Source organism: Mesonia sediminis (assembly GCF_042684705.1).
In the GTDB taxonomy this organism is placed as follows: Bacteria; Bacteroidota; Bacteroidia; order Flavobacteriales; family Flavobacteriaceae; genus Mesonia; species Mesonia sediminis.
In genome coordinates this window covers 115,343-173,013 of record NZ_JBHULZ010000023.1, presented here as the reverse complement: position 1 = coordinate 173,013, position 57,671 = coordinate 115,343, and the positions used below count along the sequence as shown (strand labels likewise).

Here is a 57,671-nt window from a genome sequence, read left to right as displayed (position 1 = left end):
AGATATTCTTAAAGCAATTGAATTGCGAAAAGCGGGCTTAGGTTTATTGGCTAATCTAAAATCAAATAAGAAGGCAGTGGCTTGTATTGAAGATACAGCAGTACGCTTAACCGATCTAGCTTCCTATATTAAGGACTTCACTGCCATTATGAATAAATATCAGCAACAAGCTGTTTATTATGCTCATGCCGGAGCGGGGGAGTTACATTTAAGGCCAATATTAGATCTAAAGCAAAAAGAAGATATTGTGTTGTTTGAAAAAATAACCCGTGAAGTAGCCTTATTGGTAAAGCGATACCGTGGTTCCTTTAGTGGTGAACACGGAGACGGCAGAGTGCGTTCTCCTTTTTTACCCGAAATTTTAGGACCCCAAGTAATGAATTTATTGCAACAGGTTAAAGAATGGTTCGATCCAGATTATATCTTTAATCCGCATAAAATCATTCAGCCAAAAGCAATGACGCAAAATTTAAGGTATGATATTGCCCAGGCAAAACCTGCTCAATTGCATACAATGTTCAATTTTGGTCGTGAATTTTTGAAAGAGGTTGAGCAATGTAATGGTAGTGGTGACTGCCGAAAGGGAATAGGAGCAGGTGGAGTAATGTGCCCGAGTTATCGGGCTACCAAAAACGAGCGAGATACCACCCGGGCAAGGGCCAATTTGTTACGTGAGTTATTGACCTATCCAGACAAAAAAAATCCGCTAAGCAATAAGGCAGTAAAAGAAGTATTAAGTTTATGCGTTAGTTGTAAAGCCTGTAAAAAAGAGTGTCCATCAAATGTAGATTTGGCTACCTTTAAAAGCGAGGCCTTGTTTCATTATTTTAATAGCAATGCTAGACCTTTATCAGATTATGTTTTTGCTTATCAGCATAAATTGCTTAAAGCTTCCAAGTCGTTCAATTGGTTTATCCAAGTTAGTTGGTTTCAAAAATTTTTAAAAAAAGGTTTAGCAATCGCTCCTGAACGGGAATTGCCTTTGACTGCGAAGAAATCGCTAAGGGCAATGCTTAAAAATAGGCATAAGCAACAAATTTCAAATCAACAACCAACGCCTGTTTATTTATTTATTGATGAATTTACAGATTTGCTTGATCCTACAATAGGTTTTACAGCTTTGAAATTATTGGAAAGATTAGGCTATGATGTGGTTGTAACTGCCCATAAAGCTAGTGGACGCGCATTTTTATCTAAGGGCTTTCTTAAGCAAGCCAAAAAACTGGCCGTTTTTAATGTAAATCACTTTACAGAGATAATGCCTCACAATGCAGTATTAGTGGGTATAGAACCAAGTGCTATTTTAACTTTTAGAGATGAGTATATTAAACTGCATCCTAATCAAAAAAAAGCTAAGAAACTTGCCTTAAAAACTTTTTTATTAGAGGAATTTCTGGCAAAAGAAATCGATAGAGGACATATAAAGACTACTGCATTTTCTAAAGAAAAAAAGACGATTAAGATTCACACGCATTGCCATCAAAAAGCTTTAGGACAGTCTCAAGACACCTTTAAAATACTAAATTTACCAAAAAACTATTCCGTAAAGTTAATGGCTACAGGATGTTGTGGCATGGCGGGTTCATTTGGCTATGAAAAAGAAAATTATGCCATAAGTTTAAAAATGGCCGAGCAAAACCTAATGGGAAAATTAAAAAATTTAGATAAAGAAACCCTAATTGTGGCTAATGGTACAAGTTGCCGAGAACAGATTAAACATTGCAGCCCTATAAAAGCAAAGCACCCCATAGAGGTGCTTTATAATGCTCTTTTATAATAATCTACTTGTTTTTACTTAAAGTAATAGTTCACTATAGTTTGAGAAGAACTTTGTGATCCGCTAGTAGGAAAATTAGGCGCTATTTGTCCTAAAGCATCACTAAAATTATAATTTAAATCGCTTTCGCTAAAAATAAGACCAATGTCTTCTGCAAAGAAATTCACTTGGGTAAATACCTCTTGTTGGGGTAAGATATTTAAGGGAATAAATAAATTGGCATCAATTTTCAATTCTAACACCAAAGATGTCTTTAAGATATCCTCATACGTAATATCGCCGGCATTAAATTGGTCGATAAAAGCATTTTGAATGGTTTTTAATTCTACATCAATTGTAACCGGTACAGAAGAGCCTTCAAGTACAATAGTTTGGTCAAGTTGTTGTTTAACGCTTGATAAAACGCCTCCTGTAGACTTGTTTTTATCGTAAATAATTAGGTTTTGTATGGGTATGTTTAAATCAGTACCAGCGTCTAATCCGTCAGGGTTAAAAGAAAAATTACCATTATAAATCAATTGCCCGTTTGATTTTGTTAAGGTACCTCGACTTAAAATACCAGTGGCTACACCTTGATTGATATCGCCTTCTAAACTAGAAGTAAAGCCAAAACGGTTATCTCCTAAGGCATTAGCGGTTAATTCTTCTATAATTTTATTCTCGGCAAGGCCTGCAATTTCGTCGGTATCCTTATTTTCATACTCCCAAACATAATTATTGGATAAAGGAAAATAGTTTCCAGAATTTACATCGTTTACGTTATCCTCGTCTGAAGAACAACCGGCTAAAGCTAGGCCTAAAAAACCAATCAAAACAAATTTTAATCGCATCGTTTTATATTTTATAAGTACAAATTTAATTAAAATTTACCGATAAACACCTAGTAGTAAACACTTCTTAATGAATGAGATTATTTTAGGTTTGAATTTTGGCATTAAAAAATTACATTTGTAAAAATTGACTATGGCAGGAAATACTTTTGGCAACTTGTTTAAATTGACCACTTTTGGCGAATCTCACGGAGAGGCGCTTGGCGGTATTCTAGAGGGTTGCCCTGCTGGTGTTAGTATAGATGAAAATTTTATTGCAGACGAACTTGCCCGACGCAAACCTGGTCAATCTGCCATAACCACCCAGCGCAAAGAACAAGATAAAGTACATTTTTATTCGGGTATTTTTGAGGGCAAAACCACTGGTACGCCTATCGGTTTTGTCATTTACAACACCAACCAGAAGTCAAAAGATTACGATCATATAAAGTCGGTTTATCGTCCCAGTCACGCTGATTTTACCTACGATAAAAAATATGGCATTCGCGATTATCGCGGTGGAGGCCGCTCAAGTGCCAGAGAAACGGCTTGTCGTGTGGTAGGGGGTGCTATCGCCAAGTTGTATTTAAAAAACATCTCATTTTTTGCCTATACCACTCAGGTAGGATCCATTCAATTGGATGCAAACGAAGGCCTAAATAGGGAGGAACGTGAAAAAAATCCGGTAAGGGTGCCTCACGCTCAAAAAGCAATGGAGATGGAGCGTCTAATTAAAAAAATACGTAAAGAGGGAGATACTATTGGGGGTGTTGTGGCTTGTGAAATTAAGGGACTTCCGGCCGGGTTAGGCGAACCGGTTTTTGATAAACTGCACGCTCAACTGGGAAAAGCAATGCTATCAATCAATGCGGTAAAAGGCTTTGAAATAGGAAGCGGTTTTGCAGCGGCTACTATGCGCGGTTCAGAGCACAACGATCTTTTTAATACCGACTTAAGTACCCAAACCAATTATAGTGGCGGCGTACAAGGTGGCATTAGCAACGGTATGCCCATTCACTTTAGGGTTGCTTTTAAACCTGTTGCCACACTTATGCAAAAACAAAACACGGTTGACACCAACCAAAAAGCGGTGGTTATGCAAGGCAAAGGTAGACACGACCCTTGTGTGGTTCCACGGGCAGTTCCTATAGTTGAAGCGATGGCAGCATTGGTCGTTGCCGATTTTGATTTGTTACAAAAAAGATTTACTAAATAATAATTGATATTTAATGAAAAAACTTGCACTGCATTGGCAAATTATTATCGGTATGGTAGCCGGTGTGCTTTTTGCCTTAGTACTTAGTAATTTTAGTTGGGGACCCACTTTTATACAGGATTGGATAAAACCTTTTGGAAACATTTTTATCAATGCTTTGAAACTAATTGCGGTACCCTTAATATTAGCTTCTCTGATTAAAGGAGTATCAGATTTGAAAGATATATCAAAACTCTCCCAAATGGGCTTGCGTACTATTTTAACCTATGTGTTAACCACGGTTATAGCGGTAAGTATAGGTTTGGGTGCAGTGAATTTAATTAAGCCCGGTCATAGCATCACCGAAGAAACGCGAGAAGAATTGATTGCCAATTATGATGGCGATGCCGAATTAAAACGTAAAGACGCACAAAAACAAAAAGAAGCGGGTCCGTTGCAAGCTCTTGAAGATATTGTACCCTCTAACATCGTAGGTGCAGCCGGGAAGAATGAAAATATGCTGCAGGTTATTTTCTTTGCCATCTTTTTTGGTATCGGACTCATTTTAATTCCTGAAAAACAAGCGCAACCCGTGAAAGATTTCTTTGACGGATTTAATGAGGTGATTCTTAAAATGATAGATATTATTATGCTTTTTGCTCCCTATGGAGTTTTTGCGCTATTAGCAGCCTTGGTAGTCGAGTCACCTAGTACCGATTTATTTGCTGCATTGGGTATGTATACGCTCACGGTAATTTTAGGTTTATTGCTTATGATCTGTTTTTATATCCTCATTGTTTGGTTATTCACCAAACGCTCGCCTAAGTTTTTTGTAGATGGCATCTCACCTGCACAATTATTGGCATTTTCAACCAGTTCTAGCGCGGCAACCTTACCGGTAACTATGGAGAGGGTAGAAGAGCACTTAGGAGTTGAAAAAGAGGTGAGTAGTTTTGTTTTGCCTATAGGAGCTACCATTAATATGGATGGTACTAGCTTATACCAAGCCGTTGCGGCTGTTTTTATTGCACAAGCTTTTGGTATGGATTTAAGTTTGGGTGCCCAATTAGGCATAATTGCTACCGCTACTTTGGCATCAATTGGCTCGGCTGCGGTACCGGGTGCTGGTATGGTTATGCTGGTGATTGTATTGGCTCAAGCGGGTATTCCAGAAGCTGGCTTAGCGCTTATTTTTGCGGTAGATCGACCCTTAGACATGTGCAGAACAACGGTAAATGTGACTGGAGATGCTTCGGTTTCTATGCTAGTAGCCAAAGCAGTAGGAAAATTAAAAGACCGTCCCTTTGTAAAAAATTGGGATGACCATTATAAGAAATAACCGCTTAGCAAGAGGCATTTTGTTTATTAATTAATAAAATTTATATCTTTACAGCTGTAATTCAGGATTTATGAAAAAAATACTACCCTTTATTTTGTGCAATCTGCTGGCTTTGGCAAGTTTTGCACAAATAGGAATTAATACCGATAGTCCAAGCCCGGCGGCTGCACTTGAAATAAAAAGCAGTTACAATAATAAAAATTATGGCGGCTTGTTGATTCCTACCGTAGATAAAAGCGGGCGTGATGACATCTCAAACAAAATCGGCCCTACTGATGATGGAATGATTATTTACTATGTAGATAATAATACAAATGAACGTTGTTTACAAATCTATGATGGATTTAACGGCAGTTGGGCAAACGTTTATTGTATGCCAACCAACTATGCTCCCACCGCGAGCAATGTGTTTATCTCAGGTATAATTGAAGACACCCAAAAGTTAACGGCGAATTATACTTATAGTGATATTGAAAATGATGCAGAGGGAACTACCACTTTTGAATGGTTTATTGCCGATGATGCTCAAGGAACCAATACAACATCTTTAGGGGTAAACGCTAACGACTACACCCTGCAAACGGCAGATGTAGGTAAATTTATCTTTGTACGCGTAACCCCTGTTGCCTCAACAGGAGAACTTATTGGTAGCCCTGTAGATTCCCCATTACGTGGCCCTATTAAAAACCAAGGCGGCGTAGCCAGCGATTTGTTTATTTCTGAATATGTAGAAGGAAGTAGCAATAATAAAATCATAGAAATTGCTAATTTCACTGGGCAAGATGTAGATTTAAGTGATTATCACCTTAGAATATTTAGAGATAATGGTACCCTCGATAGCAAAATTTCTCTAACATCTAACACGATAATAGATGGTGATGTTTTTGTTATTGCCAATTTAAACAATACTTTAGCAACTGGAGAGGTTGACGATCAACGAGGTAATCTTGATTTTAATGGTGATGATTCGGTTTTATTGTATTATTCCTCAGGAGGCACGGATACCTTAATTGATATTATAGGTCCAGATTCATTAATAAACGACCCTAATCCTAATCCAAATTTTGCTCAGAACGTTACTTTACGAAGAAAACCTGGTTTTGGTCCAAGTACGACTTATGACAGTAATGACTTTGATAGCTATTCTATAGACGATGCATCAGGTATAGGTTCACACACTTATTAATATGAAAAATTTTTATTACATATTTATATTTTTATTGTGCCATATTGCCACGGCTCAAGTAGGTTTTAATACCGATAATCCTTCTACGGCTAGTACCCTGCATATAGAAGCAGAATACAGCACTGGGGCATTTGGCGGTTTAAAGTTACCCGTAGTCACCCTAACTCAAAGAAATAATATTAGAGTCGATGCTGAAACTATGCGTGACGATGGTTTAATGGTGTATGTACACGATGAAATTAGCAACACCTTCTGCTGGCAAATTTATGATGCCAAAATAGGAGAGTGGAATAACATTCAATGCTTTACCAAAACTTGCGGTGGTACACCTTTGTTTTCAGAAAATTTTCAAGCTTATACTTTAAATACTGGAATAACTGGTACAGACCCTGCCAGTGGTGATTATCCTACTATTAATTTTGAGTTAACTAGTTTTACAGCTGGTACTAGTACAGCGAGCTATCCTGGAACGCTAGTTAATGCCGATGATTATGCTAAGGTTGTTGATACTTCTAGCGATAAATACTTATCTTTTAGAGATACTGGGGGGCCATTGCGCTATACCACCATACCTGCAATTGATATTGTGGGCTATGCTAATGTAAGTTTTAGTATAGACATTAGTTCAGCCAGCACTCTAGAATATGATGATACCAACCACACCGATGATTTTAATTGTACAGGAGGCAACGATTATGTTGATGTAGAATATTCTTTAAATGGTGGTCAAACCTTTATTGAGGTGCCTAATTATAACGGGCAAGGTAACGCCAATCATACTTTTATTGGTAATATAGCTCCAACAACGCTTAGCGTGAGTAATTTAGTAGGGAGTAGTTTAATTATTAGGGTACGGGTGCAGAACAATGAGGATGATGAATTAATTTCTATAGATAATGTGAGCGTTACTTGTGGAAATTAACTTTACTTAAATATAAAAATCGGCTGTGCGAATACCTGCCGATTTTTTTTAACTTATTTAAACTACTTATAAAAATTTAGCGGCTTCATTTTCAGTGGGCAATCTGCAGGTATTTTTTTTTCCGAACCAACGGTATCGGTTTTTAGCTACAATATCATAAATCATATTTCTAAAACCTGAAGGCAGAAATTTAAAATAACTTATTACTTTCGGCCAACCCTTTAATTCGGCTGCTATTGCTAAGGCGGCATCAGATTTTATTTCATAAGTATTTCCTGGATCAATATATACGATAGAATCAATTTTTTGCGTATCTATTCCGCGCTCAGCGAGCAATTGCATTCCGAAATCGCTTTGTAGAGAAGCAAACCGAAAAACGTCTTTGGTATCTCGCTTTATAATAAAATCTACACTAGTGTTGCAAAGATTACAAACGCCATCAAACAAAATAATTTTTTTATTTACTGGTAATTCCTTTCTCATTTTTTTGCTTTTTGAACTAACTCTAATTGTTTTAGAGGAGTTTCGGTGGTAAACATTCCGTAATTTACCAATGCTTTTCCTTTTTCGATACGGTCTATTGTTCCAATAGAGCGACTACCTTCTAAACGCACCCGATCATTAATACCAAAAGATGCCAATTGCTTTACCGTATTCTCTTTTGCTTTTTTCTCTTCTTTCTTTTTTTCTTCTTTTTTCTTCTGTCTTATTTTCTCTATTTTTTGCTGCGCTTCTTGTGCCAATTTCTTTTTAGCTGCAGCCTGTTTTTGCTTTTCCTTTTTATTGGCTTTTTTGCGCTTAGAATTTTCTATAGCCACTAGTTTAAGAAATTCTGCTACCATTTCTTTTTTCTTCTTGTTTTCAAAGAATCCTTTGGCTAAGTCCTCAAATTTTTGACCTAAATAAATCAACTTTTGGTTACCATCATATAGCTCTTGAAAACCCTCTAACTTTTCTTGAATCCGCTTGTTGGTCTCGTCTAGTTTTTGTTTTTCCTTTTGCGCTACAAGTTCTTTTTCTTTAAGTGAGGTGGTAGTTTTAACCAATTTTGAGCGTTCTTGTTGCAATTTAGCGATGCTTTTATCAAAACGCAATTTACCACGTTCAACCTTCTTTTTAGAGCGGTTGATTAAACTAAAAGGGATACCATTTTTTTGTGCTACTTCAAAAGTAAAAGAACTTCCTGCTTCACCCAAATGCAATTTAAACCGAGGTTCTAAAGTTTTTGCATCAAAAAGCATATTGGCATTGCTAATCCCTGGCGTTTCTTGGGCCATTCGTTTTAAATTGGCATAATGCGTTGTGATAATACCGTATGACTTTTTCTCATAAAAAACCTCTAAAAAGGTTTCGGCTAATGCACCACCCAATTCAGGATCACTTCCCGTTCCAAATTCATCGATAAGAAACAAGGTATGCGCATCGCATTGTTTTAAAAAATACCGCATATTTTTTAGTCGATACGAGTAAGTGCTCAAGTGGTTTTCAATACTTTGATTGTCGCCAATATCGGTTAAAACTTTATTAAAAAAGCACATTCGTGAATATTCGTGAACAGGAACCAACATACCAGCCTGTAACATCAACTGTAAAAGGCCAACGGTTTTTAAGCTAATACTTTTACCGCCCGCATTGGGTCCAGAGATTACTACGATATGATTTTGTTCATTTAATTGAATACTTTGCGGATAGGTTTTGGCTCCCTTAGCTTGATTGCTAAGTAATAGTAACGGATGATACGCCTCCTTTAAATCTAATTCTTGATCTTCAGATAGAATAGGTAAAACGCCGTTCATGCGCTTGGCATATTTTACCTTTGCCGCAGTTAAATCTATAAAACTTAAAAAATCCTGATAGGCTTTTAACAGCTTTACATGCGGCCTTATGGTATTGGTCAATGTTTTTAAGATGCGTCTGATTTCTTCTTTTTCTTCAAACACTAAATTGCCTAATTCCCGTTCAAGATTCAAAGTGCGTTCGGGCTGAATATATATGATACTTCCCGTTTTAGAGCTCCCTAGCACAGCGCCTTTCACTTTTTTTCTATGCATAGCCGTTACCGCTAAAACCCGAATGTTATCGACTACACTTTCTTTAATATCGGCTAAAAAGCCCAAAGAATTATAATGTCCTAGTGCAGAATTAAAACTACTGTTTAATTGGTCTTGAACGGCTTGAATAGAGCGTCTAACTTGTTGTAGCAGGGCAGAAGCCTCACTGCGTACTTCTCCGTATTCATCAACAATAGCCGATATGTCTTGCTCAATTTGAGTAGTATAATAAACCTCCTGACTGCGCTGGTACAAATTAGGGTAAAGTTCTTGATATTTGTGGAAATACCTAAGCTGAATATTTGTGGTTTGTGCCAAAGAAAAAATCTTTCGAAAACCCAGCAATTCCAAAACACTATTTTCTAGCTTCAATAGCTTAATTTCTTTGTCTACCGCATCAAAGCCGTGATTAGGAACGGGTTTCTCTTCAAAAGCCGAAGATTTGTATTCTTGGGTTTGAAATAGCGACTGCTTACTAGCTTCAACGCTAGGGTAGGGTTTTAAATTTAAAGCTAGATCTTTACCATTACTGGTAATACAAGCCTCGGCAAGTTGTTTGCCAATTTGATTAAACTCTAAATCTGTTAGTGTTTTTTCTGAAATCTTAATCATAGTTTTTCTACATTCGTAGTCGGTACAAATTTAAATAAATTATTGATGGAATTTACTTTAAGTGAGCGATGGACAAAGGTATTGGAAAAAGAATTTACAAAAGATTACTTTACGGATTTAACTTCATTTTTAAATGATGTTTATCACAACAAAACTTGTTACCCTGCTCAAGAATCTATTTTTAGAGCATTTGATTTGTGCGATTTTAATGAAACTAGGGTAGTTATTTTAGGGCAAGATCCTTATCACGGACCTGGCCAAGCCGATGGATTAGCTTTTTCTGTACCCAATGGTATAAAGGCACCTCCTAGTTTGCGAAACATAATTAAAGAAATTGAGGAGGATATACAAGCAAAACCTCATATTACAACCGATTTAAGTGCGTGGGCGCAGCAAGGTGTACTTTTGTTAAACGCAAGTTTAAGCGTAGAAGAGAAAAAACCCGGTAGCCACTTAAAAATGGGGTGGGAGCAATTTACAGATGCTTGTATACAAGCTATTTCTAAAGAAAAAAGTGGTGTAATTTTTATGCTCTGGGGCGGATTTGCTCAGAAAAAGAAAAAATTAATAGATGTTGAAAAACACCATGTACTCCTTAGCGGGCATCCTTCTCCTTTAAGTGCCAATAGAGGCTATTGGTTTGGAAACAAGCATTTTAGTAAAGCTAACGAAATTTTAATCCGTAAAGGAGGAAATCCTATACAATGGTAGATTATTCAACACCATACTTTTCGGCGTCTGGCTGCTTCTCCAATTTATTTCTGCTGAAAAGAAATAAAATCAAATTTAAAAACAACAATACTGCTAAAACAATTAAAAAAACGATCATAATCTCTGGCCTTTACTCACTAGATGCAAAAAAGGCGCAAAGGTTGCGTTAATTTTTAAACTACACAAATATCTTGATGTTTTGAACTTGAATTTATTAAACCTAAGGCTAATAACTCTTTTTGAATTTCCTCTAATTCAGCCTCACTTAATTTATTTTGACTCCACTCCGTTTGATTAAGCCATTTTTCAACATCCGTTTTATCGAGTTTATATTTTTCGGCAATTTCATCGACTAAATCGGTTTGTTCTTTCAAATCGGCTGATAGTTGATTAATCACATTTAGAAGACTTTCAAGTAAGTCTTTATTATTTTGTATGAATGCTTCTTTTGCTACCAATACAAAACATGGCCAAGGCGTTGGGATGTCTCCCAGGCGTCTAAAAATTTTTTGATCTACAAAAGGCTTAGTTGTAAAATGTTCCCATAAAAAATACTGGGCTTGATCTTGGGGTAGGGCTTTTAAGGCTCCGTTTAAGTTCTTTACGTTTTCGAACGTTAACTTTTCTAAATCCCAATTTTGTTGTTTGGCATGCACAAAAGCCATGAGATGACTACCCGAACCACGTCGGCTTATGGCAGCTTTTTTACCCCTCAACTGGTCTACATTGGTAAAAGTAGAATTCTCAGCCACGTGAATTCCCCACATTAGTGGCGTATCAACAAATTTTTGTAAAATTTGAAAGGGGTAGTTTTGTTCTATAGCCTGTATAGCACTTTCGGTAAGCATAATGGCAATATTTATGTCATCATTGGCTAGGGATTCAATTAATTGGCCCGAACCACCATAAAAGTCTTCCCAAACCACCTTAATGTCTTTAGATTTAAATTTTCCCTGCTCCATTGCTTTATGCCAAGGAAAGTTGAAATGCTCGGGCACACCACCGATTTTTATTTCTTTCATGCTTTGTGTTTTTCTTTTAAATAGGAGTAAATTTTAACTTGAGAGCGTATAGGTTTCTCTCCTTGGGCTTGGGTTACATACCTATTATCCTCCAAATAATCTTGAATACGTGCTTTTTGATTATCTTGAAATTGTAAATTTAATATTTCCCGTAGCTCTTTAAAAATAGAATCGTCTATAATTGGTAAAAGTACTTCGATCCGTCTATCTAAGTTACGTTCCATCCAATCTGCGCTTCCCATATACATTTTAGGATTTCCATTATTATGAAAAACATAAATTCTACCGTGTTCTAAATAATTATCAAGAATACTGGTTATATAAATATTTTCACTAAGTCCTTTTACTCCGGCACGCAAACAAGTAAATCCGCGCACCAGCAACCTTACCTTTACACCGCTTTGACTCGCTCTATAGAGTAAATTAATAATTTCTTGATCTTCAAGTGAATTTAGTTTAGCTTCTATTTTGGCTTCATTACCCGCCCGTGCGTTATCAATTTCTTGCAATATTAATTGCGTAAAGGTTCTGCGCGTGTTGAACGGAGATATGAGTAGGTGATTCGCCCGGGGTATAATCAATTCTCCTTCAAGAACTTTAAATAATCTATCCAATTCTTTTGTGGCTTTTTCGTGAGCAGTAAAAATGCCATGATCACAATAGATTTTACTGGTTTCGCTATTAAAATTACCGGTACCTATGTAGGCATAGCGGCATTTCTCACCATTTTCAATTCGGTTGATTAGAAAAACCTTAGAATGTACTTTAATTTTAGGATAGCTATAAATCACCTTGGCTCCTAATTTTTCAAATTTTCGCCCCCAAATGATATTGTTTTCTTCGTCAAAACGTGCTTTAGCTTCAATAAAAACCGTAACCGTTATGCCATTTTTAATTGCTTTAATCAAAGAGCTGGTTAGTTTAGATTCATCGGCAACACGGTAAAGAGATATTTTAATATCGGTAACCGATTGGTCTTGGGCGGCTTGTTCTAAGAATTCTTCAACTACAGTAAAATCCATATAAGGAAAATGAACCAAAACATCTTTGTTTTGCACCACTTTAAAGTAATCTTCTTGATTAAGAAAAGCTTTGTGTTTCAAAGGCTTTAATTTCTCTTTTTTTAAATTTAGCTTATTTTCAGGAATAGGAAAATCAAAAAAATCACTAAAGTTATGGTAACGGCCACCAGGCATTAAGTCTACTTTACCTAATTGAAGATGCTTGCGTAAGGCTTTTAAGGGCTTTTGAGGAATGGTGGCATCGTAGAGTAGGCGAGTAGGTTGCCCATTGGTGCGTTGAGCTAAAGAATCATATATTTTTTCGGCTAATTCACCATCATATTTGTCTTCAATGTATAATTCAGCATCACGCGACATTTTTATTTCGTAAATCCCTTCAATTTGTTCTCCAGGGAATACCTCATTCATCTTCAATCTTATAATATCATCGATAAACGTTATATAATAGCCTTTACTTTTATCATTAAAAACGTAAAACCTACCGAAATCTGGAAAGGGTATATTGACAAGACCTGCGTTATTATCTCCCTTAAAATTTACAAAGAAATATATGGTGTCGTTTTCTAAGAAAACAGGCTTTTCTTCGTTAAAGGAAATAATTTGAGCAACTAATTTAGGTTTAAGTACGTTTTGAAACAGTAGCTTTGCTTCATTAGTTTGTTTTGGATTATAATCTTTTTCATTTAATAGAAATATTCCATTTTGAGCCAAATCGGGTATTATTTCATCGTGAAAAACTTTTCCAAAATCGGCTTGCATGGCTTTAACCTCGGTTAAAATTTGCTTTACCTTTTTATTGGGTTTAAAGACCAATTTTTTTCGTAAACTTTTCTCAACTTTTTTAATTTGGCGCAACTGAGAAACCCGAACTCTAAAATACTCATCTAAATTAGAGGAAAAAATCGCCAAAAACTTAATGCGTTCATATAACGGATTCACACGGTCTTGGGCTTCTTGCAAAACGCGCTTATTAAAATTTAGCCAATCTAAGTCCCTGTGTTTATAATTTTCGTCGTGGCTTTGTTTCATTTTTTGAATTTGCTCAAAACTACTAATAAAAAGGAGGGGATATTTTTAATAGTTTGTTAAATCAATCAAGCTTTACCAATTGGTTAAGCGTGTATAAAATAAGCTTATCTACACTTTCTTTGGGTTGTTCACTAAAATTACCCGTTGCCCTATTGGCTATTATTGCATTGATTGCTGCGGCTCTGTGGCCTAATATTTTACTTAGCCCAAAAATGGCACTGGTTTCCATTTCAAGATTGGTGATTATTTCATTATCGCACTTGAATTCGACCAATTGATCTATAAAACTAGGATCCTGCAATTTTGCGCGAAGCACACGACCCTGCGGACCATAAAACCCTACATTTGACCCTGTGATTCCCAATTTAATACCTTGGCCTTCAGCTAAAAGCTTTACAACCTGCTCATCGCCATCAATAATATAGGGTTTAGGTTTACCTGGGTGAATTTTTAAATGCTTTTGAATGGCTTTCGTAAAGCTAGGATTAATGGCCTTGTCACTTTCATAATAAAAAATCAAACCATCAAATCCCAGGCCTTTTTGAGAAACAACAAATGAATCAACCGGTATACTCTTTTGTATGGATCCAGAAGTGCCAATACGCACAAAAGTCAATTGTTTATGTTCTGATTTAGGAGTACGCGTTTCTAGATTAATATTGGCAAGTGCATCGAGCTCATTGAGCACTATATCTATATTATCTGTACCTATACCAGTAGATATAACGGTAAATCGTTTTCCTTTGTATGTGCCTGTTTTGGTGTGAAACTCTCGTTTATCAACGCTGTACTCTAGGTTATCAAAATGCTTTGCTACTCGGTTAACCCGATTAGGATCACCTACCGTTATTATGGTATCGGCTATTTGATGGGGTAGTAAATTGAGGTGATAAACGCTACCATCGGGATTTAAAATTAATTCACTTTCTTTAATTGCTTCCATTTTAATTCTTTATTATCCGCCTACGCGCTTTACATTAAACCCCCTTTGTTTAAGTGATTCCATGATTTGAGGTCGGTAATCACCTTGTATAATAATTTCCTCATTTTTAAAAGAGCCGCCTACACCCAGTTGAGTTTTTAGCTCTTTTGCTAATTGCTTAAAGTCTTCTTGTGCTCCAGTATACCCCGAGATAATGGTAATAGGTTTGCCTTTTCTTTTTTCATATTTACACAATAATGGCTCTTCTTGAAGCCACAAACCATCAGGTTCTTCTGTAGGCTCATCATCATTTTCCTCGGGTTGATGATCGGGGAATAATTTTTTTAATTGATCTTCTAAATCCATATTTATTTTTTATCAATAAGACCAATTTCAACTAAGCGTTGGTGTAAAAACTCACCAGCGGTAATATCTTCGTACTGCTTAGGATTATCTTCATTCACACATTCCTCTAGGCAATTTAGCTTCATGCTACTTTTAGGATGCATAAAAAAGGGAATTGAGTATCTTGGTTTGCCCCATTCTTCCTTAGGCGGATTAATAACTCGGTGAATAGTTGAGCGCAACTTGTTATTGGTATGGCGTTCTAGCATATCACCAACATTTATCACTAATTCATCCTCTTTAGGTATTGCGTCTATCCATTCTCCATCTTTTCTTAAAACTTGTAAGCCACCTGTAGAAGCACCCATTAACAGCGTAATTAAGTTAATATCACCATGGGCACCTGCTCTTACTGCACCCTTTGGTTCACTTGTAATAGGCGGATAGTGAATAGGTCTTAAAATACTATTTCCATCCTGTACCCATTGGTCAAAATAATGCTCGTCTAACCCGATGTATAAAGCCAAGGCTCTAAGTACATAAATGCCAGTTTTTTCAAGCATTCTATAAGCTTCCATTCCGGTTTTATTAAAATCTTGTAATTCTTTCACTTCTACATTTTCAGGATACTCTTCTTCTAACTGGTCAGGATCTGTTGGCTCTTGCCCAAAATGCCAAAACTCTTTTAAATCGCCTTCTTTTTTACCTTTAGCATGCTCCTTTCCAAAAGATATATACCCGCGTTGGCCGCCTAAACCTTCAATCTCATATTTCTGTTTTACCGCTAAAGGCAGATCAAAAAATGCTTTAACTTCTTTGTAAAGTTCTTTTACTAAATCATCGCTAAGAAAATGATTACTTAAAGAAACAAAGCCTATTTCTTCATAAGCTTTACCTATTTCCTGAACAAATTTTTCTTTCCTTTTAGGATCATCACTGATGAAATCTGCCAAATTAACGCTAGGTATATTCGTGTATGCCATGATTATTCTATTTAAAAATGAATACACAAATATATTAAAATTATAAGGATAAAAAGGCGAGATAATTAATTTGGAAGAAACCTAGCAACTTTCAAATATCTTTATAAATTTGATATTGATTTTTTAAAAAGAATTTTACGAAATAATATATGGATTTTTCAAATCATAATCTCACTCCTGATGAGCTTAAAAAGCTTTATGTTAAAATGCTAAAGCCAAGGCTGATAGAGGAAAAAATGCTTATTTTATTAAGACAAGGCAAAATATCAAAATGGTTTAGCGGTATTGGTCAAGAAGCTATCTCTGTTGGCGTTACGCTAAGTTTAAAGCAAGATGAATATATTTTACCTATGCATAGAAATCTTGGCGTCTTTACTTCTAAAGAAGTGCCTTTAAAACGATTATTTGCACAATGGCAAGGTAAGGCTAGTGGGTTTACCAAAGGGAGAGATCGCAGTTTTCATTTTGGCACGCAAGAGTATAAAATTATTGGAATGATTTCTCATTTAGGGCCGCAATTAGGCGTAGCCGATGGTATTGCACTAGCACATAAAATAAGAAAAGAGCAGAAGGTTACAGCCGTATTTACTGGAGAAGGAGCCACCAGTGAGGGTGATTTTCACGAAGCATTAAACATTGCCTCAGTTTGGAGTTTGCCAGTTTTGTTTTGTATAGAAAATAATGGCTACGGACTATCTACGCCTGTTGCAGAACAATATAATTGTAAAGATTTAGCTGATCGCGGAATAGGTTACGGAATGGAATCTCATATTATTGATGGAAACAATATTATTGAAGTTTATACGCAAGTTTCAGCTTTAGCTGAAAGCATCCGTAAAAACCCCAGACCAGTATTATTAGAATTTAAGACTTTTAGAATGCGCGGTCACGAAGAAGCTAGTGGCACCAAATACGTACCAAAATCTTTAATGGATGCGTGGTCTAAGAAAGATCCCATCGAGAACTTTAAAACCTATTTATTAGAAACTGGTATTTTAACACAACAAGAAATTGAACATCAAGAAGACCTTATTAAAGCCGAAATTAATCAGCATCTTGAAATTGCAAATGCAGAAGCGCCAATTCAATCAACAATTGATAATGAGTTAGCAGATGTCTATGCAGCCCACGATCCCAATATTACAGCACCCAAGACCAATATTAAAGAAGAAATGCGCTTAGTAGATGCCATTTCACTAGGTTTGAAACAAAGTATGCAAAAATATGAAAACAGCATTATCATGGGGCAAGATATTGCCGATTATGGAGGTGTTTTTAAAATAACCGAAGGCTTTTTACAATTATTTGGTAAAGATCGGGTACGCAATACGCCTATTTGTGAATCAGGAATTGTAAGTACGGCAATGGGATTATCTATAAATGGTTATAAGAGTATAGTTGAAATGCAATTTGCAGATTTTGTAAGTTCAGGATTCAATCCCATTGTAAATTATTTGGCTAAGGTTAATTATAGATGGCAACAAAATGCAGATGTTGTTATACGTATGCCTTGCGGCGCTGGTGTTGGTGCTGGTCCTTTTCATAGCCAAACCAACGAAGCTTGGTTCACCAAAACTCCAGGTTTAAAAGTTATTTATCCGGCCTTCCCTTACGATGCCAAAGGCCTTCTGGCGGCGGCTATCGAAGACCCTAACCCGGTAATGTTTTTTGAACACAAGGCGTTGTATCGCAGTATTCGTCAAGAAGTTCCGACAGATTATTATAGCTTACCCATAGGAGAAGCCACGGTTCTAAGAAATGGGGATGATGTAAGTATCATAACCTTTGGTGCTGGTGTTCACTGGGCTATTGAATGTTTGGATAAAATGAAGAGCCTTTCGGCGGATTTAATTGATTTACGTTGTTTACAACCATTAGATTGGAATACTATTTTTGAATCTGTAAAGAAAACAGGAAAAGTTCTGATTTTACAAGAAGACACTAAGTTTGGAGGCATAGCATCAGATATTTCGGCAACTATAACAGAAAATTGCTTTGAATATTTAGACGCGCCTATTGCTAGAGTTTCAGGTTTAGACACTCCTGTCCCGTTTGCGAGCGAATTAGAAGAGAATTTCTTAGCGAAAAAAAGATTAGTAGAAAGGCTTGAAAAACTAATTGCTTATTAATAGCATTTTAACAAATTATAGTTAAAAAATATTAATTTATTAGAAGCCATTAGCAGCTTAGGGTATATTTGGATTGAACCAAATAAATATTAATATGAACAGAATTGTAATTTTGCTTTTTTCTGTTTTGCTTCTTCAAGCCTGTGGTACAACCAAGGTAGAACGTCAAGCAGAACGAACCTTTAAAGGAGATTGGACCTTAACGGATATTAGTTATCCTGGAAGTTCTGGATTTGTAGATGTAAAACTCTTTCAAGATGCTAAAACCAACTGCTTTAGAGGCTCAAATTGGTCTTTTGTATCAAACAACAACCAGGGACAGTATATTTTATCAGGAGCTAATTGCGAACAAGAGGTTCGAGAAATAGTATGGACGGTTGAAGAAACCGATAAAAATACAGGACTATACTATTTTACACTAAAGGTTTTAAAGGATGGGCAAAAAGCAAGATTTGTTAAAACCGGATTTAAGCTTCGTCTAACGCAATTATCGGAAAGTAATATGATTTGGGAGCAAACGGTTTCTTTTGAAGGCAAACCTTTTGTAATTCGCATGGATTTTATAAAAAACAATTATTAAAAAAACGTATTATGAAAAAATATAGAAATCAATCGCTTGCTATTTTATTGTCAACTGCATTTATTTTTACTGGATGTGACGCAATTCAAAACGCAAATAACACACAAAAAGGAGGTGCCGCTGGTGCTGCAGGTGGAGCTGTAATAGGTGGGATAATCGGAAATAACGTAGGAGATGGAAATAATACCGCACTAGGAGCCATAATTGGTGGTGTTGTAGGTGGCGCAGCCGGTGCATATATCGGAAATAGAATGGATAAGCAAGCCCAAGAAATTGAGCAACAAGTGCCAGGAGCAGAAGTTACCCGTGTAGGAGAGGGGATAAGTGTAACTTTTGATGAAAATAGCGGTGTTTATTTTGCTACCAATAAGAGTAACATTAATGAGAAGTCTAGAGAAACATTAGCTAAGCTAACCGAAATATTTAAAGAATATCCCAACACTAATATTTTGGTTGAAGGACATACCGATAATACTGGAAGAGCAGAATACAATATGGGTCTATCTAAGGAAAGAGCTATGTCTGTTACCAACTATTTAACTTCTAAAGGTTTATCATCTTCGCGTTTTACTACAAAATGGTACGGCGAGGAGCAACCAAAATATGATAATTCTACTGTAGAAGGGAGAGCTAAAAACAGACGGGTAGAAATAGCAATTGTTGCCAATGAGGAGTTAAAAGAAGAAGCTAAGAAACAAGCAGAATAATCTTGAGGTAATAACAAAAAAAAGTCTTCGCAATTTGCGAAGACTTTTTTTATATCACTATATGTCTTTAATGATGAGTTGCCATTTTTTCTTTCTTCTTTTGCAATTGTCTCTTTACATCATTCACACATTCGCTAATGGCCATTTCAAAATTTTCTTCATTTGCCGATGCAAAAATTAATGGTCCAGGTAAGCTGACCTTAATCTCGCAAATTCTTCCTTTTTCATTTGTAGTAGAGTTTTCGGTTTTGAAATATACTTCGGCTCCAACAATAAAATCGAATCTTGTTTTTAATTTTTCTAATTTGTCTTTTATAACCTGTTCTAATCTGTCGCTCGCCTTAACGTGAACATAATTGAAATTGATATCCATATTGCTATATTTTTAAATTTACTCTAAGATACGTTTTACCTCAGAAATTTCCTATTTTTTAACTACTATTAATACTGATTTTTATCAGCATTTGCTATCGGTTATCATTCGATTTTATCGCTTTTTTCTCAAATCCCTTTGAATCAGAACTAAAGAGTTTGGTTATATCTGCGGTTTTTGTAGCCTGTAGCGCTTGGTTACCACGAATAGCTACGGGATACACTAATGTTTCAGGATGCTTATTCAAAATTTTAATTGCATCATGCTGATCTAAATTAGGTTGAGAATCGCCATAGATTTCTTTAAAAACAGGGTGCTCTTGATTTATCATTTCTGCCAATGACTTATTTAATAGTTTACTCACTTCAACCCATTCGGTATCTGATATGTTATCCTTTTTAAGGTTAATGCTCAGCACCTTTATATCTGCGGCCTGTGCGGTAGCAAAACATTGTTTTCCTAATTCAATATCTGGATGATAAAGCAAGACCATTTGCCTGTCATCTCTTGCTAATAATGCCATAGTTTAATTTTTAAAGTTAATAGATTAGAAAGTAACTATTTTTAAATTTATTTACCTAATGCTTTATAATAGCTTTAAGAAAAATAATATATTTTTTAACGCAATAAATAAAACTTTATATCCAAGAATTAACATCTAATTGTCAAATAATTAAAATACCTTTGCAAAAAATTACAGATGGGAAATTTTAAGCAATTAGGAGTAAATAAAAATTTTATAAAAGCTTTATCCGAAATCAATATTAAAGAGCCTTCACCTATCCAAGAAGCCAGTATCCCGGTTTTACTTGATGGTCCCACAGACTTTGTTGGATTGGCTCCAACGGGTACCGGAAAAACGGCTGCTTACGGAATACCTCTATTGCAACAAATTGATTCATATTCCCAACAGATACAGGCTGTAATTTTATCACCTACCAGAGAATTGGTGCTGCAAATAAAAAAGCAACTGTTTAAATTTACCAAATACAATGAGCCTAAAATATTCGTCGAAGCGGTTTATGGCGGTGAAAAAATTGATATTCAAATCAAAAATCTAAGCCGACCAACTCATATTGTTGTAGCCACCCCAGGTCGATTAGTAGATTTAATAAAACGCAAAAAAATAGCTTTGAAAAACGTAAACCTTCTGGTTTTAGATGAAGCGGATGAGATGTTAAGTCTCGGGTTTAAAGATGAATTAGATTTTGTTTTAAAAACTACTCAAAATCAAGGGCGAAAGTGGTTGTTCTCGGCTACAATGCCTGGAGCTATACAGCAAATTGTAAAACAATACTTAAGCCCTAAAGCACCCCAGATAAGCACAATTAAAAAATCTGTGGTTAATGAAAACATTACCCATCAATATGTACCCGTTACTCGCGAAAATAAGAACGATGTCCTTATTCAGTTATTAGATTACAAAAAAGATAAGAAAGGTATTGTTTTTACCAGAACGAAAAAACAGGCGCAACAAATCAATGAATTATTGCAAAACGAGGGCTTTTCAATTGCTGCACTAGAAGGCAATATGCAACAAAAAGAAAGAGAAAAAGTAATGCGTGCTTTTAAAAACGATAGTCTTCAATTTTTAATTTCTACAGATGTTGCCGCACGTGGAATAGATGTAAAAGATTTAGATTTTGTATTACACTATCAATTACCAGATCAAGTGGTGTACTATACTCATCGTAGTGGAAGAACCGCCCGAGCTGGCAAAACAGGTTTTTCGATAGCCTTGATATTACCACACGAAATGCCAGAAATGAAGGAGATTGCACAAAAGCTAAATTTTAGCTTTAAAAAATTAAAGTAAAACCTATGATTAGCGGGCAGAGGTAAAAATCTTTGCCTGCTGTATTAAAGGGTAGGGAGCTTTGAAACCGGTAAATTTACCTAGAATTTTTCCATTCTCATTTAGATAAATAAGTGTGGGATAGGCTCTAACATTAAATTGTTGTGCCAAATAACGACCTTCTCCTTTTTCTGCATTGTATTTTAAATTTACAAAATGTTGATTGTAAAAATCACCCACCTCTTTGTCCTTAAAAGTTTCTTTTTTCAGTTTTTTGCAAACTCCACACCAAGAGGCATAAAATTCAACAAAAATTAATTTATCTTCTATTTTCGCTACCTCAATTGCTTCTTCTATATCTCCTTTAAAAAAATCGATTCCCGTTTTTAAATTAGAATCATCTGCCTTAAATCCGTAAAGGAAGAATATAAGAATCAATACTTTATTCATAACTAAATTATTCATTTAAACTAAGGATTAATTTTAAGATAGGTGAGTGCTAACCTAATTTGAGCATAGGGAATTTTTCCCTCAAAAAAATCGAAATAGGGTCTTAGCTGCTCTGGATTATTTAAAGCCTGCTTAGCAATTTTTATTTGTTTAATCGTAGTTAAATCAACCCATTGTTTTAAATCTATGGCTTCTCCTTCTTCAAATAGTTTTGCTAAATGCGAAAATACAGTGGTCTGGTTTAAACCACGAGTATTTGCAATTTCTTCAACTGTTTTGCCTTTTTTGTAAAGGGCTAAGGTTTTTTTATAGGTACTTATCTTTTTCTTTCTTTTTTTTTGATCTAGGAAAGTTTTAATTACCTCTATAAATTCAGGTCCATAGACTTCTAATTTGCGCTGACCCACACCGCTAATACTCAATAATTCTTCTTCTGTCTGCGGTCGTTCCCGATCCATTTCTTTTAGCGTTGCATCATTAAAAATAACATATGCCGGTACGTTTTCTTCTTGAGCTATGCGTAATCGGAGTGCTTTAAGCAAAGTAAACAAATCTTTGGGTTTGCTTGTTGTTTTTGAAATGACCTTACTCAACTGCTTTTTGTCTTCTTGCGGTTTACTCAATTGTACAGGGTAATTCTCAAACAGCACTTTCTTAGAAAGTTGTGTTAATTTTAGATTATTGTTTTGATGAAAAGCAATTTCACAAAATCCTTGATTTATCAATTGAGTTAAATAGTGTTGCCATTCTTGCCATGCTATGTCTTTTCCTGTTCCGTAGGTTTTTATTCTATAATAGCCTTTCTCTCGGATAGATTGATTTTGAGATCCTCTTAGTACATTAATCACCATCGAAGCGGGTTCTTGTTGTTTAAGTCTAGCAATACAAGACAGCATTTTTTGAGCCAATATTCGTCCATCAAAAAAAACGGGTGGGTTTTTACAATTATCACAATGACCGCAATCTTTCTCTATGTATTCACCAAAATAACTTAATAGAATACGACGCCTGCAATGCGTAGCTTCTGCAAATTCTTTCATTCTATCTAATTTGGCATTTTGCAACTCTTCATTGCCAGCTCCTTCGGTAAATTTACGCAATTGAATAATATCGGCGTAAGTATGAAACAGCAGCGCAGTAGATGCCAAACCGTCTCTTCCTGCACGCCCTATTTCTTGATAATAGCCTTCTATATTTTTGGGCATATTGTAATGAATAACATAGCGTACATTACTTTTATCTATGCCCATCCCAAAAGCTAGGGTGGCACAGATAATCTTGGTTTTATCCCGAACAAAATTTTCTTGAATACGGTTACGCTCTTCAAAATTTAACCCAGCGTGATAGGCCTCGGCTTTATAGCCTTTTTGCTCTAATTTAGCAGCTAAACCCTCTGTTCCTTTGCGACTTAAACAATAAATTATTCCGCTTTCGCCGGATTTATTCTCGATAAAATCAAAAATTTGCTGCACTCGATTAACCGCAGGTCTTGCCGTCAAAAAAATATTAGGTCTGTCAAATGAATTTAAAAATAAACGAGCCTGTGGTATATTTAGTTGATTGAGAATATCGGTTCGCGTAGCTTTATCGGCTGTAGCGGTTAATGCTAAAATAGGAACTTCTGGAAGTTGATTTTTAAGAAAACCTAATTGTTGGTAACTAGGTCTAAAATCATGCCCCCAAGAAGAAATACAGTGTGCCTCATCAATCGCTATTCCCGAAATATAATTAGAGTTAAGTATAGGCTGTAGGCCCGACAAACTTTCTGGCGCTACATACAATAATTTTAATTTTTTTTGTGCTACCTGGTTTAAAACCTCTTGCTGGTCTGCTGCAGATTGACTGCTGTTAAAATAAGTTGCCTCTATACCATTCACATTTAAAGCATCAACTTGATCTTTCATCAAAGCAATTAGAGGCGAGATTACCAGTACCAAACCCTCAAATAACAATGCAGGTAATTGAAAACAAATTGATTTCCCCCCTCCGGTAGGCATAATTACAAGTCCGTCTTGGCCACTTAAAAAATGTTGAATAATTTCATGCTGGTTTTTACGAAATTGATCATAACCAAAATACTTTTTTAAAGCAGTATTAGCTTTTTCTTCCAAAACACTAGCAGTATGCATCTATAATTATTTTAACTAGCAATATAAAAGAATAAATATAAAATATAAAGAAAGCTTGGGCTTTTGTATAAGAGAATTGCTTGTATTATCACATAGATATTTTAAGCTAATTTTAGTGTTTTTTAAGCCCTTGTTCTCAGAAAGCCCTCGTACCTTTAGCCTAAATTTTAAGAATATGAAACAACCTATACTAGAATCTTTTGATTTAAATGGCTTGCAATTGGCTAATCGAGTGGTAATGGCACCAATGACCAGAAGTCGAGCTAATAATGGCAATTTAATTCCAACAACTGACTTGCATGGTAAATATTACGAACAGAGGGCTAGCGCAGGTCTTATTATTTCTGAAGGGGTTAATGTCTCGCCCCAAGGGGCTGGCTATATTTATGTACCTGGTATTTACAATGAATCTCAAGTAGAAGCCTGGCAAAAAGTCACCCATCAAATTCACGAAGCTAAAGGTGTATTTTTCATGCAATTATGGCACGTAGGGCGTATTTCTCATCCCGATTTTTTAAACGGTGAAAAGCCTTTAGCACCTTCAGCAATTAACCCTAATACCCAATCATTCACACCGGAGGGAATGAAGGATACCGTTACACCACAAGCTATGACGCTAGAAGATATAGAACGCACTAAGAATGATTTTGTTCAAGCGGCCAAAAATGCGTTTCGAGCTAATTGCGATGGGATAGAAATTCACTCTTCTAATGGTTATCTTTTCCAGCAATTCTTTAATAAATGCTCCAATGTTCGTGACGATCAATACGGGGGAAGTATCGAGAATCGCGTACGATTTTTCTTTGAAGTTTTAGATGCTGTCATTCGAGAAGTGCCCGAAAAGCGAGTAGGGGTAAGGTTTAACCCAAGCGCACATAACATTTTTGGAATTGAAATAGATGAAGAAACAATTCCTACCTTTGAGTACATCATTAAACGATTAAACAATTACGATCTGGCTTACGTTCATTTATCTGAGCCATTTACAGATGTTTCTAAAGTACCCTATGCGGTTTCCAACATCGCCGAACATTTTCGGCCTCTATATCAAGGTAATTTAATGATTAATGGAGGATTTGATCAGCAAAAAGGTAATGAATTTTTAGAAAAGAATTTAGCCGATTTAATTTGTTATGGTAAACCTTTTATTTCTAACCCGGACTTGGTAGAGCGATTTAAAGAAAATCTTCCACTAACCGATTGGGATAAAGAAACTTTTTATACCCAAGGCTCACTAGGATATACAGACTATCCAATTGTGTCAAAAAGTCATTTTCTTAATAAAATCTAACCATTTTGGAAAAATCGGATAAGAAAATTCATATTATAGGAGCGGGTCTTAGCGGGTTAGTGGCAGCTATAGTCTTAGAAAGATTTGGCTACCACCCTATAATTATTGAAAGAGATAATCACATCGGGGGGCGTTTACAAACGAAGAAAGTGAAAGGTTACCAGGTGGATGTTGGTTTTCAAGTGTTACTAGAAGCTTATCCAAAATTACAAGAATATGCGAAATTGGATCAGTTGCAACTGAAATCATTTGAACCGGGCGCAAGCATTTACTTAAATTCTAAATGGGAAGTATTAGGTGACTTCACACGAAGTCCAAAGCTTATTTTTAGAACTTTATCCTCATCTATAGGCAGCATTAGGGACAAATTAAAAATTTTTAAGCTCAGCCAATCTTTAAAAAAGAAAAGCATTGAAGAAATTTTTAATTCTCCAGATTTAAAAACCATTGATTATTTAAAAGATTACGGTTTTTCAGAAGCTATAATTGACAGTTTTTTTATACCTTTTTTTGGTGGTATTTTTTTAGAAGATGAACTAAAAACAAGTAGTAGAATGTTTGAGTTTATCTATAAAATGTTTTCCGAGGGTAAGGTAAGTATACCTAAAAATGGGATAGCTACACTTCCTAAACATTTAGCAGGTCAATTTAAAAACACCGAAATATGGTTAAATACAACTGTAAAAGAGGTAAAAAGCGATAAGATTCTTCTTGAAAATGATAAAGCAATCCATTCGGATTATACGATTATTGCAACCGAGGCCAATAATTTGGTATCGAACCTAAAAAATCAAAAAACCAGCTGGCATTGTTGTGATAATTTATATTTTATCACTCCAGAAATTAAGATAGATTCTAATTTTATTGGACTACTTCCTCAAAAAGATGCTCTCATAAATAATATTGTATTTATAGAAGAAAAAAAAGCAAAGAAAGAAGGCCAATACTTACTATCGGTTACGGTTGTAAAAAAGCATGATTTTAACCAAGAAGAATTAATTAAAAAAATTAGAAAAGAATTAAAGAGTTATGTAGGGATTCAAGAACTAGAATTCCTGACTCATTTTTATATACCAAAGGCATTACCCATTTTACAACCGGTAGAAAATGATATTATGCCAAGTGAAACCTTATTAAAAGATGGTATTTTCTTGGCAGGAGACCAAATGCTTAATGCATCTGTAAACGCAGCGATGTTAAGTGGAGAACGGGCAGCAATGGGAATAATCGAATTAGAAAAATTAAATCATTAAATTATGAGTATAGTAAAAGCTTATGGTGCACAGTCGCCAACTGCTGCTTTAGAGTTGTTAGAAATTGAAAGAAGAGATTTAAAACACGACGATGTAAAAATTAAGATTTTATATTGCGGTGTCTGTCATAGTGATATTCATACCGTTAGAAATGACTGGAAAGGATCTAAATATCCTGTGGTTCCAGGACATGAAATTGTAGGAGAAGTGATTGCTATTGGTGAAGATGTAAAAAAGTTTAAGAAAGGTGATAAAGTAGGAGTAGGTTGCATGGTAGATTCATGTCAGAATTGTGAAGCCTGCAATAAAGATTTAGAACAATTTTGCGAAAAAGGAATGGTGGGTACTTATAATGGTAAAGATCAAATACTTGGTGGTCATACTTTTGGCGGTTATTCAGAAAAGATTGTGGTCAAAGAAGATTTTGTTTTAAGCATTCCTGAGAATTTAGAATTAAAAGCTGTGGCACCTTTATTATGTGCAGGCATTACTACCTATTCACCACTTAAACATTGGAACGTAAAAAAAGGTGATCGAGTAGGGGTAATTGGTTTAGGAGGATTAGGACATATGGGTATAAAATTAGCAAAGGCAATGGGGGCCCACGTGGTAATGGTTACCACTTCACCAAACAAATCACAGGATGCTAAAAGGCTTGGGGCCGATGAAGTTTTAATTTCAAAAGATAAGCAAGCCATGGAAACAATGGCCAATAGTTTTGATTTACTGTTAAACACCATTCCAGTAAAACACGACATCAATCCGTATCTCAAATTACTAAAAATAGACGCTACTATGGTAATGGTGGGTGCAATTGAACCACTAGAACCCGTTCACGGAGGAAATTTAATAATGGGTAGAAAACGTGTAGCTGGCTCACTTATTGGTGGAATTAAAGAAACACAAGAAATGCTAGATTTTTGTGGTGAACATAATGTGGTTAGTGATATTGAACTAATCGATATGCCCTACATAAATGAAGCCTATGAGCGGGTTATTAATGCCGATGTAAAATATAGATTTGTTATTGATCTCGAAAGCTTAAGAAATTAAAGAGATACATGGATTCAAATTTGTAAAAACACACTGCCAATTTATTTTGTAATTTTGCAGAAAATGTAAAACTATGCATATTCATCATTTACTTGATAAAAACTCCGTACTCAACACCTTTATTTCAGAGCTACGTGACGTAAACATACAAAAGGATAGTTTGCGCTTTAGAAGAAATATTGAGCGAGTAGGTGAAATTCTAGGCTATGAACTCAGTAAGAAACTAAATTATACTCATCAAGAAATTCAGACTCCTTTAGGTTCTAAACAAGTAAATGCTTTAAAAGATAAATTGGTGGTATGTTCAATTTTAAGAGCTGGACTTCCGCTTCATCAAGGTTTATTAAATTATTTTGATAAAGCCGAAAACTCCTTTATATCTGCTTACAGACACCACTTAAATCAAACGGATTTTGAAATACGGGTAGAATATATGGCTTCACCTGCAATTGATCAAAAGACTTTAATTATTGCCGATCCTATGTTAGCTACCGGTCGGTCTTTTGTTAATGTGTATAATGCCATAAAACAAATGGGTAATCCTAAAGAGATTCATTTAGTAGCAGTAATAGGCGCAAAAGCAGGAGTAGAGCTACTCCAAAAAGAGTTCCCCAACAATACCCACCTGTGGATTGCAACAATTGATGAGAAATTAAATGATCAAGGATACATAGTTCCTGGTCTTGGCGATGCAGGCGATTTATGCTATGGCGAAAAAATGCAACATTAATCTATACTTTAAAAATTTTGAAAAAAACTATTGCATTATTTATTCTCCTTAGTGGATTTAATTTTACACAAGCACAAAAACTTACAAGAGATCAAATAAATGATTCTATTAGAGAAATATCTTATTTTTCTAATCATTTAGACAATTACTTTATTGTCGGAGGACCCACAAATAGAAACATAAATAGCCAAACATCAAACGCAAAATATCAAGTTAGCTTTAAACAGATATTAACCAAAGAGCCTTTACCGTTTGATACGTATGTTTTATTGACTTATACACAAAAAGCGTTTTGGAATATATTTGAAGATTCTTTTCCTTTTCGAGATTTGAATTTTCACCCTTCTATAAGCCTAGGAAAATTTGTATTTGATAAAAATGAACAATTACGAGGGGTGGCAAGTATTTCATTAGAGCACGAGTCAAATGGTCGCGATAGTATATATAGCCGTAGTTGGAATAGGCTAAGCGCAGCTTATAGAACACAATTGTCACCTCAAACTAACATAAGTTTAAAAATTTGGCTGCCATTTGCTAGTAAAGAAGGAAATCCAGATCTATTAGATTATGTAGGATTGGGTGAAATAAACCTCGAGCATAAATTAATTTCAAACAAACTTTCTTTAGCTCTGCGCGCTAGAAAAGGACTTGACTTTGAATACGGATCTTTGAGAACAAGAATTTATTTCAATCCGTTCAAACGAAATATTGCTAATCAATTTTTAATGGTAGAATGGTATTTAGGTCAAGCCGAAAGTTTATTAGACTATAGACGCTCTCAAAGCATGATACGAATAGGCTTTGTAATAAAGGGCAATGAATTCAATTGGTTTTAATTCATACGTTATTGTTGTAATTGTTCTAATTTTTTCATAACTTCATTAGCTTGAAAGGTTTTTTCGTCGCTTAACTTCCTATTGGTAGAAGCCAACTTATGTGCTTCGCCCATAAGTTTTTCATATTGCGACTGTAGCTTTTCTTTTTCTGATTTTTTCTTAAATAATCCGAACATATTTTTTTCTATAAATCTAGTAGATTTACCTCATACTGAAAGATTTCATACTTAAAATTTATGATGGAATTGCTAATTGTTCAAGCTAAAAAAACTTTATAATTTATATTATGTAAAATAGAAAATAACTAAAGTAAAAGATTAATCAACCAGCCTTCCTTCATATCCTATCGGATTTCTTAGGTTTGAAAATAAATATAATCGTACCGTTCCGTTATTTATCACTTCTAGTTTGGCGTTCCAACTTTCATTGTTTTTTACATCCTCTAAAGTAAATTCGTAGCGGGTTAGTTTTTTTTCTTCAAAATAGCGTTTTACTAAATCTTTCGGATTACCCGATAACAAAATTCCACTTTGTCCTATGCGTAAAGCTCGTTGAGATTCGCCAAAATAAGGTAAATTGATCTCAACAATAGAATCTTTTAAAACGAATTGATAATCGTCTTGGCTCACATCAATACGACTAGATGTATGCCCTTGCGATATCATATTAGTTTTAGACATAACCTGCAGTAAGTCTTGACTAGCCGTTGGTCTAACGGTTTTAATATGTGCCGTAAAATTGTTAATTTTTACAGGATTAGGAATTTCACTGGGAATAGTATCTAAAGAATTACAGCTCCAAAGAATTATTCCTAAAAAAGGCATAAATACTAAAAATATCTTTATTTTATCTCTATTGCTCATCTTCTTTAACTACCATCATTGTTGCCTTAAAACCCGTGGCTAAATTCCATATATTCTTTGACAATACCACACCTTGATCGTTATACAATCTAAATTCTGCGGTGTTGGGACCAGATAATCCTTGATTTAAAGCTAAAATATCTATCTTATTAAAACCTGGCTTTAAACTTACGTGTACTTCTGTAAAATTACTTTGTAATGTAATTCGAGGAACTTGAATTTCTCCATTTACAATTATTTGTACTTGATCGCCATCAACTGCCATATGGTCTCTACAAACTATCTTCACAAACTTACCTGAACTTTTAAATTCTCCGAAATTTTGATTTTTCTTAAACTTCTCTGGAGTTTTACTTCCCTCCTGTTTTGCCAGATATTTTGGATCAAAATTTTGGGTTTGGTCTATAAATTGCTCTTGTTTCTCCATGCTAAATTGCGGTGTCTCATCCTGCAACCATTTCTTACGGGTATTTTTATATAAAGTATTATTAGGATTAGTTAAACTAGGAGAACTTCGACTAAAACCACGTGTATTCAAGCTTTTTGAAGAAGTATTAAGTGATTCGCCAGAACGCACTGTATTTTCGTTATCAAACTGGCCGTAAACCGAAGTTAGACTTAAAAACCACAATACAAAAAAAATCCTCATAAGACAATAATTTAAATTATTCTAAAGATAATCAAAAATTAGTCCAATTTAATAAATTAATTATTTTCTTGTTTTAACATAATTATAGCAGTTTAAAAATACGTTTCTAATAACTTAAGGGTTATCTAAATTATAAAACCAAAAATAAAAGCAATGAGAAAATTATTAAGTTTTACGTGTTTAAGTTCTATTTTATTAATGAGTTCTTGTGTTTCAAAAAAGAAGTATACAGCTATTGAAACCGAATTAAATGAGACCAAGAGTACTTTAATGCAAACTCGAGTAGATAAAGAAGACTGTGAAAACAAATTTGCAAAAATTGAAGCTAAGGTAAATAGCTATTACGCCAAGATCAATAGCCTGCAAGCAGAAAATGAAGAGAAACTTGATTTTGTTGAAGATCTAACAGTAATGTCGGAAAAATCAAAACAAAATATGCGTTCTACTTTAAAACAAATTGATCCAAAAGAATTAGCTCAAGCAAAAACGCTAGAAGATTCTATCAATTTAGCCATATCGCACAACCTTAAAAAGAATTTAGGCGGAGGGGAAGACGATATTGATATTAATGTAGATCAAACGGTTGTACAAATAAGTATATCAGATAAGCTATTATTTAAAAGTGGAAGTTACTGGGTAAACCCCAAGGCTTACCCCCTACTAAAACGCATTGCAAAAGTTGTAAATTCTGAGGAAGCAATGGAAGTTATGGTTGAAGGCCACACTGATTCTCAAACAATAAAAAAAGAATCTTATTTACAAGACAATTGGGATTTAAGTGTTAGAAGATCTACTTCTATTGTGCGTTTACTTCAAGACAAATTTAATGTGGATGGTAAAAAACTAATCGCTGCAGGACGCAGTAGTTACTTACCATTAGCAGATAATTCAACTCGTGATGGTAGAGAGAAAAACAGAAGAACAAGAATTATTATTCTACCAAATTTAGACAAGTTTTTAGCGATGCTTGAAGAATAAAAGTCGAGTTAAATTACATTTAAAACAAAAAAAGCTCATAAAGAGCTTTTTTGTTTAAAACACCTGCCATAACAACCTGCATTATTGTCATATTCATAACTATTTTTCATCTATACAATACTTGGCATGAATTTTGACCTTGAATACGCGAGTGGGTAAAATACTCACCATTAGTAAAACAAGAAAAATAATTTTATGAGTCAAGTTAAACAAAATGACACGGTAAAAGTACATTACACAGGTAAATTAGAAGACGGTCAAATTTTTGACAGTTCGTTAGAGCGTGAGCCAATTGAGTTCACCTTAGGACAAGGTCAAATTATACCTGGTTTTGAAAACGGGTTAATTGACATGAAAGTAAACGAAAAGAAAACCATTAATATTGCACATACAGAAGCTTATGGAGAGGTTCGCGAAGAGCTTTTTCAAGAAGTACCTAAAAACCAGTTACCGCAAGAAATTGAGCCTAAAGTAGGTATGGGGTTAGTATCGAAAAATCCTGATGGAACTGAGCGCCAATTAAGAGTGGCCGAAGTAAAAGATGAGTCTATCATTGTAGACGCAAATCATCCATTAGCTGGTAAAAATTTAGTGTTTGACGTGGAAGTAATGGAAATTAAGTAATTACTCCCATAATCAACATTTCTAAATAAAAAAACGCAGCTCAAAGGCTGCGTTTTTTACACTCTGGATATTCTTACAAAAAAAATTTGGAAATATCAAAAAAAAATTGTATAATGTCCTGTTTAATAAATCATTTAATACGTTTAGCATCATATGAGACAGCTTAAAATTACCAAGCAGGTTACAAATAGGGAGTCAAAATCTTTAGATAAATACTTGCAGGACATTAGTAAAGTAGATTTAATTACCGCTGAAGAAGAAGTAGAATTAGCACAGCGTATACGTGAAGGTGATCAACGTGCGCTCGAAAAACTAACTAATGCCAATTTGCGATTTGTTGTTTCAGTAGCCAAACAATATCAAAACCAGGGTTTAAAACTCCCCGATTTAATTAATGAAGGAAATGTGGGGTTAGTTAAAGCTGCTAAGCGTTTTGATGAGACTCGTGGTTTCAAATTCATATCTTATGCGGTTTGGTGGATTCGTCAATCTATTCTTCAAGCTTTAGCCGAACAATCACGGGTAGTACGCTTACCGCTGAATAAAATTGGGGTGATCAATAAAATAAATAAGGCATTTTCGCATTTAGAACAAAGCCTACAACGACCACCTAGTGCAGAAGAAATAGCAAAAGAGTTAGATATGTCGGTTAGCCAAGTAAAGACCGCTTTAAAAAATTCAGGGCGCCATCTTTCCATGGATGCTCCCTTTAAAGATGGTGAAAATGACTCTAATTTATATGATGTTTTAAGTTCTGGAGAATCTCCAAATCCAGATGATACCTTAATGCAGGATTCTTTAAGCATTGAAATTAATCGTGCTTTAGATACCCTTTCAACTCGAGAAGCTGATGTAATACGTCTTAACTATGGTATTGGGAATCAACCGGCTATGACTTTGCAAGAAATTGGAGATACCTTTGATTTAAGCCGTGAGCGGGTTAGACAAATTAGAGAAAAAGGAATAAGGCGTTTAAAACACCAATCTAAAAATAAGATTCTAAAAAAATATTTAGGATAATCTAAAAAAGCTGTGCTAGAAAGCACAGCTTTTTTTATACTTGGCTCCAAGTATTCAAAATACTCATTTGTTCGGCATTTAACTCAAATGAGATTGCCTCTTTAAACGCCGATAATTGATCTGTATTGGTTGCACTAGCAATTGGCGCTGAAATCTCTGGTCGTTGCATAATCCAGCGCAAAGCTACCGCTGCTAAACTCACTTGATGTTCGGCCGCAATATTATCCATTTGATTTAAAATACTTAAATTTTTATGATTTAAATATTTTTGGGCAAATCGTTTTCTTTCAGCACCTTCAAAATCCATTTCTGTTTTATACTTTCCCGTTAAAAATCCGCTAGCAAGCGAAAAATAACTTATAACTCCCATTTTATGCTCCTTGCAAATTGTTTTTATTGTTTTTTCAAACTCTTGGCGGTCTATTAGATTATATAGCGGTTGAAAAACTTCGTATTTGGGTAAATTTTCTACACGGCTTGCTTCTAAATTTTCTATTAAGCGTTCGGGTGAAAAGTTAGAAGCGCCTATATGCCTAACTTTTCCTTCACTAATCAACTGCTCATAAGCACTTAGAGTTTCGGTTACAGGTGTTTTAAAATCATCATAATGGCTAAAATACAGGTCGATATAATCTGTTTTTAGGCGGGTAAGTGAATCTTCTACCGCCTTTAAAATATATTTTTTTGAGATATTTTTTTCGCCACCAGGCTTCATATTGCTGCCTACTTTAGTAAAAAGGCTAATTTTATCTCTGTTATTATTACGCTGCATCCACTCCCCTATGATAATTTCTGACTCGCCTCCTTGGTTTCCCGTAGCCCATCTCGAATAAACATCTGCAGTATCTATTGCATTAAAACCCAGACTCACCAATTCATCTAGTAATTTAAAGCTTTGTGTTTTATCTGCTGTCCAACCAAAAACATTACCGCCAAAAACAATTGGCGGTATTTTAATGCTGGTTGTTCCCAAATTTTTCAACTCCATTTGTCTTTTTACTTTTTTGTTTGAGCTGGTCTTACTTCAATTTTACTTGGTAATGTTCTTGGGTGCATTTTAAATAAATTAACTACGATCTCCCCTAAATCTTCTATTTGAATTTTCCAAGCCTCTTGATCTTCATTAACATTAGGATTGTTGCCATTGAAATGAGTAGAAACAGAACCAGGCATAATGGTTGAAACCTTGATACCCTTATCGCGCACGTCAAGCATCATGGCTTGGGTAAATCCTGTAACCCCAAATTTACTAGCATTGTAGGCTGCTCCTCCTGCAAAGAAATTACAACCCGCTAAACTAGAAATACTTATGAAATACCCTTTTGTTTTGCTTAAAGCTTCTACACTGGCTTTTGCCGAATAAAATACTCCGCTTAAGTTGGTATCAATAGTTTCTTTCCACTGTTCTTCTGTCAATTCGGAAATAGGCGCAAAATGACCTAAACCAGCGTTGGCTATCACATAATCCAATTGGTCGAATTTTTCTAAGGTTTGTTGCACTGCCTCTTTTTGTTCTTGAAAGTTACGCACATCTGCCTTAATGCCTATTGCCTTTGCCTGATCAAATTTTGCATTTAATTGCTTCGCAGTTTCTTCTGCTTTGCTAAGCGACCTACTGGTTATAGCAACGTTTACGCCTTCGCTAAGTAAAGCTTCGGCTATTCCTAAACCAATGCCTTTTGTTCCTCCTGTAATTAAGCCTGTTTTACCTTTAATTCTTATCATTTTATTAAATTTTATTTTAAATATAAGTGGACTAATTTAAAAAGCCATAATCGCTAACTGGTTTAGTTTTTTTTTAACTTAATCAAAATCCGTAAAGATTATCGCCTTAATAAAAAAGAATATCATTTATACCAGTTTGTTAAACTCTGTAGAAAATTTATACATATTTAAAAGCTAATCCAGTAATTTGCATAAAATGACAAGCATGAAAGTTTGGTTAAAAAGAATTTTATGGTTATTTGCTGGCCTAGGGGTTATTTTTCTCTCCTTTTATTTGAGCATTTATTGGGGAGCATTTGGAAAAATACCCTCAAAAGACGAATTGAAAAATCTAAAACAAAGTGTCGCAACCGAGATAGTTGACGATCAAGGCTCATTATTGGGCAAGGTATACATTTATGATCGCCAGGCCGTTTCTTTTTCAGATTTCCCTCCTCATCTTATAAACGCTTTAATTGCTACCGAAGACGCCCGATTTTATGAGCACGATGGCATAGACGCCAAAAGTTTATTTAGGGTATTTTTTAAAACAATTTTATTATCTGATAAATCTTCTGGTGGCGGTAGCACATTAACTTTACAATTGGCTAAAAATCTTTACGGAAGAGATGCTTATCCCGTTTTTAGCATTGTAATCAATAAACTTAAAGAAAGTATTGTGGCGCAACGTATAGAAGAGCTATACACCAAAGAAGAAATTATTGAACTATATTTAAATACGGTTCCATTTCCAGATAATACTTATGGCATTGAAAGTGCTGCCTTTAAATTCTTTAATACCAAAACAAAAAACCTAACAGTGGCACAGGCTGCTACCCTTATAGGGAGTTTAAAGGCTAACCATAGCTACAATCCCAGATTATTTCCAGAACGTGCCCAGTTAAGACGTGACGTAGTTTTAAAACAAATGAATAAATACAATTATTTAAGCACTACAGAGACAAATCAATTAATTGCCCAAAAAATCAAATTAGATTATCAGTATTTTTCACCAAATCAAGGTATTGCGGGATACTTTAGAGAAAAGGTTAGAAAACAAACCGAGCAAATAATACAAAAATATAAGCTTAAGCAAGCCAATGGCGACTTGTATAATATTTTAACCGATGGTTTGCGAATAGAAACTACTTTAAACAAACCTATGCAATTAGTTGCCGAACGAGCTATGAAAAAACATATGGCGCGTTTACAAAGTCAATTTGAAAAAGGCTATGGCAATAATGCACCTTGGCTCAAAAACAAAGCAGCCTTCAATTGGGCCTTACAACAATTACCCTATTATAAGAAACTAAAGAGTCAAAATTTAAGCTCGGCCCAATTGAAGGATTCCTTAAACAAAAAACAAAAAGTTAAGCTTTTCGACTGGAAGGAATCAACCATTAAAAACCTTAGTATTTTAGATAGTATTGAGCATTTTTCCAAATTTTTAAATATGGGTTTCGTGGCTTTAGAACCTAATACCGGCGAAGTAAAATCTTATCTTGGAGGTATCGATTACACTTATTTTAAATACGATCACGTGAGTCAAAGCAAAAGACAAGTAGGATCTTTATTTAAACCGATTGTATATACTGCAGCTATCGAAAATGGCTTAGACCCCTGCTCCTACTATAGCCCTAATGCGGTAACATATACCGACATGAAAAATTGGACTCCGAAAAATGCCTCTAAGGAAAATAAAGAATCTGAACAGCATATTAATTATTCTTTAGAAAAAGCCTTAAGCGAATCTATTAATACGATTGCAGTAAAAGTACTGCAAGAAGTAGGAATTGAAAAAACCATTGAACAAGCAGAAAAGATGGGAATTCAACAAGAGTTGCCTAAGGTACCTTCAATTGCTTTAGGGGTTACCGACATGAAGCTTTTGGATATGGCGCAGGTTTATTCAACTTTTGTAAATGGTGGGGTGGCACCAGAGCCTGTGTTTATAAAAACAATAAAGAATAAAAGTGGAGAAGTTATTTGGACCCACGATAAAGAAAATAAACCAGACACACAAAAGGTTGCTTTTTCAAGCTTTACAAGACAAGTTATGCTTTCATTTATGCAATCAACCGTAAACAAAGGAACCGCCTCACGATTGCGCACAACTTACAGATTAAATAACGCTATTGCGGGAAAAACAGGAACCACTCAAAATAATAAGGACGCTTGGTTCGCCGCAATTACACCAAAATTAGTTTGTTTAACTTGGGTGGGTAACGATAATGCAAAAATTAATTTTAGTTCTACCGCTATTGGCCAGGGTGCAAATGCTGCTCTACCTATGTTTGCCGAATTTTATTCGGCTTTGTCAAAAAATAAAGAATTTGATGAGATAACACAGGCGCAATTTGAACCCATATCAAAAGAAGTTAAAAAGGCCATTGAATGTGATGTTGAAAAAAAAGACGGACTTTTTAAACGAATATTTGGGAAAAACAAAGATGAAAAATCCTTTCACGAAGACAAACAAAAAAAGAAAAAAGGAATTTTCTCTTGGTTTAAAAAGAAATAAAGCTTTTATTTCTTTTTGGTAGCCTTTTTGTTCTTTATTTCAACCTGATGAATGGTGGCTGGCTTCCACTCCCCCTCATTAGATAAAAATATTTTACCATCGGGACTAAAGGTTATGCCCTCTGGTTGCGGATGCTGATCAGGATCTAAAACAATCAGTTTTTCTGCTTCCCAGTTACGATTTAAAATCAAGAGCTTTGGAATTTTAGCATCTAACATATATATATCTTTTGTTTGAGGGTGAATGGCAATTTCTGATGTTCTAAAAGTTTTCTTACTACCCACATTTTTAAGTTCTTTAAAAATAGGGTTATCAAACTTCAATTTAAATATCGGTTCTTCTATAAACCTTTTCGAGGTTAGATCAAAAGCATAAACACCCTTATATTTTTCATCCTTGTCCCCATTTTGTTTTGCTGCCAGCCATAACTGATTTTTAGCAGGGTCATAGGTAAACCCTTCAATATCATGTTTTGGAGATAATTTAGTTTGATAAGTATTAATAGCAATGGAGTCTGATAAATAGCTTTTGATTTCAAATATTTTACCAGCACTAGTAACGGTGAAAAGATCATTACCATTAAAAGCTATACCTTCATAATCATCTTGCGGACCAAATTCAATGGTTTGTTCAACCTTACCGGTTACTATATTATACAAATAAATGAGTCCCATTTCATCTTGTACACAGGCTAATTGTTTCTCGTTAATATAAACAATGCCAGATACTTCTTCTAACTCTCTTGGTAATTTCCATGTATTCTTAATAATTACCTCAGAAGGGTTGTCGTAATCAATTTTGTAGTGATCTTTAAAATTGAAATAAATGATTCCTACAAAAGCTAAGATACCGATGGTAATAAAAAATGGCGGACTTTTAAAATAAGATCCCATACACTAGCTAATTTTTTTTAGTTTCTCAGAAATCTCATAAAGCCATTTTATTTGCTCAAAAATTAAAATAGCCTCTTGAATTTTTTCTGTTTCGTCTTGTGTCAAAGTTAATTTATTTAAAGAGTAACTTAAATCGTTATAAGCATTTTTTAACGATTTGGTCTCTTCACCACCAGGTAAAACCGTTGACTTCCCTTCTAAATTAGCTAGGGTGATGTTTAAATTATCTGATACGGATGCCGCGATAAAAGCAAAAGAATCAGACATTTGGGTTGTCTTATGGGTATTTATAAAATTACCCAAGCTAGCTAAGGAAGAAATAAAGGTTTGGTTTAAAGCACTATATTTGTATAATTTTTGATAAGCGTCTTGTTTAGACTTAGGTTCTTGCGCCATACGCTGTAAGGCTGCGCTAAGATTTCCTTGCGCCAGAAAAGCTGATTTTCTTGCCAGTTTATACTCATCATCAACCTTCTTCTTGGTAGAATACAAAATCCTAATTTGATTAAAATAAGCTAAACTACCTTTTATTGCTTCTTTAACCTCTTTTTGATAATTAGCGTGCTCCCAAGTAGGCCATAAAAAGAAGTTTCCACAAAAGGCTAAAGTTGCACCAATTACGGTATCTAATAACCTATATTGAATTACACTTAAAACATTGGGTTGCAACAGCGCATAAAGAAAAACAACATTAAGCGTTATAAAAGCTGCGGCCCCTATATAATTTTTTTGAATTAAAGTGAATGCTACCACTAAACAAAGCATGCTAAGCACCAAAAATAAAATTGGATCTTGGAAAAGAAAAACAATTAAAAAAGCAATAGCACCGCCAAGCAGGGTGCCTAGAATCCTTTTTATAGATCTTTCTTTTGTGAGGCCGAAATTAGGCCTTAAAATAACCAGAGCGGTTAAAACAATCCAATAAGCATTCTGCAGGGCAAACAGCTTCCCAATTACGACCCCAACCACCATCAAAACAGCCAGACGTAAAGCGTGCCTTAAAATAATATTCTTAAAACTCAGTTGGTTTTTATAAGCCTTAAAACTGTAGTCTACCGGTGTTAGAAAACGATTTATGCTTTTAGATGACATTTTTGCCAACTTATCCTTACTTTTAAGGTTTAGAACTATACGCTCAATATGGCTAAGTTTTTCATATATGCTAACTTCTTGATTAAACCATGTCTTAAGGGTTGCTTTTGATTCTATGTCACTTTTTAAAGATGAATCACTTTGCAAAACATCTCTCAATTTACTGATTTTTAAACGAATACCATCTTTCTTTTCTAGCTTTACTTCAGATAAAAAATAAGATGAAAAATGAAATAATCGTTTTGCTAAATCCGCTTGGAGTTTAGAAAATCGTTTTATAATTTGAGGAGTAGTTTTTTTAAAATCGGTAAGCCAATTATAATCAATCGGATTGGCTAATGCTACCTCAAAAATATCAATAAGCTCTGTAAAAATTAATAAATTACGCCTATTGGTGTTTGACTGTCCATAGATTTTTCTATTGCTAATTAAACTTTCACGTAAACTCTCGTGCAGTTCATTTATTTGTATGTGAAGTTGGTTTTGCTTCTCTAAATACTTAGTTAGATTTTTTGGCTTTTCAACTATTTTCTGTCGTAAAACCAAAAATTGAGCCGTTGTATTTGCCAGGTTACCTAGCTGCCTTTTAATGTAGCTATGGGGCCTAATGAAAATATAAAGTGTACTAACTAAAATATACCAGCAACACCCTAGACCTAAAAATAGAAGATGCATGCCAAGCCCTGTTTCTTTACTAAAATTGGCATAGCTTAAAACAATAGCCAAAAGCCCTGAAAAACTAACCAATGATGCTCTAAAACCATATACCGCGACACTCGCCGTAAAGAAAACAAAGAGAAAAAGACAAATTAAATTCAACGTTAAATTGAATTGAGTTACCTCTCCTAAAAGCGAACCTAAAACGGCCAAAATTGCCGCTGAAACCATACCGTAAAAGCGATGTTTTAAATTCCCCTGTACATCACTTGGAGCAATTAAAAACACCCCTAAAGCCATGGCTATTCCATAAGGCATAGCATCAACCAAATAAAAGGAAAAAACCGGTACAAATAACGAAAATAGTAACAGCCAAGCTTTTATAAAGTCGGTATCATTAATAATATTTTTAAATCTTTTAAACATTGCCCTTAATCCAAAGAATCATTTTTTCATTGAGTTTAATTGATGTCGCAAACTTATTATAAAATATTGGTTATGTACTTGTATAGCGACTAAAGTACTAGTATTTTTACGTAAATTTAAAATTTGATGCAGCATAAAGAAACAGCGCGTTGGGCGTACTATTGGTTAAAGGATTTCAATTGGACTGACACTATGGCGCAATATGGTAATTTTACGTTCAATCTTATTCTTCTTTTAATTTTAGGTTATCTTTTTAACTTCTTAATCCGTAAAATTCTAATCACAAGTTTTGGTAAGCTGGTGAGAAAAACCAAAACAGTTTTTGACGATTTTCTTTTTAAAAACAATGCGCTTACCCACCTCACTCATTTGATTACGCTGTTGTTTTATCGCTCAATGTTACCTTATCTTTTAATCGATTTCCCTGCATTGAGAGATGAATCAATTATCTTATTAGATCTTGCTAGTATTATCATTAGCATTTGGTTCATACGCAGTGTCTTAAGAAGTTTAAGAGATTTTCTACGAACGCTAAATAGTTTTAAAGATAAGCCTATAGAAAGCTACATACAAGTGGTTATGATTTTTATTTGGCTTTTTGGAGGCATAATAATTTTCAGCTTGCTAACAGGAAAATCGGTTTGGCAATTTTTAACCGCATTAGGAGCTTTATCCGCCATAATTTTACTGATTTTTAAAGATACCATTCTAGGATTTGTAGCTAGCATTCAAGTAGCTGTTAATGATACAGTTCGTATTGGTGATTGGATCACTATGGAAAAGTATGGTGCAGATGGAGATGTCATAGAAATAAATTTATCATCTGTTAAAATAAGAAATTTTGATAAAACCATTACCAGTATACCCACCTATTACTTGATTTCTGATTCTTTTAAAAATTGGAGGGGAATGAGTGTATCGGGAGGTCGTCGAATTAAGCGCGCCGTAAATATCAAAACAAATTCTATTCGCTTTTTGAGTTCTGAAGATATAGCAGATTTAAAAAATATTCAATTAATAGCTCCCTATTTGGATGAAAAATCTAAGGAAATTGAGCAATACAACAAGCAATACAACATTAATAAATCGCAGATAGTTAATGGGCGAAACCTTACCAACATTGGTGTTTTTAGGAGGTATATAGAGTTGTACCTGGCCAACCATCCTAAAATAAATCACGAAATGATAGCAATGGTAAGACAGCTCCCTCCTACGGCACAAGGAACACCCTTAGAAGTATATGCTTTTTCGGCAGATAAGGTTTGGTTGAACTATGAGGGTATTGTCTCTGATCTTTTTGATCATATATTAGCAGCATTACCATATTTTAAATTAGAAGTTTACGAATTACCTAGTAGTTCAATTATGGAAAAGAACGAGAAAAACAATTTTGTTCCGCCGCAAAATCAATCCTAAAATCTATGTTTTAACTTGTAGAAGCTAATATTTGAACTTACCTTTGCAACTTTTAATATTTGCCTCAAATAAATGTCAAATAACAAGAATTTTAAGAAAAAGCCCCGTTGGAAATTACTGCACCAGTATTATTCATATACTGGGTTTTACTCATTTGTAGGAAAATCTTTGCTTAAAGCAGCCATTCCTATTGCTGTTTTTGTAGTTGGACTTATTGCCGTTCATTTTTTTGTGATAGATATCAATGATGTTTTGGCTTATATTACCGCTAATTTCCCGCCCATTGGAGTGCTAAGCGTTTTCTTTTTGTCTGAATCTATATTAGGACTCATCCCGCCTGAAATCTTTATTGCTTGGGCAGGAAAATCGCTACATCCTAACTGGTATTTATTTGCCTTGGCCTTATTATCTTATTTAGGCGGAATAGTATCTTATTTCGCTGGACGCGGAATTGCAAGTATTCCTTCGGTTTTTGTTTACCTTGAAGTGAAAATGGCCAAGCATATTAAAAATATGCGAAAATGGGGAGGTTTTTTAATTGTGGTAGGAGCTTTACTACCTGTTCCGTTTGCTATTTCAAGTATTGCAGCCGGTATAATTAAATTCCCTTTTGGAAGTTATTTGCTTTTTGGTCTATTGCGATTTTTACGCTTTTTCATTTATGGTGTAATGATTTTTGGCGCGCTAAACTAAATACTAATCACATACAAAACCTTTAAAAACAAAATAAAAAACTAGCGGTTAATTCGCTAGTTTTTTATTTTTCTAAATGAGATTATTTGTTAATCGATAAATAATTCATTGATTCTAGAACGCAATTTTCGATTGTAATCCTCGTACAACCAGTCACGGTAATTTTTGGTATTATTGATAATGCAATACGAGTAACGTTTAACTCGATCTCTAATATCATCGGCTAATTCTCTTGCCAAAATTCTAGCGTCAAACACATCTTCACTATTCTCTATACACATTTTGGCATGCTGCTCTATTGAAGCCTCTAAAACCTTTTTTGATTTCTCTCCATTATTCACCGCCTTTTCATATGCTGCTTTAATATCAAACTCAATGTCTTCTGAGTTTTTAAACATTTCCCTTATTTCAGCGGGCATCTTGTACTTAAACTCTCTTTCTATCTCCTCATCACCAGTAATATTTTCTAAGAAATAGTCTGGATTTTTAAATATAAGCTGCCAATCTACTGGTGCATCCCAAAGCCCAAAACGCGCGGCATTATTTCCCAAATCAATAACATTAAAAGTGTCTTTCCCTGGTAATTTACGAGAACCACGACCAATCATTTGGTAATAGAGTGTTAGAGATTTAGTAGCTCGGTTTAAAATAATATTTTCAACAGTAGGCTCATCAAAACCGGTAGTTAAAATACTCACTGAGGTCAGGATAGCATCGGGTTTATTTTTAAACCATTTTAAAATTTCTTTTCTTTCTTTTTTAGAATGGGTATTGTCTAAGTGCTTGATTTCATACCCAGCATCTTTAAAAGTTTGATAGACGTACCACGAAGTATTTATCCCATTGTTGAAAATTAGGGTTTTTTTACCTTTACAATGCTCTTCATAAGCCTGAACAAGCTTATTTTGCATTGACATATTCGTATAAAGGTCTTCAGATGATTTTACGGTGTAATCTCCGTTAATACCTACCTGCAAGGAGGTTAAACCTACATCATAGCTATAAGTTTTTGCTCGCGCTAAGAATCCTTGCTGTATCAATGATGGAATTGAATTTCCAACTATTAGTTCTTGATAGTTGTCTTTCATCGGCAACTTAATATTAGAACTTAAAGGGGTGGCCGTAACACCTAAAATAAATGAGTCTTCAAAATACTTAAATAATTTTGTGAATGAATTATAATGTGCTTCATCTATAATTACCAAGCCAACATCGGCTACTTCTAATTTATCATCATTCAAGCGGTTATTTAAAGTCTCTACCATCGCAACAAAGCATTGGTAATCGTCCTGATCGGGAAGTTCTTTTACTTTTGAATTAATGATTTTGTTTTTTACCCCAAATCCTTTTAACATTTTTGAGGTCTGCTTACATAGCTCAATCCTGTGCGTTAAAATAACAACCTTTTTGTCTGTTTGATTAATATAGCGCCGAACAATTTCTGAAAATATAACGGTTTTTCCCCCACCTGTTGGTAATTGATACAGCAAATTAAAGTTGTCTGGTGCTTCATCTAGATAAGAAAATATTTTATTCAAATCTTCTTGTTGGTAGCCATACAATTCTTTTTCAGTATTGCTTTTTTCAATTTTGTCTTTCGTATTCTCCACCATAATATCGGTCATTAAAGAGGTCTTAAATGTTAATCTTGTTAGAAATTTAATCCTGCAAAATTAAGCAGTTTTAAAGGAATTTATAGCCTAATTTAAAAGAATTTCTACTTTTAAATTTATCGGTTTGTAAATCAAAACATTAATCCACACCGAAAAAAAATTAGATGATAATTTTAAGTCTAGCATGAAAATTTTTAGACATAAACCCTTACTTTTGCAATTCTAATAACTTTAAAAACTAGCTACATTGAATAATCCAAAAGCACAAAAACTTATAGCCAAAATTTTAGATGAGCTTAATCAAGTAGGAATCATTGCCAACACTTTAGTAGCCGATTTAAAAGAGCTACGCCCTTTTGCGGTTGAAGAAAAAAGACCAGTTGTGGCCAAAGCACTGCGTTTGGCTTATGAGCATATTGAAGAAACTTTTACTTTTGATATTCCTATTCCAGAAGAAGAACCTTTAGAGGCTTTGGAAGAAGATGAGCTAGAAGGAAGAGAAGAAGAGACTGACGAGCGTCTTGAAACCGAAAATGAATTTGATGCCGATCAAAGCATGATTTATTTCATAAACCTTATTAAAGATAGCGATAATAAGTTGAATATAGAAGAAATTAGAGAGTATAATGAAGCTTTACAGAATTACGAATTCTAGTAATTTTTTAAATTTATAAGATAAAGCCCGTTTGTTAAACGGGCTTTATCTTATAATTATATTTCATTTTTTTCCGCTTCAGCTAATCTTTTTTCCCAAGCCCAAGCGCTGATTAAAGCTTCTTCAAGACTGTGCTTAGCCTTCCAACCCAATTCCTGATTTGCTTTTGTAGTATCGGCAAATGCTGCCTCTACATCTCCTGGTCTTCTACTCGTTAACTCGTAATTTAAAGGCTCTCCCGTTACTTTTTCAAAAACTTTTATAACCTCCATTACCGAGCTTCCTTTACCTGTACCAATATTAAAAACCTCGTAGTTTTTAGCCTGTTTTTCTTTAATTAAACGTTCTAAAGCTACCATATGTGCCTCTGCTAAATCCATTACATGAATATAATCTCGAATGGCTGTACCATCTGCTGTTTGGTAATCGTCTCCAAATACAGATAATTTATCTCGTTTTCCTATAGCGGTCTGTGTTATAAAGGGCACTAAATTTTGAGGTATTCCCATTGGTAACTCCCCAATGCGCGCGGAAGGGTGTGCCCCTATTGGATTAAAATAACGCAAAGCGATAGCCTTAAACTGTTTTTCACTTTTACTAAAGTCTTTTATAATTTCTTCTCCTATCTGTTTGGTATTCCCATAAGGCGACTCTGCCGTTTTCACAGGAGCATTTTCATCTATGGGTAATAAATCGGCTTGACCGTAAACGGTACAAGAAGAACTGAAAATAAAATTATTAAGGTTTCTTCTTCGCATCTCCTGCAAAAGAAAAATAAGCGTATTGAGGTTGTTTTCATAATACAATAAAGGCTTTTCAACACTTTCGCCCACAGCCTTCGATGCTGCAAAATGAATTACACCCTGAATGTCTGGATGCTCATCAAAAAACTGTTGTACCTTTAAAGGATTTCTTAAATCTAATCTTGAAAATTTCGGAGATTTATTGGTAATACTACAAATTCCTTCTAAGGTTGTAAAGCTAGAATTTGATAAATTATCAATGATTATGACTTCATAGTTGTTTTGAAGCAATTGAACAACCGTATGTGATCCGATGTAACCAAGACCTCCCGTTACTAAAATTTTCATGTTCCTTATTTTAAACAAACATACTAAATTATGTAAGTAATTATTTAGTTTGTTTTACTATTTGTGCATTTTGAATATTGTATCTTTGCATTAAAAAATTATGGATAAATTTATTCGGGTTTTCAGGTGGATAAGCATTTTAGAGGCTATATCTTTCTTAGTATTACTATTGATTGCAATGCCTTTAAAATATATGTTTAATAGTCCAGAAATGGTTAGCACTGTAGGTATGGCTCACGGCGTACTCTTTGTTTTATACGTAATGGGTGCATACTGGATGTATGAAAAACTAAACTGGTCATTAAAAACATTAGTTATTGTGATAATTTGCTCTATTTTACCCTTTGGCCCATTTTATGCCGATAAAAAATATTTACCCAATAATAAATAGGTTATTTTGATTTAAGCCGATCGCGTACAAACTCAACTTTGCTTTTACCGTGCGGGATTGGCTTACCATCTTCTCCCAAATTAACCATGATTATTTGGTCAACTACCAGAATAGTTTCCCTAGTCATCATGTTTCTTGCTTCACTTCTTAGTGTAATTGATGTTTTTCCAAACTTCACTACTTCAATTCCTATTTCAATTATATCTCCTTGTTTGGCAGAACTTTTAAAACTTATTTCGCTCATATAGGCTGTAACCGTTTTAGGATTTTCTAATTGTACTACGGTATATAGTGCCGCTTCTTCGTCTATCCAACTTAAAAGTCGACCGCCAAAAAGGGTGGCATTAGGGTTAAGGTCTTCTGGTTTTACCCATTTACGTGTATGAAATCTCATTTTGTATATTTAATTTTAAAATTGCGTCTTCTATAATTTGCTGGTGATCAAAGGCTAAAGAAATATCTTCCTTTATGGGTAAGATTTCCCAGCTTACTTCTTTTGCATCATCAGCTGCTTTTGCGATAGGTCTTTCTGTTAATAGACTAGCAAAAGCGATGCTAATAATTCTTTTTCTGGGATCGCGTTTAACGTCATCATAAATCCCTGTTTGAGTCCAATTTTTAATTCTTAATCCTGTTTCTTCTTCTAATTCTCGTGCGCAAGCATATTTCAGGGTTTCTTTAGGTTCTAAAAAACCACCAGGTAATGCCCAGGCATCTTTAAATGGCTGATTCTTTCTTCTAATCAATAAGACATATATGTCAGAATTAGATTTGTGAAAAACCACAGCGTCGGTTGTAATTGAAATGTCTTCGCTCATTTTAATGCAATAGGATTTTTAATATTAATATTATACCGCTTGTTCAATTTTGTAATAAAATAGGATAATAAAACCCCCTTATTTTCTTGATCACCTTGATGCATGAAAAAATATAATTTCTTGAGTCCTTTATTATACCAGTCCTCTATCTTATTCACCCATTCATTAATCCGCTCATAATCGATAGCCTCATTTAAAGCATTAAACCGAATAAAGGCTGTATTTGTGGTTAAGCGCATATGTAAAACGGCTCTTTCTCCTGGCGTATCGGTAATTACACTGCTTATATTATAAGCTAAAAGTAAATTATTTAGCTTGTTGGCATAGTCCTCATCTTTAAACCACGAAAAGTGTCTTAATTCTATCGCTAGCGGTAACTCGTAAGGCCATAATTTAATAAAATGAGCAAGACGTAGTAGATTGGTTTCGTTGGCTTGAAAGTTTTCTGGCATCTGCATAAAGCTACAGCCTAATGTATTGCCTAGGTTTGAAATATTCTCGGTAAAATGCTGGGTAGCCAATTCGCAATTTTCAAGTCTTTTATAATGTGAAATTTGCCGAGGCACTTTAGGACTAAATTTAAAATTATTATCTACTTGTTCTTTCCATTTTTGATATTGATTGGCCGACCAGTTTCTATAAAAAGAAGCATTCAATTCTACGGCATTTAATTTTTCTTGATACTCGGAGAGCTTTGTTTTTTTATTATTTGGCTTTAAATTCGTCCAAGTTGAATCTCCAACCCGAATTTCTTCAAAGAAATGGGGTTTAAACTTATGCAAAACATTTTGTGTTTGCTTATGGTCTTGAGGAAGATACAACTTATTAATTTCCGATAATTTTACTTTACCAAATTTCATCTCATTTATTCTGGATATTCTATCCTAAGATGGTAAATATTCTTGAGCTTTCGTTTTAAAATCTTCTTAATATTTTGTATTTCCTTAAAGGTGATATCAGCGTTTAAAAATTGACCTTGATCCATTTGTTTGTTGATAATTTTTTCTACAAAATCATCAATAAGTTGAGCGGTGGGTTCTTTTAAGCTTTTGCTAGCAGCCTCTACACTGTCACTCATCATTAAAATAGCTGTTTCTTTGCTGAACGGTTTAGGACCAGGATACATAAATCTTTTTTCATCAACATCTTCTAGATTATTTTCAGCTTCTTTTTTTGCTTGTTGATAAAAGTAATACACCAAGGTGGTCCCATGATGCGTTCTTATAAAATCAATTATGCGATCGGGTAGATTGTATTTTTTGGCAATTTCTATTCCGTAAACAACGTGATTTATAATAATATCTGCACTTTCACTTGGAGGCAATTCATCATGTGGATTAACTGAAGTAGTTTGATTTTCGGTAAACATGGTCGGGTTGGTCATTTTCCCTATATCGTGATACAGAGCCCCTACCCTAACCAACAATGCATTTGCTCCTACTTCATTTGCTGCTGCCTCGGCTAAATTGGCCACGTTTAAACTATGATGGAAAGTTCCTGGGGCTTTATTAGAAAGTTCTTTAAGTAAATTACTATTAGTGTCTGATAGCTCTAAAAGTGACATATCTGAAACCAATCCGAACAATTTCTCGTAAGCGTAAATGAGCGGCTGAACAAATAGAGTAGCTAATCCACTTAAAAGAAATATCAATAAAGTTTGGTAATCTATTTTGCTTAAATCACCTTCTTGAATAATAGTAAAAGCAGAATAAGCAAAAATATACACTGCGGTAATTTGACCAACAGAAATAAATAAATTAGCTCTTTTATATAATTCTGAAATGGTAAGAATGGTTACAATACCAGCTATTATTTGCAAAAACATGTACTCGTAGCTATTGGGTACAACAAAACCTAGAATTAAAACGGTTATCACGTGAGTAAATAAACCCAACCTGGCATCAAAAAAAGCCTTTAAAGTTAACGGTAGTATACATAGCGGCACCACGTAAATATAATTTACATTTAAACGTAATACTGTAACCGTAAGAAAAACACTAATTAAGATATTGAAAATAATAAAGGTAACTTTCGTATTGCTTTCAAAAATTTCTTCTCTGTATTTTTTAATAAAAAGAAATAACATTAATAAGGCCAGTGCTACCAATAAAGTATGACCTATTAATACAATATAATAACTTGTAGCACCCCAAAAATTAGATTCATATTCTTTACGCAAGGAAACTAGTATCCTAAACTTATCTTGATCAATAACTTCTCCCTTTTCTATAATTTTGCTTCCTTTTGAAATACTACCCTTGGTAAAAGAAAAAGCCTCTAATTTTGACTTTAAGTCGTCTTGGGTTAAACTTTCATTTAAATGAACATTAGGTTTAAGTATATTGAAAAATAGTTCTTTAAAAAAAGGTTTGTAAGATTCTAACTCAGCTTTTTCTATTTGTGCATCGAGAAAATCGCCCAAATTTTCTTGTCGGAGAATCTTTTTATAGGCTACTTCTTTTGCTTCATTGCCTTTTTTTAAATAAACGAGACTATTGCTATTGAATCGAACATTTTGAACAAGTATTCCGTGACGATAAATTTTGTTTAATATCTGAATACCAGAATTTTGCAAGTACCTTTGTTTTGCAACATTAATTGAGTCTGGAAAAACCTTACTGAATTGCTTTTGAAAATTGTTGTAAACGCTTTGTGTGGCTAAAGAGTCGTAATCGTAATAAGGTATATGATTTGTTCTAATTTCATCTTGCTCAGTAGCAATTTCATCTTCTGTTTTTAAGATAGCAAAATCAAATGGAGCATATAAATTTTCATACTGCCATGGCTTCCCTTTGATTAATTCATACTTAAATTTATTACCCTTAGGAAACAAATATACAATAAGAGAAACAGCAAAAATATACAAAAACAATTTATAAATCAGTGCCTGTTTCTTATATATAGTGTCAACTATTTTTTCCATTATTTATGCTTATCCTTCAAAAGTAATAAAAATAAGCTTGTATGCTTAAAAAGCATTGTGTTGTTGACCAGAAAATCGTTAAATTCGTGACTTGAAAATAAAATACAGGAATATGAGTAAAGAAGTTGTTATTGTAAGTGCGGTAAGAACCCCTATAGGTAGTTTTTTAGGAAGTTTGTCAAGCATTCCGGCTACACAATTAGGTGCTATTGCCATTAAAGGAGCTTTAGAAAAAATAAATTTAGATCCAAAAGAGGTGCAAGAAGTTTTAATGGGGAATGTTGTTCAAGCTGGTAACGGTCAAGCACCAGCTAGACAAGCCGCTTTAGCAGCAGGTATATCACAAAATGTACCCTGTACCACGGTGAACAAGGTTTGTGCTAGTGGAATGAAAACTGTTATGCAAGCTGCACAAAGTATCGCCTTAGGTGATGCGGAGGTAATTGTAGCTGGAGGTATGGAGAACATGAGTCAAATACCACATTATTTACATTTAAGAAAAGGAACAAAATTTGGCCCTGCACAAGTGATTGACGGAATGCAAAAAGATGGTTTGGTTGATGCTTACGATCAAAATGCAATGGGGGTTTGCGCTGATTTGTGCGCTACCGAATATGAATTTTCTAGAGAGGACCAAGATCAATTTGCCATACAATCTTATGAGCGTTCTAAAAAAGCTTGGGAAGAAGGTAAATTTAAGAATGAGATTGTTCCAGTTGAAGTGCCGCAGCGTAAAGGTAATCCAATAATAGTTAATGAAGATGAGGAATACAAAAACGTAAGAATGGATAAAATAGCAGCGCTAAGGCCTGCTTTTACAAAAGAAGGAACGGTAACAGCCGCTAATGCTTCAACTATAAATGACGGAGCTGGAGCAGTAATATTAATGAGTAAAGAAAAAGCCGCAGCACTAGGTTTAAAACCTTTGGCCACCATTAAAGGCTATGCTGATGCAGCCCAAGAACCTAAATGGTTTACAACTGCGCCAGCTAAAGCTCTACCAAAAGCCTTAGCAAAAGCGGGAGTAAATCAAGATGAAATCGACTATTTCGAATTTAACGAAGCATTTTCTGTTGTTGGCTTGGCCAATATGAAAATTTTAGGTTTACAGAATGATAAAGTTAATGTAAATGGTGGTGCAGTATCATTAGGACATCCCTTAGGCTGCAGTGGTGTAAGAATTCTTATCACCTTAATTAATGTTTTAGAACAAAATAACGCCAAACTAGGTGCAGCTGCCATTTGTAACGGTGGTGGTGGTGCCTCTGCTATGGTGATTGAAAGAAACGCTTAAGAATTAGTGAATGCGTTACGGTATATGTACTTTAAATAGCGTTGCTGTTAGGTTTGAACCTAGCGAATCTAGTGAAATGGTCACTCAACTTTTGTTTGGTGACCATTTTAAGCTTATTGAAATTAGGAAAAAGTGGGTGAAAATAAGAATTGCCTTTGATGGATATGAAGGATGGCTTGATACACTTCATTTTCATGAAATTAGCAAGGAGCAATTTAAAGAAATTGAGAATCAAAGTCCTGAGTTTGCAGCCGACTTGATTGATTATATTCAAGATTCTTTTGGCCAATTGACACCAATAACCTTAGGGGCCAGCGTGCAAAACTTACACTGGTTCAAAAGTAATTATGAAGGCCGGAGAATCACAGGAATTCAACCTAAAAAAAACTTGCTTTCAACGGCAATGTTATACCTGAATGCTCCTTATTTATGGGGCGGTAAAACACCATTCGGGATTGATTGCAGTGGCTTCACTCAAATGGTATATAAGTTAAATGGGTATTTATTAAAGCGAGATGCCTCTCAACAAGCCAAACAAGGTGAGGCATTAAGTTTCGTCGAAGAAAGTGAACCTGGTGATCTAGCTTTTTTTGATAATCATGAGGGTAATATCATACACGTGGGAATTATAATGCCCGATAATTACATTATTCACGCACATGGAAAAGTACGGATTGATAGAATTGATCATACAGGGATTTTTAATACGAATACCAATAGATATTCCCATAAACTAAGAGTGATTAAAAAAATCATATAAAAAAATCGGGCGTTAAGGCCCGATTTTTTTATATGATTAATACATTGAAATGTTAATCTTGTAATGCTTTCGCTTTTTGGGTCTCTCCTAATAAGCTATATATCTGTTTTAAGGTTTGAGTAGCCTGTTGACGTAAGCCCGTCCCCTTCTCTTCTTTTTCTAACACCTTTTCTAAATAAGGAACTGCCTCTTTATATAACTCAAGACGTTGTTCTTGTAATTTATTATACTTTCTAGTGTCGGCATCAGACATACCTAACTTGTTCATTTCCTCAACAATTGGCTTCTCTTGATCAAGAATAGCTGAAGCAAGATTTACATAAGCATTTGTAAAGTCAGGATCTAACTCAATAGCTTGTTCATAGTAATTAATTGCTTTTTGGGTAGCTCCCATGCTCATTGAACTTACTCCTAAATTATAATACAATACAGGGTTATTTGGTTCAATTTCAAGAACTTTTTCTACTGTTTCAGAATATTTATCCATTTTATCCATTTTATGGTAAATATCAGCTTCAGAAAGTAATAATGCGGTATCATTAGGGCTTTCTTCTTTTGCCTTTGCAATAGCAGTCATAGCTTTTTCTTGATTACCTTGCTCAACATAAATAAGGGCGATATTTTTAATAATCTCTGGTCGTTTCGACTCAGATTGCTTTGTTTCAGGTTTAATGTGAGATCCAGCTTTTAAATAAATATCACGTTGATTTTTGTTAGCAAAAGATTCTACTTCATTCGTTTCTTTATTTACGGCTGTATAAATAGTACTAGTACCTTCGTAGCCCATTTCGTCAAGCTGTAGGTAATACTCTAATGCCTTATCATAATCTTTTCCTGCCACAGCTAGGCTGGCCGCGTTATACAAGCTCAATGTATCACTTTTGTCTAACTCATATAAAGCAATTAATTTTTTAGAACCTTCACTAAATTTTGAAGCTTTCTGGTCTTCAACAGCCGAATTTATCATTTTAGCTTTTAATAAGGCTAACTTCTGTTCTGCATCTTTTTCACCTAAGTCAATTGCTTTTTTATATGCCTTGGCAGCCATAACCAATTCTGATGTATTATCTGTAGTGGCCTTTGGATCTCCCATAAAAGCATTTCCTTTTGCTAAGTAAAAATCTGCTTTCACCTTATCTTTTTCGGTTGCCACCATGCTTTCTACAGATTGTAGTAAGTTTTTTGCTTCACTATACTTTCCAGCTTCGGTAGCTTTAAGCGCATTTTTTATCTCTTTTTTCTGAGCAAAAGCGCCCATGGTTAAAAAGGCTAAACCTATAGTAATTATACTCTTTTTCATAATTAATAAATTGCTAATAAATTATTTTTCATCATCCAATTCAATAGTTGTGCCATTTTCATTGGCACTATCTTGAACTTCATTGTTAATTCCAGATTCATTTGGGTTGATTTCTTCTAATGTTTCTTCTTCCTCTTCATTTGCCACCTTAGCCACGGCAGCAATAGAGTCATCGCCTTTTAGGTTAATTAAACGAACCCCTTGCGTGGCTCTACCCATAGTTCTTAAATTTTTAACCTCAATACGAATTGCTAATCCAGATTTATTAATAATCATTAAATCGTCATTATCGGTCACGCTCTTTATGGTAACCAACTCACCTGTTTTCTCAGTTATTGAAATGGTTTTAACTCCTTTTCCACCTCTATTGGTAACGCGATAAATATCTTCACCATTCTCAGGATCTTGAATAAATGTTCGTTTACCATATCCGTTCTCTGAAACCACTAAAACAGTTTCTTCGTCAGGATTTTCAATGGTAATCATGCCAACCACTTCATCCTTATCATGACCTAGGGTAATTCCTCGTACCCCAGAGGCATTTCGCCCCATAGGTCTGGTTTTACTTTCTTCGAAACGAATACATTTACCGCTTTTTAGAGCAAGCATTACGTGACTGTCTCCATTAGTTAATTTTGCAGAAAGCAATTCATCACCTTCTTTAATGGTTATGGCATTAATACCGTTGGCTCGAGGTCTTGAATATTGCTCTAATGATGTTTTCTTAACTTGACCTTTTTTAGTTGCCATTATGACATAATGACCGTTAATGTAATCTTCATCTTTTAGGTCTTGCGTACAAATAAAGGCTTTAATTTTATCCTCTGGATCAATATTGATTAAGTTCTGGATCGCTCTACCCTTAGAGGATTTGCTACCTTCTGGTATTTCATAAACACGCATCCAATAACATTTTCCTTTTTGGGTGAAAAACAACATATATTGATGGTTGGTCCCTACAAACAAATCTTCTAAGAAGTCCTCATTACGGGTAGTACTAGCTTTTGATCCTACACCACCTCTCTTTTGGGTTTTATACTCAGATAATGAAGTACGTTTTATGTAACCTGCATGAGATATAGATATCACCACCTGTTCATCGGGGATCATATCTTCGATACTCAAATCACCTCCAGCAAAATTAATCTCAGATCTACGTTCGTCTCCATATTTTTCTTTTACCTCAAGCAATTCTTCCTTAATGATTTCCATTCTCTTTTCTTTGCTAGCTAATATAGCTTTCAATTCTTCAATGGTTTTCATTAAATCTTCATACTCTGCCCTTAGTTTATCTTGTTCAAGACCAGTTAATTGTCTTAATCGCATCTCAACAATGGCCTTGGCTTGGAGTTCACTTAACTCAAAACGATCTATTAATTTTTGTCTCGCTTCCTCGGCATTTGATGAGCTTCTGATTAAAGCAATAACTTCGTCTATATTATCTGATGCTATGATTAACCCTTCTAATATATGAGCTCTATCTTCTGCTTTTTTTAATTCAAACTCGGTTCTTCTTACCACTACTTCGTGACGATGCTCTACGAAATACTGAATCATATCTTTTAAATTCAGCATTTGCGGTCTTCCTTTCACTAATGCGATATTATTCACACTAAAAGTAGACTGCAGAGCCGTATGTTTATATAGTAAATTAAGGACTATATTCGGGATTGCATCACGTTTAAGCATATACACAATACGCATCCCATTTCTGTCAGACTCATCTCTAATTAGCGATATACCTTCTATTTTTTTATCGTTAACCATGTCTGCAGTTTTCTTAATCATATCTGCTTTATTGACTTGGTAAGGAATTTCGGTAACCACTATGCACTCACGTCCTTTAACCTCTTCAAACGTAGCTTTAGCTCGCATCACTACGCGCCCTCTACCAGTTTTAAACGCTTCTCGAACTCCATCATACCCATAAATAATCCCACCTGTAGGAAAATCAGGAGCTTTTACATGTTCAATAAGCTCGTCTACTTCTATTTCAGGATTATCGATGTAGGCCACGGTCCCATCCACAACCTCGGTTAGGTTATGCGGTGGCATATTTGTAGCCATACCCACGGCAATACCACTTGCCCCATTCACCAATAAATTCGGAATTCGAGTAGGTAATACAGTAGGCTCTTTTAAGGTATCGTCAAAGTTTAAAGAATGATCAACCGTATCTTTATCAATATCGGCCAACATTTCTTCACTAATTTTTCGCATTCTTGCCTCTGTATAACGCATCGCAGCGGGACTATCTCCATCTACAGAACCAAAGTTTCCCTGACCATCTACCAACATATAACGTAAACTCCACTCTTGCGCCATACGTACCATAGTATCGTAAACTGAAGTATCTCCGTGAGGGTGATATTTACCTAACACCTCTCCCACAATTCTTGCTGATTTTTTATAGGCTCGGTTTGAGAGTACACCTAATTCATACATTCCAAATAAAACTCTACGGTGTACGGGCTTTAATCCGTCACGCACATCGGGTAAAGCACGGGAAACAATAACCGACATAGAATAATCTATGTAAGCCGATTTCATTTCTTCCTCAATATTAATAGGAATTAACTTTTCTCCTTCAGCCATAAATCTAGTATATTATAGTTTAATTTTTCTAACGTGCCAATGTAAGCAAATTTAGCCTGTTTTTAAAGCCTTTTATAGCAAAATTATTAACAAAGTTTTATGGGCTTTCGAATGTAATTTTATCACGTATTTTTTTGATTTCTGCCATTTATTTTGTCTATTAGCATGTAGCCTAAAAAAAGGAATGCTTTTTGAAATAGGTAAATTGAATTTTTGAGAAAAGGAATATTTTGAATTATGGACGATAATTTTTCACCCCGAGTAAAAGATGTAATTACATACAGTAAAGAGGAAGCTCTGCGCTTAGGCCACGATTTCATAGGAACAGAGCATCTAGTCCTAGGCTTGATTCGTGATGGAAACGGAAAAGCTATAGATATTTTAGAAGCATTAGAAATTGATTTGGATTTACTTCGACGTAAGGTTGAGATTTTAAGTCCGGCAAATCCCGATAACGCATTTATTAGCAACGAGAAAAAAAACCTTCATCTTACAAGGCAAGCAGAACGCGCTTTGAAAACAACTTTTTTAGAAGCTAAACTTTTTCAAAGCTCAACAATTAACACCGCGCATTTATTGCTGTGTATTTTAAGAAATGAAAACGACCCGACCACCAAATTATTGAACAAATTGAAAATTGACTATGATAATGTGAAGGGAGAATTTAAAGCTATGATAACACAAGATAACGATTATATAGACCCCACCCCCACCGCAAATTTCCCGAATGAGGGTGCCAGTGAAGGCGATAGTATGCGTAAAAACCCGTTTGACACAAATAGTGGATCAAAAACAGGTAAAGTAAATAAAAAATCGAAAACACCAGTTCTCGATAATTTTGGTCGCGATTTAACTGCTATGGCAGATGAAGGAAAATTAGACCCCGTAGTAGGTCGTGAAAAAGAAATAGAAAGAGTTTCGCAAATATTAAGTAGACGAAAAAAGAATAATCCGCTACTCATAGGTGAACCTGGAGTGGGTAAAAGTGCCATTGCAGAAGGTTTAGCTTTACGGATTGTACAACGTAAAGTTTCGAGAATTTTGTTTGATAAACGGGTGGTAACCCTAGATTTAGCAAGCTTAGTGGCGGGTACTAAGTACCGTGGTCAATTTGAAGAACGTATGAAAGCGGTGATGAATGAATTGGAAAAAAATGACGATATCATTCTGTTTATTGATGAAATTCATACCATTGTGGGAGCTGGCGGAGCCACAGGAAGTTTAGACGCTAGTAATATGTTTAAACCAGCTTTAGCCCGTGGTGAATTGCAATGTATTGGAGCTACAACTTTAGACGAATACAGACAACATATAGAAAAAGATGGCGCACTAGAACGTAGATTCCAAAAGGTAATCATAGAACCTACTACGGTAAATGAAACCATAGAAATTCTAAATAATATAAAACCAAAGTATGAATCACATCATAATGTGACGTATACTC

At 34.8% G+C, this 57,671-nt stretch carries 53 protein-coding genes (2 of these 53 running past the window's edge); 26 read left to right on the top strand and 27 right to left on the bottom strand.

Features of this window, described 5'->3' with window-relative positions:
* Positions 1-1,777, top strand: the 3' portion of a protein-coding gene (locus ACFSQ0_RS04035) for an FAD-binding and (Fe-S)-binding domain-containing protein (protein WP_379044478.1). Its footprint begins 1,136 nt before the window's first position; 1,777 of the gene's 2,913 nt are visible here — the last part of the coding sequence; its start codon lies off the left edge, out of view; it ends in the stop codon at positions 1,775-1,777.
* A gap of 14 nt (positions 1,778-1,791) precedes the next feature.
* Here ACFSQ0_RS04035 and ACFSQ0_RS04030 read toward each other — a convergent pair whose 3' ends face one another.
* Positions 1,792-2,607: a hypothetical protein gene (locus ACFSQ0_RS04030; RefSeq protein WP_379044475.1), complete on the bottom strand. Its 816-nt coding sequence runs from the start codon at positions 2,605-2,607 to the stop codon at positions 1,792-1,794.
* A 133-nt stretch (positions 2,608-2,740) separates the two neighbouring features.
* On the opposite strand from ACFSQ0_RS04030, the gene aroC reads away from it, so the two are divergent.
* The 4 genes from aroC (at position 2,741) to ACFSQ0_RS04010 (ending at position 7,228) form a co-directional block, all read left to right on the top strand.
* A complete protein-coding gene (gene aroC, locus ACFSQ0_RS04025; protein ID WP_379044472.1) occupies positions 2,741-3,802 on the top strand; it encodes a chorismate synthase in 1,062 nt (353 codons plus the stop codon).
* A 13-nt stretch (positions 3,803-3,815) separates the two neighbouring features.
* Entirely contained in the window at positions 3,816-5,120 is a 1,305-nt protein-coding gene (locus tag ACFSQ0_RS04020; RefSeq protein WP_379044470.1) for a dicarboxylate/amino acid:cation symporter, read from the top strand.
* 70 nt (positions 5,121-5,190) lie between these two features.
* Positions 5,191-6,306, top strand: a complete 1,116-nt coding sequence (locus ACFSQ0_RS04015; RefSeq protein WP_379044467.1) for a lamin tail domain-containing protein — start codon at positions 5,191-5,193, stop codon at positions 6,304-6,306.
* A 1-nt stretch (position 6,307) separates the two neighbouring features.
* A complete protein-coding gene (locus ACFSQ0_RS04010) occupies positions 6,308-7,228 on the top strand; it encodes a hypothetical protein (RefSeq protein ID WP_379044464.1) in 921 nt (306 codons plus the stop codon).
* A gap of 66 nt (positions 7,229-7,294) precedes the next feature.
* On the opposite strand, the gene ACFSQ0_RS04005 is transcribed toward ACFSQ0_RS04010, so the two are convergent.
* Together ACFSQ0_RS04005 and ACFSQ0_RS04000 are read right to left on the bottom strand one after the other, a co-directional pair.
* A complete protein-coding gene (locus ACFSQ0_RS04005) occupies positions 7,295-7,711 on the bottom strand; it encodes a thiol-disulfide oxidoreductase DCC family protein (RefSeq protein WP_379044461.1) in 417 nt (138 codons plus the stop codon).
* Positions 7,708-9,891, bottom strand: coding sequence for an endonuclease MutS2 (locus ACFSQ0_RS04000; RefSeq protein ID WP_379044458.1), 2,184 nt, complete (start codon positions 9,889-9,891; stop codon positions 7,708-7,710). Before ACFSQ0_RS04000 ends, ACFSQ0_RS04005 begins: the two co-directional genes overlap by 4 nt.
* Positions 9,892-9,936: 45 nt before the next feature.
* Here ACFSQ0_RS04000 and ACFSQ0_RS03995 point away from each other — a divergent pair, with 45 nt between their 5' ends.
* Positions 9,937-10,602: a uracil-DNA glycosylase gene (locus ACFSQ0_RS03995; protein ID WP_379044455.1), complete on the top strand. Its 666-nt coding sequence runs from the start codon at positions 9,937-9,939 to the stop codon at positions 10,600-10,602.
* Between the two features lie 173 nt (positions 10,603-10,775).
* On the opposite strand, the gene ACFSQ0_RS03990 is transcribed toward ACFSQ0_RS03995, so the two are convergent.
* From ACFSQ0_RS03990 to ACFSQ0_RS03970, 5 genes are all read right to left on the bottom strand, one after another.
* Positions 10,776-11,624 carry a substrate-binding domain-containing protein gene (locus tag ACFSQ0_RS03990; protein WP_379044452.1) on the bottom strand — a complete coding sequence of 283 codons (849 nt, stop codon included), beginning with the start codon at positions 11,622-11,624 and terminating at the stop codon, positions 10,776-10,778.
* Positions 11,621-13,675, bottom strand: coding sequence for a polyphosphate kinase 1 (ppk1, locus tag ACFSQ0_RS03985; protein WP_379044449.1), 2,055 nt, complete (start codon positions 13,673-13,675; stop codon positions 11,621-11,623). Before ppk1 ends, ACFSQ0_RS03990 begins: the two co-directional genes overlap by 4 nt.
* 61 nt (positions 13,676-13,736) lie before the next feature.
* On the bottom strand, positions 13,737-14,618 hold the full coding sequence (locus ACFSQ0_RS03980) for a nucleoside phosphorylase (protein ID WP_379044446.1): 882 nt from the start codon (positions 14,616-14,618) through the stop codon (positions 13,737-13,739).
* Positions 14,619-14,630: 12 nt separating this feature from the next.
* Positions 14,631-14,963: a translation initiation factor gene (locus ACFSQ0_RS03975; RefSeq protein ID WP_379044443.1), complete on the bottom strand. Its 333-nt coding sequence runs from the start codon at positions 14,961-14,963 to the stop codon at positions 14,631-14,633.
* Between the two features lie 2 nt (positions 14,964-14,965).
* Complete coding sequence (locus ACFSQ0_RS03970; RefSeq protein ID WP_379044440.1) at positions 14,966-15,925, bottom strand: isopenicillin N synthase family dioxygenase; 960 nt, start codon at positions 15,923-15,925, stop codon at positions 14,966-14,968.
* Positions 15,926-16,074: 149 nt separating this feature from the next.
* Here ACFSQ0_RS03970 and ACFSQ0_RS03965 point away from each other — a divergent pair, with 149 nt between their 5' ends.
* The 3 genes from ACFSQ0_RS03965 to ACFSQ0_RS03955 all read left to right on the top strand — a co-directional run bounded on the left by ACFSQ0_RS03965 (position 16,075) and on the right by ACFSQ0_RS03955 (position 19,341).
* Complete coding sequence (locus ACFSQ0_RS03965; RefSeq protein ID WP_379044437.1) at positions 16,075-18,054, top strand: alpha-ketoacid dehydrogenase subunit alpha/beta; 1,980 nt, start codon at positions 16,075-16,077, stop codon at positions 18,052-18,054.
* Positions 18,055-18,148: 94 nt separating this feature from the next.
* On the top strand, positions 18,149-18,634 hold the full coding sequence (locus tag ACFSQ0_RS03960; protein ID WP_379044434.1) for a lipocalin family protein: 486 nt from the start codon (positions 18,149-18,151) through the stop codon (positions 18,632-18,634).
* A gap of 11 nt (positions 18,635-18,645) precedes the next feature.
* A complete protein-coding gene (locus ACFSQ0_RS03955; protein ID WP_379044431.1) occupies positions 18,646-19,341 on the top strand; it encodes an OmpA family protein in 696 nt (231 codons plus the stop codon).
* A gap of 67 nt (positions 19,342-19,408) precedes the next feature.
* Here ACFSQ0_RS03955 and hpf read toward each other — a convergent pair whose 3' ends face one another.
* Both hpf and ACFSQ0_RS03945 read right to left on the bottom strand, forming a co-directional pair.
* Positions 19,409-19,714: a ribosome hibernation-promoting factor, HPF/YfiA family gene (gene hpf / locus ACFSQ0_RS03950; RefSeq protein WP_379044428.1), complete on the bottom strand. Its 306-nt coding sequence runs from the start codon at positions 19,712-19,714 to the stop codon at positions 19,409-19,411.
* 94 nt (positions 19,715-19,808) lie between these two features.
* Positions 19,809-20,237: an arsenate reductase family protein gene (locus ACFSQ0_RS03945; protein ID WP_379044425.1), complete on the bottom strand. Its 429-nt coding sequence runs from the start codon at positions 20,235-20,237 to the stop codon at positions 19,809-19,811.
* 177 nt (positions 20,238-20,414) lie between these two features.
* Here ACFSQ0_RS03945 and ACFSQ0_RS03940 point away from each other — a divergent pair, with 177 nt between their 5' ends.
* Entirely contained in the window at positions 20,415-21,530 is a 1,116-nt protein-coding gene (locus ACFSQ0_RS03940; RefSeq protein ID WP_379044422.1) for a DEAD/DEAH box helicase, read from the top strand.
* 9 nt (positions 21,531-21,539) lie between these two features.
* Here the strand turns inward: ACFSQ0_RS03940 and ACFSQ0_RS03935 are convergent, their stop codons facing one another.
* Positions 21,540-21,974, bottom strand: coding sequence for a thioredoxin family protein (locus ACFSQ0_RS03935; protein ID WP_379044420.1), 435 nt, complete (start codon positions 21,972-21,974; stop codon positions 21,540-21,542).
* A 5-nt stretch (positions 21,975-21,979) separates the two neighbouring features.
* Positions 21,980-24,088, bottom strand: a complete 2,109-nt coding sequence (gene recQ, locus ACFSQ0_RS03930; RefSeq protein ID WP_379044418.1) for a DNA helicase RecQ — start codon at positions 24,086-24,088, stop codon at positions 21,980-21,982.
* Positions 24,089-24,263: 175 nt separating this feature from the next.
* Here recQ and ACFSQ0_RS03925 point away from each other — a divergent pair, with 175 nt between their 5' ends.
* The 5 genes from ACFSQ0_RS03925 (at position 24,264) to ACFSQ0_RS03905 (ending at position 29,251) form a co-directional block, all read left to right on the top strand.
* A complete protein-coding gene (locus ACFSQ0_RS03925; RefSeq protein WP_379044415.1) occupies positions 24,264-25,379 on the top strand; it encodes an alkene reductase in 1,116 nt (371 codons plus the stop codon).
* 5 nt (positions 25,380-25,384) lie between these two features.
* Positions 25,385-26,632 (top strand): NAD(P)/FAD-dependent oxidoreductase, encoded by a 1,248-nt coding sequence (locus ACFSQ0_RS03920; protein WP_379044412.1) that lies wholly within the window; start codon positions 25,385-25,387, stop codon positions 26,630-26,632.
* Between the two features lie 3 nt (positions 26,633-26,635).
* Entirely contained in the window at positions 26,636-27,685 is a 1,050-nt protein-coding gene (locus tag ACFSQ0_RS03915; protein ID WP_379044409.1) for an NAD(P)-dependent alcohol dehydrogenase, read from the top strand.
* Positions 27,686-27,758: 73 nt separating this feature from the next.
* Positions 27,759-28,415, top strand: coding sequence for a uracil phosphoribosyltransferase (gene upp / locus ACFSQ0_RS03910; protein WP_379044406.1), 657 nt, complete (start codon positions 27,759-27,761; stop codon positions 28,413-28,415).
* A gap of 17 nt (positions 28,416-28,432) precedes the next feature.
* Positions 28,433-29,251, top strand: a complete 819-nt coding sequence (locus ACFSQ0_RS03905) for a phospholipase A (RefSeq protein WP_379044403.1) — start codon at positions 28,433-28,435, stop codon at positions 29,249-29,251.
* Positions 29,252-29,259: 8 nt separating this feature from the next.
* Here the strand turns inward: ACFSQ0_RS03905 and ACFSQ0_RS03900 are convergent, their stop codons facing one another.
* From ACFSQ0_RS03900 to ACFSQ0_RS03890, 3 genes are all read right to left on the bottom strand, one after another.
* Positions 29,260-29,427 (bottom strand): Lacal_2735 family protein, encoded by a 168-nt coding sequence (locus ACFSQ0_RS03900; RefSeq protein ID WP_379044400.1) that lies wholly within the window; start codon positions 29,425-29,427, stop codon positions 29,260-29,262.
* A 141-nt stretch (positions 29,428-29,568) separates the two neighbouring features.
* Positions 29,569-30,114 carry a DUF4251 domain-containing protein gene (locus tag ACFSQ0_RS03895; RefSeq protein WP_379044397.1) on the bottom strand — a complete coding sequence of 182 codons (546 nt, stop codon included), beginning with the start codon at positions 30,112-30,114 and terminating at the stop codon, positions 29,569-29,571.
* Positions 30,104-30,763, bottom strand: coding sequence for a hypothetical protein (locus ACFSQ0_RS03890; RefSeq protein ID WP_379044394.1), 660 nt, complete (start codon positions 30,761-30,763; stop codon positions 30,104-30,106). Before ACFSQ0_RS03890 ends, ACFSQ0_RS03895 begins: the two co-directional genes overlap by 11 nt.
* Before the next feature lie 153 nt (positions 30,764-30,916).
* Here ACFSQ0_RS03890 and ACFSQ0_RS03885 point away from each other — a divergent pair, with 153 nt between their 5' ends.
* The 3 genes from ACFSQ0_RS03885 (at position 30,917) to ACFSQ0_RS03875 (ending at position 33,385) form a co-directional block, all read left to right on the top strand.
* Positions 30,917-31,741 carry an OmpA/MotB family protein gene (locus tag ACFSQ0_RS03885; RefSeq protein ID WP_379044391.1) on the top strand — a complete coding sequence of 275 codons (825 nt, stop codon included), beginning with the start codon at positions 30,917-30,919 and terminating at the stop codon, positions 31,739-31,741.
* A gap of 195 nt (positions 31,742-31,936) precedes the next feature.
* A complete protein-coding gene (locus ACFSQ0_RS03880) occupies positions 31,937-32,365 on the top strand; it encodes an FKBP-type peptidyl-prolyl cis-trans isomerase (protein ID WP_379044388.1) in 429 nt (142 codons plus the stop codon).
* A 153-nt stretch (positions 32,366-32,518) separates the two neighbouring features.
* Positions 32,519-33,385: a sigma-70 family RNA polymerase sigma factor gene (locus ACFSQ0_RS03875; protein ID WP_147862469.1), complete on the top strand. Its 867-nt coding sequence runs from the start codon at positions 32,519-32,521 to the stop codon at positions 33,383-33,385.
* Positions 33,386-33,419: 34 nt separating this feature from the next.
* On the opposite strand, the gene ACFSQ0_RS03870 is transcribed toward ACFSQ0_RS03875, so the two are convergent.
* On the bottom strand, positions 33,420-34,373 hold the full coding sequence (locus ACFSQ0_RS03870) for an aldo/keto reductase (protein WP_379044385.1): 954 nt from the start codon (positions 34,371-34,373) through the stop codon (positions 33,420-33,422).
* 8 nt (positions 34,374-34,381) lie between these two features.
* Positions 34,382-35,110, bottom strand: a complete 729-nt coding sequence (locus ACFSQ0_RS03865) for an SDR family oxidoreductase (RefSeq protein ID WP_379044382.1) — start codon at positions 35,108-35,110, stop codon at positions 34,382-34,384.
* Positions 35,111-35,315: 205 nt separating this feature from the next.
* Between ACFSQ0_RS03865 and ACFSQ0_RS03860 the strand changes: the two genes are divergently transcribed.
* Positions 35,316-37,610 (top strand): transglycosylase domain-containing protein, encoded by a 2,295-nt coding sequence (locus ACFSQ0_RS03860; protein WP_379044379.1) that lies wholly within the window; start codon positions 35,316-35,318, stop codon positions 37,608-37,610.
* A gap of 5 nt (positions 37,611-37,615) precedes the next feature.
* On the opposite strand, the gene ACFSQ0_RS03855 is transcribed toward ACFSQ0_RS03860, so the two are convergent.
* Together ACFSQ0_RS03855 and ACFSQ0_RS03850 are read right to left on the bottom strand one after the other, a co-directional pair.
* Positions 37,616-38,503, bottom strand: a complete 888-nt coding sequence (locus ACFSQ0_RS03855; RefSeq protein ID WP_379044376.1) for an SdiA-regulated domain-containing protein — start codon at positions 38,501-38,503, stop codon at positions 37,616-37,618.
* A gap of 3 nt (positions 38,504-38,506) precedes the next feature.
* Positions 38,507-40,678 (bottom strand): FUSC family protein, encoded by a 2,172-nt coding sequence (locus tag ACFSQ0_RS03850; RefSeq protein ID WP_379044374.1) that lies wholly within the window; start codon positions 40,676-40,678, stop codon positions 38,507-38,509.
* Positions 40,679-40,804: 126 nt separating this feature from the next.
* Between ACFSQ0_RS03850 and ACFSQ0_RS03845 the strand changes: the two genes are divergently transcribed.
* On the top strand, positions 40,805-42,094 hold the full coding sequence (locus ACFSQ0_RS03845; protein ID WP_379044371.1) for a mechanosensitive ion channel family protein: 1,290 nt from the start codon (positions 40,805-40,807) through the stop codon (positions 42,092-42,094).
* A gap of 72 nt (positions 42,095-42,166) precedes the next feature.
* Positions 42,167-42,787 carry a YqaA family protein gene (locus ACFSQ0_RS03840; RefSeq protein WP_379044368.1) on the top strand — a complete coding sequence of 207 codons (621 nt, stop codon included), beginning with the start codon at positions 42,167-42,169 and terminating at the stop codon, positions 42,785-42,787.
* 89 nt (positions 42,788-42,876) lie between these two features.
* Here ACFSQ0_RS03840 and ACFSQ0_RS03835 read toward each other — a convergent pair whose 3' ends face one another.
* Positions 42,877-44,400, bottom strand: coding sequence for a DEAD/DEAH box helicase (locus ACFSQ0_RS03835; protein ID WP_379045367.1), 1,524 nt, complete (start codon positions 44,398-44,400; stop codon positions 42,877-42,879).
* A gap of 247 nt (positions 44,401-44,647) precedes the next feature.
* Here ACFSQ0_RS03835 and ACFSQ0_RS03830 point away from each other — a divergent pair, with 247 nt between their 5' ends.
* Entirely contained in the window at positions 44,648-45,055 is a 408-nt protein-coding gene (locus tag ACFSQ0_RS03830) for a hypothetical protein (protein ID WP_379044366.1), read from the top strand.
* Positions 45,056-45,111: 56 nt separating this feature from the next.
* Here ACFSQ0_RS03830 and galE read toward each other — a convergent pair whose 3' ends face one another.
* A complete protein-coding gene (galE, locus tag ACFSQ0_RS03825) occupies positions 45,112-46,146 on the bottom strand; it encodes a UDP-glucose 4-epimerase GalE (protein WP_379044363.1) in 1,035 nt (344 codons plus the stop codon).
* A gap of 100 nt (positions 46,147-46,246) precedes the next feature.
* Between galE and ACFSQ0_RS03820 the strand changes: the two genes are divergently transcribed.
* On the top strand, positions 46,247-46,537 hold the full coding sequence (locus ACFSQ0_RS03820) for a DUF3817 domain-containing protein (protein ID WP_379044360.1): 291 nt from the start codon (positions 46,247-46,249) through the stop codon (positions 46,535-46,537).
* Position 46,538: 1 nt separating this feature from the next.
* On the opposite strand, the gene ACFSQ0_RS03815 is transcribed toward ACFSQ0_RS03820, so the two are convergent.
* Genes ACFSQ0_RS03815 through ACFSQ0_RS03800 form a run of 4 tightly spaced genes read right to left on the bottom strand, consistent with a single transcriptional unit; the run spans position 46,539 to position 50,278 of the window.
* Positions 46,539-46,931 carry an acyl-CoA thioesterase gene (locus tag ACFSQ0_RS03815; protein WP_379044357.1) on the bottom strand — a complete coding sequence of 131 codons (393 nt, stop codon included), beginning with the start codon at positions 46,929-46,931 and terminating at the stop codon, positions 46,539-46,541.
* Complete coding sequence (locus tag ACFSQ0_RS03810; protein WP_379044354.1) at positions 46,912-47,355, bottom strand: NUDIX domain-containing protein; 444 nt, start codon at positions 47,353-47,355, stop codon at positions 46,912-46,914. The genes ACFSQ0_RS03815 and ACFSQ0_RS03810 overlap by 20 nt, the downstream gene beginning before the upstream one ends.
* Positions 47,352-48,215: a DUF72 domain-containing protein gene (locus tag ACFSQ0_RS03805; RefSeq protein ID WP_379044352.1), complete on the bottom strand. Its 864-nt coding sequence runs from the start codon at positions 48,213-48,215 to the stop codon at positions 47,352-47,354. The genes ACFSQ0_RS03810 and ACFSQ0_RS03805 overlap by 4 nt, the downstream gene beginning before the upstream one ends.
* A 5-nt stretch (positions 48,216-48,220) precedes the next feature.
* On the bottom strand, positions 48,221-50,278 hold the full coding sequence (locus ACFSQ0_RS03800; protein ID WP_379044349.1) for an HD family phosphohydrolase: 2,058 nt from the start codon (positions 50,276-50,278) through the stop codon (positions 48,221-48,223).
* A 112-nt stretch (positions 50,279-50,390) separates the two neighbouring features.
* Between ACFSQ0_RS03800 and ACFSQ0_RS03795 the strand changes: the two genes are divergently transcribed.
* Positions 50,391-51,572, top strand: a complete 1,182-nt coding sequence (locus ACFSQ0_RS03795; protein ID WP_379044346.1) for an acetyl-CoA C-acyltransferase — start codon at positions 50,391-50,393, stop codon at positions 51,570-51,572.
* 10 nt (positions 51,573-51,582) lie between these two features.
* The gene (locus ACFSQ0_RS03790; protein ID WP_379044343.1) at positions 51,583-52,332 is read left to right on the top strand and encodes a C40 family peptidase; all 750 of its coding nucleotides are present in this window, start codon (positions 51,583-51,585) and stop codon (positions 52,330-52,332) included.
* Positions 52,333-52,384: 52 nt separating this feature from the next.
* On the opposite strand, the gene ACFSQ0_RS03785 is transcribed toward ACFSQ0_RS03790, so the two are convergent.
* Together ACFSQ0_RS03785 and gyrA are read right to left on the bottom strand one after the other, a co-directional pair.
* Entirely contained in the window at positions 52,385-53,632 is a 1,248-nt protein-coding gene (locus ACFSQ0_RS03785) for a tetratricopeptide repeat protein (RefSeq protein WP_379044340.1), read from the bottom strand.
* A 21-nt stretch (positions 53,633-53,653) separates the two neighbouring features.
* The gene (gyrA, locus tag ACFSQ0_RS03780) at positions 53,654-56,227 is read right to left on the bottom strand and encodes a DNA gyrase subunit A (protein ID WP_379044337.1); all 2,574 of its coding nucleotides are present in this window, start codon (positions 56,225-56,227) and stop codon (positions 53,654-53,656) included.
* 237 nt (positions 56,228-56,464) lie between these two features.
* Here gyrA and ACFSQ0_RS03775 point away from each other — a divergent pair, with 237 nt between their 5' ends.
* A protein-coding gene (locus ACFSQ0_RS03775) for an ATP-dependent Clp protease ATP-binding subunit (protein WP_379044334.1) crosses the window boundary here: on the top strand, positions 56,465-57,671 show its 5' end (the start). Its footprint extends 1,364 nt past the window's final position; only the first 1,207 of its 2,571 coding nucleotides appear in the window; its start codon is at positions 56,465-56,467; its stop codon lies off the right edge, out of view.

Excerpts from the sequence above, each read along its gene's own strand:
- ACFSQ0_RS03850 (WP_379044374.1), bottom strand. The coding sequence starts at position 40,678 with ATGTTTAAAAGATTTAAAAATATTATTAATGATACCGACTTTATAAAA.
- ACFSQ0_RS03900 (WP_379044400.1), bottom strand. The coding sequence starts at position 29,427 with ATGTTCGGATTATTTAAGAAAAAATCAGAAAAAGAAAAGCTACAGTCG.
- ACFSQ0_RS03800 (WP_379044349.1), bottom strand. The coding sequence starts at position 50,278 with ATGGAAAAAATAGTTGACACTATATATAAGAAACAGGCACTGATTTAT.
- ACFSQ0_RS03855 (WP_379044376.1), bottom strand. The coding sequence starts at position 38,503 with ATGGGATCTTATTTTAAAAGTCCGCCATTTTTTATTACCATCGGTATC.
- ACFSQ0_RS03880 (WP_379044388.1), top strand. The coding sequence starts at position 31,937 with ATGAGTCAAGTTAAACAAAATGACACGGTAAAAGTACATTACACAGGT.
- ACFSQ0_RS03815 (WP_379044357.1), bottom strand. The coding sequence starts at position 46,931 with ATGAGATTTCATACACGTAAATGGGTAAAACCAGAAGACCTTAACCCT.
- ACFSQ0_RS04000 (WP_379044458.1), bottom strand. The coding sequence starts at position 9,891 with ATGATTAAGATTTCAGAAAAAACACTAACAGATTTAGAGTTTAATCAA.
- hpf (WP_379044428.1), bottom strand. The coding sequence starts at position 19,714 with ATGGATATCAATTTCAATTATGTTCACGTTAAGGCGAGCGACAGATTA.
- ACFSQ0_RS03980 (WP_379044446.1), bottom strand. The coding sequence starts at position 14,618 with ATGGAAGCAATTAAAGAAAGTGAATTAATTTTAAATCCCGATGGTAGC.
- ACFSQ0_RS03810 (WP_379044354.1), bottom strand. The coding sequence starts at position 47,355 with ATGAGCGAAGACATTTCAATTACAACCGACGCTGTGGTTTTTCACAAA.
- ACFSQ0_RS04030 (WP_379044475.1), bottom strand. The coding sequence starts at position 2,607 with ATGCGATTAAAATTTGTTTTGATTGGTTTTTTAGGCCTAGCTTTAGCC.
- ACFSQ0_RS03935 (WP_379044420.1), bottom strand. The coding sequence starts at position 21,974 with ATGAATAATTTAGTTATGAATAAAGTATTGATTCTTATATTCTTCCTT.
- ACFSQ0_RS03945 (WP_379044425.1), bottom strand. The coding sequence starts at position 20,237 with ATGGCATTATTAGCAAGAGATGACAGGCAAATGGTCTTGCTTTATCAT.
- ACFSQ0_RS03995 (WP_379044455.1), top strand. The coding sequence starts at position 9,937 with ATGGAATTTACTTTAAGTGAGCGATGGACAAAGGTATTGGAAAAAGAA.
- ACFSQ0_RS03895 (WP_379044397.1), bottom strand. The coding sequence starts at position 30,114 with ATGAGCAATAGAGATAAAATAAAGATATTTTTAGTATTTATGCCTTTT.
- ACFSQ0_RS04010 (WP_379044464.1), top strand. The coding sequence starts at position 6,308 with ATGAAAAATTTTTATTACATATTTATATTTTTATTGTGCCATATTGCC.
- ACFSQ0_RS04005 (WP_379044461.1), bottom strand. The coding sequence starts at position 7,711 with ATGAGAAAGGAATTACCAGTAAATAAAAAAATTATTTTGTTTGATGGC.
- ACFSQ0_RS04020 (WP_379044470.1), top strand. The coding sequence starts at position 3,816 with ATGAAAAAACTTGCACTGCATTGGCAAATTATTATCGGTATGGTAGCC.
- ACFSQ0_RS03845 (WP_379044371.1), top strand. The coding sequence starts at position 40,805 with ATGCAGCATAAAGAAACAGCGCGTTGGGCGTACTATTGGTTAAAGGAT.
- ACFSQ0_RS03970 (WP_379044440.1), bottom strand. The coding sequence starts at position 15,925 with ATGGCATACACGAATATACCTAGCGTTAATTTGGCAGATTTCATCAGT.
- ACFSQ0_RS03955 (WP_379044431.1), top strand. The coding sequence starts at position 18,646 with ATGAAAAAATATAGAAATCAATCGCTTGCTATTTTATTGTCAACTGCA.
- ACFSQ0_RS04015 (WP_379044467.1), top strand. The coding sequence starts at position 5,191 with ATGAAAAAAATACTACCCTTTATTTTGTGCAATCTGCTGGCTTTGGCA.
- ACFSQ0_RS03885 (WP_379044391.1), top strand. The coding sequence starts at position 30,917 with ATGAGAAAATTATTAAGTTTTACGTGTTTAAGTTCTATTTTATTAATG.
- aroC (WP_379044472.1), top strand. The coding sequence starts at position 2,741 with ATGGCAGGAAATACTTTTGGCAACTTGTTTAAATTGACCACTTTTGGC.
- ACFSQ0_RS03890 (WP_379044394.1), bottom strand. The coding sequence starts at position 30,763 with ATGAGGATTTTTTTTGTATTGTGGTTTTTAAGTCTAACTTCGGTTTAC.
- ACFSQ0_RS03915 (WP_379044409.1), top strand. The coding sequence starts at position 26,636 with ATGAGTATAGTAAAAGCTTATGGTGCACAGTCGCCAACTGCTGCTTTA.
- ACFSQ0_RS03805 (WP_379044352.1), bottom strand. The coding sequence starts at position 48,215 with ATGAAATTTGGTAAAGTAAAATTATCGGAAATTAATAAGTTGTATCTT.
- recQ (WP_379044418.1), bottom strand. The coding sequence starts at position 24,088 with ATGCATACTGCTAGTGTTTTGGAAGAAAAAGCTAATACTGCTTTAAAA.
- ppk1 (WP_379044449.1), bottom strand. The coding sequence starts at position 13,675 with ATGAAACAAAGCCACGACGAAAATTATAAACACAGGGACTTAGATTGG.
- upp (WP_379044406.1), top strand. The coding sequence starts at position 27,759 with ATGCATATTCATCATTTACTTGATAAAAACTCCGTACTCAACACCTTT.
- ACFSQ0_RS03795 (WP_379044346.1), top strand. The coding sequence starts at position 50,391 with ATGAGTAAAGAAGTTGTTATTGTAAGTGCGGTAAGAACCCCTATAGGT.
- ACFSQ0_RS03925 (WP_379044415.1), top strand. The coding sequence starts at position 24,264 with ATGAAACAACCTATACTAGAATCTTTTGATTTAAATGGCTTGCAATTG.
- gyrA (WP_379044337.1), bottom strand. The coding sequence starts at position 56,227 with ATGGCTGAAGGAGAAAAGTTAATTCCTATTAATATTGAGGAAGAAATG.
- ACFSQ0_RS03785 (WP_379044340.1), bottom strand. The coding sequence starts at position 53,632 with ATGAAAAAGAGTATAATTACTATAGGTTTAGCCTTTTTAACCATGGGC.
- ACFSQ0_RS03865 (WP_379044382.1), bottom strand. The coding sequence starts at position 35,110 with ATGATAAGAATTAAAGGTAAAACAGGCTTAATTACAGGAGGAACAAAA.
- ACFSQ0_RS03820 (WP_379044360.1), top strand. The coding sequence starts at position 46,247 with ATGGATAAATTTATTCGGGTTTTCAGGTGGATAAGCATTTTAGAGGCT.
- galE (WP_379044363.1), bottom strand. The coding sequence starts at position 46,146 with ATGAAAATTTTAGTAACGGGAGGTCTTGGTTACATCGGATCACATACG.
- ACFSQ0_RS03870 (WP_379044385.1), bottom strand. The coding sequence starts at position 34,373 with ATGGAGTTGAAAAATTTGGGAACAACCAGCATTAAAATACCGCCAATT.
- ACFSQ0_RS03975 (WP_379044443.1), bottom strand. The coding sequence starts at position 14,963 with ATGGATTTAGAAGATCAATTAAAAAAATTATTCCCCGATCATCAACCC.
- ACFSQ0_RS03940 (WP_379044422.1), top strand. The coding sequence starts at position 20,415 with ATGGGAAATTTTAAGCAATTAGGAGTAAATAAAAATTTTATAAAAGCT.
- ACFSQ0_RS03840 (WP_379044368.1), top strand. The coding sequence starts at position 42,167 with ATGTCAAATAACAAGAATTTTAAGAAAAAGCCCCGTTGGAAATTACTG.
- ACFSQ0_RS03875 (WP_147862469.1), top strand. The coding sequence starts at position 32,519 with ATGAGACAGCTTAAAATTACCAAGCAGGTTACAAATAGGGAGTCAAAA.
- ACFSQ0_RS03990 (WP_379044452.1), bottom strand. The coding sequence starts at position 11,624 with ATGAAAGAAATAAAAATCGGTGGTGTGCCCGAGCATTTCAACTTTCCT.
- ACFSQ0_RS03790 (WP_379044343.1), top strand. The coding sequence starts at position 51,583 with ATGCGTTACGGTATATGTACTTTAAATAGCGTTGCTGTTAGGTTTGAA.
- ACFSQ0_RS03835 (WP_379045367.1), bottom strand. The coding sequence starts at position 44,400 with ATGGTGGAGAATACGAAAGACAAAATTGAAAAAAGCAATACTGAAAAA.
- ACFSQ0_RS03860 (WP_379044379.1), top strand. The coding sequence starts at position 35,316 with ATGAAAGTTTGGTTAAAAAGAATTTTATGGTTATTTGCTGGCCTAGGG.
- ACFSQ0_RS03965 (WP_379044437.1), top strand. The coding sequence starts at position 16,075 with ATGGATTTTTCAAATCATAATCTCACTCCTGATGAGCTTAAAAAGCTT.
- ACFSQ0_RS03960 (WP_379044434.1), top strand. The coding sequence starts at position 18,149 with ATGAACAGAATTGTAATTTTGCTTTTTTCTGTTTTGCTTCTTCAAGCC.